Origin of the sequence: Bacillus sp. FSL W8-0519 (genome assembly GCF_038005585.1) — a bacterium.
Classification (GTDB): Bacteria; Bacillota; Bacilli; order Bacillales; family Bacillaceae_G; genus Bacillus_A; species Bacillus_A paranthracis.
In genome coordinates this window covers 90,001-146,629 of the sequence record NZ_JBBOTL010000001.1, presented here as the reverse complement: position 1 = coordinate 146,629, position 56,629 = coordinate 90,001, and the positions used below count along the sequence as shown (strand labels likewise).

69 protein-coding genes, 2 rRNA genes and 2 other annotated features (2 of these 73 running past the window's edge) are annotated in these 56,629 nt (G+C 39.7%); all 71 genes read right to left on the bottom strand.

The annotated features are described in order from the left end of the window. On the bottom strand, positions 1 to 621 hold the 5' portion of the coding sequence (gene cwlD / locus NST14_RS00850) for an N-acetylmuramoyl-L-alanine amidase CwlD (protein WP_000822435.1). The gene continues 93 nt to the left of window position 1, outside the view; only the first 621 of its 714 coding nucleotides appear in the window; it begins with the start codon at positions 619 to 621; the stop codon falls past the left edge of the window. 66 nt (positions 622 to 687) lie between these two features. Continuing rightward, positions 688 to 1,116 carry a YbaK family protein gene (locus tag NST14_RS00845; protein ID WP_001101006.1) on the bottom strand — a complete coding sequence of 143 codons (429 nt, stop codon included), beginning with the start codon at positions 1,114 to 1,116 and terminating at the stop codon, positions 688 to 690. A 161-nt stretch (positions 1,117 to 1,277) separates the two neighbouring features. Then, the gene (gene rpsI / locus NST14_RS00840) at positions 1,278 to 1,670 is read right to left on the bottom strand and encodes a 30S ribosomal protein S9 (RefSeq protein WP_000079986.1); all 393 of its coding nucleotides are present in this window, start codon (positions 1,668 to 1,670) and stop codon (positions 1,278 to 1,280) included. Between the two features lie 21 nt (positions 1,671 to 1,691). Further along, positions 1,692 to 2,129, bottom strand: a complete 438-nt coding sequence (gene rplM, locus NST14_RS00835) for a 50S ribosomal protein L13 (RefSeq protein WP_001260793.1) — start codon at positions 2,127 to 2,129, stop codon at positions 1,692 to 1,694. Between the two features lie 152 nt (positions 2,130 to 2,281). Continuing rightward, positions 2,282 to 3,025: a tRNA pseudouridine(38-40) synthase TruA gene (truA, locus tag NST14_RS00830; protein ID WP_002163776.1), complete on the bottom strand. Its 744-nt coding sequence runs from the start codon at positions 3,023 to 3,025 to the stop codon at positions 2,282 to 2,284. Between the two features lie 14 nt (positions 3,026 to 3,039). Next, the gene (locus NST14_RS00825; protein ID WP_001186536.1) at positions 3,040 to 3,834 is read right to left on the bottom strand and encodes an energy-coupling factor transporter transmembrane component T family protein; all 795 of its coding nucleotides are present in this window, start codon (positions 3,832 to 3,834) and stop codon (positions 3,040 to 3,042) included. Continuing rightward, a complete protein-coding gene (locus tag NST14_RS00820; protein WP_000406517.1) occupies positions 3,822 to 4,703 on the bottom strand; it encodes an energy-coupling factor ABC transporter ATP-binding protein in 882 nt (293 codons plus the stop codon). The genes NST14_RS00825 and NST14_RS00820 overlap by 13 nt, the downstream gene beginning before the upstream one ends. After that, on the bottom strand, positions 4,679 to 5,521 hold the full coding sequence (locus NST14_RS00815; RefSeq protein WP_229143464.1) for an energy-coupling factor ABC transporter ATP-binding protein: 843 nt from the start codon (positions 5,519 to 5,521) through the stop codon (positions 4,679 to 4,681). Before NST14_RS00815 ends, NST14_RS00820 begins: the two co-directional genes overlap by 25 nt. A 103-nt stretch (positions 5,522 to 5,624) precedes the next feature. After that, complete coding sequence (gene rplQ, locus NST14_RS00810) at positions 5,625 to 5,987, bottom strand: 50S ribosomal protein L17 (protein WP_000331490.1); 363 nt, start codon at positions 5,985 to 5,987, stop codon at positions 5,625 to 5,627. A gap of 35 nt (positions 5,988 to 6,022) precedes the next feature. Then, positions 6,023 to 6,967, bottom strand: coding sequence for a DNA-directed RNA polymerase subunit alpha (locus NST14_RS00805; protein WP_000569643.1), 945 nt, complete (start codon positions 6,965 to 6,967; stop codon positions 6,023 to 6,025). Between the two features lie 180 nt (positions 6,968 to 7,147). Beyond that, on the bottom strand, positions 7,148 to 7,537 hold the full coding sequence (gene rpsK, locus NST14_RS00800) for a 30S ribosomal protein S11 (RefSeq protein ID WP_000101799.1): 390 nt from the start codon (positions 7,535 to 7,537) through the stop codon (positions 7,148 to 7,150). A 24-nt stretch (positions 7,538 to 7,561) separates the two neighbouring features. Continuing rightward, positions 7,562 to 7,927 (bottom strand): 30S ribosomal protein S13, encoded by a 366-nt coding sequence (gene rpsM / locus NST14_RS00795; RefSeq protein ID WP_000090789.1) that lies wholly within the window; start codon positions 7,925 to 7,927, stop codon positions 7,562 to 7,564. 21 nt (positions 7,928 to 7,948) lie between these two features. Then, complete coding sequence (rpmJ, locus tag NST14_RS00790) at positions 7,949 to 8,062, bottom strand: 50S ribosomal protein L36 (protein WP_000868344.1); 114 nt, start codon at positions 8,060 to 8,062, stop codon at positions 7,949 to 7,951. A 35-nt stretch (positions 8,063 to 8,097) separates the two neighbouring features. Next, on the bottom strand, positions 8,098 to 8,316 hold the full coding sequence (infA, locus tag NST14_RS00785) for a translation initiation factor IF-1 (RefSeq protein WP_001029884.1): 219 nt from the start codon (positions 8,314 to 8,316) through the stop codon (positions 8,098 to 8,100). Between the two features lie 68 nt (positions 8,317 to 8,384). Beyond that, positions 8,385 to 9,131 carry a type I methionyl aminopeptidase gene (map, locus tag NST14_RS00780; RefSeq protein ID WP_000582539.1) on the bottom strand — a complete coding sequence of 249 codons (747 nt, stop codon included), beginning with the start codon at positions 9,129 to 9,131 and terminating at the stop codon, positions 8,385 to 8,387. Next, positions 9,131 to 9,781, bottom strand: a complete 651-nt coding sequence (locus NST14_RS00775; protein ID WP_001048996.1) for an adenylate kinase — start codon at positions 9,779 to 9,781, stop codon at positions 9,131 to 9,133. Before NST14_RS00775 ends, map begins: the two co-directional genes overlap by 1 nt. Before the next feature lie 56 nt (positions 9,782 to 9,837). Beyond that, the gene (secY, locus tag NST14_RS00770; RefSeq protein ID WP_000490114.1) at positions 9,838 to 11,139 is read right to left on the bottom strand and encodes a preprotein translocase subunit SecY; all 1,302 of its coding nucleotides are present in this window, start codon (positions 11,137 to 11,139) and stop codon (positions 9,838 to 9,840) included. Then, a complete protein-coding gene (rplO, locus tag NST14_RS00765; protein ID WP_000766080.1) occupies positions 11,139 to 11,579 on the bottom strand; it encodes a 50S ribosomal protein L15 in 441 nt (146 codons plus the stop codon). The genes secY and rplO overlap by 1 nt, the downstream gene beginning before the upstream one ends. A 33-nt stretch (positions 11,580 to 11,612) precedes the next feature. Continuing rightward, complete coding sequence (rpmD, locus tag NST14_RS00760; protein ID WP_001085234.1) at positions 11,613 to 11,795, bottom strand: 50S ribosomal protein L30; 183 nt, start codon at positions 11,793 to 11,795, stop codon at positions 11,613 to 11,615. 13 nt (positions 11,796 to 11,808) lie between these two features. Continuing rightward, positions 11,809 to 12,309, bottom strand: coding sequence for a 30S ribosomal protein S5 (gene rpsE / locus NST14_RS00755; protein WP_000554646.1), 501 nt, complete (start codon positions 12,307 to 12,309; stop codon positions 11,809 to 11,811). A 21-nt stretch (positions 12,310 to 12,330) separates the two neighbouring features. After that, entirely contained in the window at positions 12,331 to 12,693 is a 363-nt protein-coding gene (gene rplR, locus NST14_RS00750; protein ID WP_000628816.1) for a 50S ribosomal protein L18, read from the bottom strand. A 31-nt stretch (positions 12,694 to 12,724) separates the two neighbouring features. Beyond that, positions 12,725 to 13,264, bottom strand: a complete 540-nt coding sequence (gene rplF, locus NST14_RS00745) for a 50S ribosomal protein L6 (protein WP_000086558.1) — start codon at positions 13,262 to 13,264, stop codon at positions 12,725 to 12,727. Positions 13,265 to 13,296: 32 nt separating this feature from the next. Continuing rightward, on the bottom strand, positions 13,297 to 13,695 hold the full coding sequence (rpsH, locus tag NST14_RS00740) for a 30S ribosomal protein S8 (RefSeq protein ID WP_000245511.1): 399 nt from the start codon (positions 13,693 to 13,695) through the stop codon (positions 13,297 to 13,299). Positions 13,696 to 13,724: 29 nt separating this feature from the next. Next, entirely contained in the window at positions 13,725 to 13,910 is a 186-nt protein-coding gene (gene rpsN / locus NST14_RS00735) for a 30S ribosomal protein S14 (RefSeq protein ID WP_001085700.1), read from the bottom strand. A gap of 33 nt (positions 13,911 to 13,943) precedes the next feature. Beyond that, positions 13,944 to 14,483 (bottom strand): 50S ribosomal protein L5, encoded by a 540-nt coding sequence (rplE, locus tag NST14_RS00730; protein ID WP_001080827.1) that lies wholly within the window; start codon positions 14,481 to 14,483, stop codon positions 13,944 to 13,946. A gap of 26 nt (positions 14,484 to 14,509) precedes the next feature. After that, entirely contained in the window at positions 14,510 to 14,821 is a 312-nt protein-coding gene (gene rplX, locus NST14_RS00725; RefSeq protein ID WP_000558200.1) for a 50S ribosomal protein L24, read from the bottom strand. Between the two features lie 38 nt (positions 14,822 to 14,859). After that, the gene (rplN, locus tag NST14_RS00720) at positions 14,860 to 15,228 is read right to left on the bottom strand and encodes a 50S ribosomal protein L14 (RefSeq protein WP_000615912.1); all 369 of its coding nucleotides are present in this window, start codon (positions 15,226 to 15,228) and stop codon (positions 14,860 to 14,862) included. Between the two features lie 43 nt (positions 15,229 to 15,271). After that, positions 15,272 to 15,535: a 30S ribosomal protein S17 gene (rpsQ, locus tag NST14_RS00715; RefSeq protein ID WP_000004106.1), complete on the bottom strand. Its 264-nt coding sequence runs from the start codon at positions 15,533 to 15,535 to the stop codon at positions 15,272 to 15,274. A 20-nt stretch (positions 15,536 to 15,555) separates the two neighbouring features. After that, entirely contained in the window at positions 15,556 to 15,756 is a 201-nt protein-coding gene (gene rpmC, locus NST14_RS00710) for a 50S ribosomal protein L29 (RefSeq protein WP_000855718.1), read from the bottom strand. Next, on the bottom strand, positions 15,746 to 16,180 hold the full coding sequence (rplP, locus tag NST14_RS00705; protein ID WP_000928971.1) for a 50S ribosomal protein L16: 435 nt from the start codon (positions 16,178 to 16,180) through the stop codon (positions 15,746 to 15,748). Before rplP ends, rpmC begins: the two co-directional genes overlap by 11 nt. 1 nt (position 16,181) lies before the next feature. Next, the gene (gene rpsC, locus NST14_RS00700; protein WP_000529956.1) at positions 16,182 to 16,841 is read right to left on the bottom strand and encodes a 30S ribosomal protein S3; all 660 of its coding nucleotides are present in this window, start codon (positions 16,839 to 16,841) and stop codon (positions 16,182 to 16,184) included. Between the two features lie 3 nt (positions 16,842 to 16,844). Beyond that, on the bottom strand, positions 16,845 to 17,186 hold the full coding sequence (rplV, locus tag NST14_RS00695) for a 50S ribosomal protein L22 (protein WP_001148024.1): 342 nt from the start codon (positions 17,184 to 17,186) through the stop codon (positions 16,845 to 16,847). 17 nt (positions 17,187 to 17,203) lie between these two features. Next, positions 17,204 to 17,482: a 30S ribosomal protein S19 gene (gene rpsS, locus NST14_RS00690; RefSeq protein ID WP_000124453.1), complete on the bottom strand. Its 279-nt coding sequence runs from the start codon at positions 17,480 to 17,482 to the stop codon at positions 17,204 to 17,206. A gap of 60 nt (positions 17,483 to 17,542) precedes the next feature. Then, positions 17,543 to 18,373, bottom strand: a complete 831-nt coding sequence (gene rplB / locus NST14_RS00685) for a 50S ribosomal protein L2 (protein WP_000511580.1) — start codon at positions 18,371 to 18,373, stop codon at positions 17,543 to 17,545. A 28-nt stretch (positions 18,374 to 18,401) separates the two neighbouring features. Further along, positions 18,402 to 18,692 (bottom strand): 50S ribosomal protein L23, encoded by a 291-nt coding sequence (rplW, locus tag NST14_RS00680; protein WP_001205558.1) that lies wholly within the window; start codon positions 18,690 to 18,692, stop codon positions 18,402 to 18,404. Continuing rightward, positions 18,692 to 19,315 (bottom strand): 50S ribosomal protein L4, encoded by a 624-nt coding sequence (rplD, locus tag NST14_RS00675; protein WP_001127258.1) that lies wholly within the window; start codon positions 19,313 to 19,315, stop codon positions 18,692 to 18,694. The genes rplW and rplD overlap by 1 nt, the downstream gene beginning before the upstream one ends. 25 nt (positions 19,316 to 19,340) lie before the next feature. Next, positions 19,341 to 19,973 carry a 50S ribosomal protein L3 gene (gene rplC / locus NST14_RS00670; protein ID WP_000160207.1) on the bottom strand — a complete coding sequence of 211 codons (633 nt, stop codon included), beginning with the start codon at positions 19,971 to 19,973 and terminating at the stop codon, positions 19,341 to 19,343. Positions 19,974 to 20,007: 34 nt separating this feature from the next. Further along, a complete protein-coding gene (gene rpsJ / locus NST14_RS00665; protein ID WP_001040596.1) occupies positions 20,008 to 20,316 on the bottom strand; it encodes a 30S ribosomal protein S10 in 309 nt (102 codons plus the stop codon). 400 nt (positions 20,317 to 20,716) lie between these two features. Continuing rightward, positions 20,717 to 21,904, bottom strand: a complete 1,188-nt coding sequence (tuf, locus tag NST14_RS00660; protein ID WP_001029615.1) for an elongation factor Tu — start codon at positions 21,902 to 21,904, stop codon at positions 20,717 to 20,719. Between the two features lie 117 nt (positions 21,905 to 22,021). Next, complete coding sequence (fusA, locus tag NST14_RS00655; protein ID WP_000090373.1) at positions 22,022 to 24,100, bottom strand: elongation factor G; 2,079 nt, start codon at positions 24,098 to 24,100, stop codon at positions 22,022 to 22,024. Between the two features lie 207 nt (positions 24,101 to 24,307). After that, positions 24,308 to 24,778, bottom strand: coding sequence for a 30S ribosomal protein S7 (rpsG, locus tag NST14_RS00650; RefSeq protein ID WP_001137493.1), 471 nt, complete (start codon positions 24,776 to 24,778; stop codon positions 24,308 to 24,310). 29 nt (positions 24,779 to 24,807) lie between these two features. Next, the gene (rpsL, locus tag NST14_RS00645; RefSeq protein ID WP_001142340.1) at positions 24,808 to 25,230 is read right to left on the bottom strand and encodes a 30S ribosomal protein S12; all 423 of its coding nucleotides are present in this window, start codon (positions 25,228 to 25,230) and stop codon (positions 24,808 to 24,810) included. Between the two features lie 114 nt (positions 25,231 to 25,344). Then, positions 25,345 to 25,593: a 50S ribosomal protein L7ae-like protein gene (locus NST14_RS00640; RefSeq protein WP_000121830.1), complete on the bottom strand. Its 249-nt coding sequence runs from the start codon at positions 25,591 to 25,593 to the stop codon at positions 25,345 to 25,347. Positions 25,594 to 25,706: 113 nt separating this feature from the next. Beyond that, positions 25,707 to 29,318 carry a DNA-directed RNA polymerase subunit beta' gene (rpoC, locus tag NST14_RS00635; RefSeq protein WP_000567937.1) on the bottom strand — a complete coding sequence of 1,204 codons (3,612 nt, stop codon included), beginning with the start codon at positions 29,316 to 29,318 and terminating at the stop codon, positions 25,707 to 25,709. 37 nt (positions 29,319 to 29,355) lie between these two features. Further along, positions 29,356 to 32,889 (bottom strand): DNA-directed RNA polymerase subunit beta, encoded by a 3,534-nt coding sequence (rpoB, locus tag NST14_RS00630; RefSeq protein WP_000147554.1) that lies wholly within the window; start codon positions 32,887 to 32,889, stop codon positions 29,356 to 29,358. A 292-nt stretch (positions 32,890 to 33,181) separates the two neighbouring features. Beyond that, positions 33,182 to 33,781, bottom strand: a complete 600-nt coding sequence (locus tag NST14_RS00625; protein ID WP_000763281.1) for a class I SAM-dependent methyltransferase — start codon at positions 33,779 to 33,781, stop codon at positions 33,182 to 33,184. 76 nt (positions 33,782 to 33,857) lie between these two features. Beyond that, a complete protein-coding gene (rplL, locus tag NST14_RS00620) occupies positions 33,858 to 34,217 on the bottom strand; it encodes a 50S ribosomal protein L7/L12 (protein ID WP_000159736.1) in 360 nt (119 codons plus the stop codon). A 67-nt stretch (positions 34,218 to 34,284) separates the two neighbouring features. After that, a complete protein-coding gene (rplJ, locus tag NST14_RS00615; RefSeq protein ID WP_000048716.1) occupies positions 34,285 to 34,785 on the bottom strand; it encodes a 50S ribosomal protein L10 in 501 nt (166 codons plus the stop codon). Between the two features lie 39 nt (positions 34,786 to 34,824). Further along, positions 34,825 to 34,968: a sequence feature (ribosomal protein L10 leader region), on the bottom strand. A gap of 49 nt (positions 34,969 to 35,017) precedes the next feature. Further along, positions 35,018 to 35,710: a 50S ribosomal protein L1 gene (gene rplA / locus NST14_RS00610; RefSeq protein WP_002020168.1), complete on the bottom strand. Its 693-nt coding sequence runs from the start codon at positions 35,708 to 35,710 to the stop codon at positions 35,018 to 35,020. A gap of 177 nt (positions 35,711 to 35,887) precedes the next feature. After that, a complete protein-coding gene (gene rplK, locus NST14_RS00605) occupies positions 35,888 to 36,313 on the bottom strand; it encodes a 50S ribosomal protein L11 (RefSeq protein WP_001085872.1) in 426 nt (141 codons plus the stop codon). 167 nt (positions 36,314 to 36,480) lie between these two features. Further along, on the bottom strand, positions 36,481 to 37,014 hold the full coding sequence (gene nusG / locus NST14_RS00600; protein ID WP_000415794.1) for a transcription termination/antitermination protein NusG: 534 nt from the start codon (positions 37,012 to 37,014) through the stop codon (positions 36,481 to 36,483). Positions 37,015 to 37,145: 131 nt separating this feature from the next. Beyond that, positions 37,146 to 37,325: a preprotein translocase subunit SecE gene (secE, locus tag NST14_RS00595; protein ID WP_001241321.1), complete on the bottom strand. Its 180-nt coding sequence runs from the start codon at positions 37,323 to 37,325 to the stop codon at positions 37,146 to 37,148. A 32-nt stretch (positions 37,326 to 37,357) separates the two neighbouring features. Further along, complete coding sequence (gene rpmG / locus NST14_RS00590) at positions 37,358 to 37,504, bottom strand: 50S ribosomal protein L33 (protein ID WP_002070160.1); 147 nt, start codon at positions 37,502 to 37,504, stop codon at positions 37,358 to 37,360. Positions 37,505 to 37,635: 131 nt separating this feature from the next. Then, positions 37,636 to 38,292, bottom strand: a complete 657-nt coding sequence (locus NST14_RS00585) for an RNA polymerase sporulation sigma factor SigH (protein WP_000387199.1) — start codon at positions 38,290 to 38,292, stop codon at positions 37,636 to 37,638. A gap of 67 nt (positions 38,293 to 38,359) precedes the next feature. Further along, positions 38,360 to 38,872: an NYN domain-containing protein gene (locus tag NST14_RS00580; protein ID WP_000997883.1), complete on the bottom strand. Its 513-nt coding sequence runs from the start codon at positions 38,870 to 38,872 to the stop codon at positions 38,360 to 38,362. A gap of 3 nt (positions 38,873 to 38,875) precedes the next feature. Continuing rightward, entirely contained in the window at positions 38,876 to 39,619 is a 744-nt protein-coding gene (rlmB, locus tag NST14_RS00575; protein ID WP_000093759.1) for a 23S rRNA (guanosine(2251)-2'-O)-methyltransferase RlmB, read from the bottom strand. Next, a complete protein-coding gene (locus NST14_RS00570; protein WP_000564260.1) occupies positions 39,616 to 40,023 on the bottom strand; it encodes a Mini-ribonuclease 3 in 408 nt (135 codons plus the stop codon). Before NST14_RS00570 ends, rlmB begins: the two co-directional genes overlap by 4 nt. A gap of 2 nt (positions 40,024 to 40,025) precedes the next feature. After that, on the bottom strand, positions 40,026 to 41,423 hold the full coding sequence (cysS, locus tag NST14_RS00565) for a cysteine--tRNA ligase (RefSeq protein WP_000152257.1): 1,398 nt from the start codon (positions 41,421 to 41,423) through the stop codon (positions 40,026 to 40,028). Beyond that, positions 41,404 to 42,069, bottom strand: a complete 666-nt coding sequence (cysE, locus tag NST14_RS00560) for a serine O-acetyltransferase (protein WP_000476500.1) — start codon at positions 42,067 to 42,069, stop codon at positions 41,404 to 41,406. The genes cysS and cysE overlap by 20 nt, the downstream gene beginning before the upstream one ends. Positions 42,070 to 42,207: 138 nt before the next feature. Further along, positions 42,208 to 42,453 (bottom strand) — a binding site (T-box leader). Positions 42,454 to 42,500: 47 nt separating this feature from the next. Continuing rightward, positions 42,501 to 43,958, bottom strand: a complete 1,458-nt coding sequence (gene gltX / locus NST14_RS00555) for a glutamate--tRNA ligase (protein WP_000415154.1) — start codon at positions 43,956 to 43,958, stop codon at positions 42,501 to 42,503. 89 nt (positions 43,959 to 44,047) lie between these two features. Beyond that, positions 44,048 to 44,524 carry a 2-C-methyl-D-erythritol 2,4-cyclodiphosphate synthase gene (gene ispF / locus NST14_RS00550; RefSeq protein WP_000488386.1) on the bottom strand — a complete coding sequence of 159 codons (477 nt, stop codon included), beginning with the start codon at positions 44,522 to 44,524 and terminating at the stop codon, positions 44,048 to 44,050. A 115-nt stretch (positions 44,525 to 44,639) separates the two neighbouring features. Then, complete coding sequence (gene ispD / locus NST14_RS00545) at positions 44,640 to 45,320, bottom strand: 2-C-methyl-D-erythritol 4-phosphate cytidylyltransferase (protein ID WP_000288304.1); 681 nt, start codon at positions 45,318 to 45,320, stop codon at positions 44,640 to 44,642. Positions 45,321 to 45,336: 16 nt separating this feature from the next. Then, positions 45,337 to 46,446 carry a PIN/TRAM domain-containing protein gene (locus tag NST14_RS00540; RefSeq protein WP_000919684.1) on the bottom strand — a complete coding sequence of 370 codons (1,110 nt, stop codon included), beginning with the start codon at positions 46,444 to 46,446 and terminating at the stop codon, positions 45,337 to 45,339. A 160-nt stretch (positions 46,447 to 46,606) separates the two neighbouring features. After that, on the bottom strand, positions 46,607 to 47,680 hold the full coding sequence (gene disA, locus NST14_RS00535; protein ID WP_000392171.1) for a DNA integrity scanning diadenylate cyclase DisA: 1,074 nt from the start codon (positions 47,678 to 47,680) through the stop codon (positions 46,607 to 46,609). A gap of 3 nt (positions 47,681 to 47,683) precedes the next feature. Continuing rightward, the gene (radA, locus tag NST14_RS00530; protein WP_001085212.1) at positions 47,684 to 49,060 is read right to left on the bottom strand and encodes a DNA repair protein RadA; all 1,377 of its coding nucleotides are present in this window, start codon (positions 49,058 to 49,060) and stop codon (positions 47,684 to 47,686) included. Between the two features lie 96 nt (positions 49,061 to 49,156). Further along, entirely contained in the window at positions 49,157 to 51,592 is a 2,436-nt protein-coding gene (gene clpC, locus NST14_RS00525) for an ATP-dependent protease ATP-binding subunit ClpC (protein WP_000971179.1), read from the bottom strand. Between the two features lie 22 nt (positions 51,593 to 51,614). Next, entirely contained in the window at positions 51,615 to 52,679 is a 1,065-nt protein-coding gene (locus NST14_RS00520; protein ID WP_000050825.1) for a protein arginine kinase, read from the bottom strand. A gap of 4 nt (positions 52,680 to 52,683) precedes the next feature. Continuing rightward, positions 52,684 to 53,232: a UvrB/UvrC motif-containing protein gene (locus tag NST14_RS00515; RefSeq protein WP_000128382.1), complete on the bottom strand. Its 549-nt coding sequence runs from the start codon at positions 53,230 to 53,232 to the stop codon at positions 52,684 to 52,686. A 173-nt stretch (positions 53,233 to 53,405) separates the two neighbouring features. Further along, the gene (gene ctsR / locus NST14_RS00510) at positions 53,406 to 53,867 is read right to left on the bottom strand and encodes a transcriptional regulator CtsR (protein ID WP_001244563.1); all 462 of its coding nucleotides are present in this window, start codon (positions 53,865 to 53,867) and stop codon (positions 53,406 to 53,408) included. A gap of 206 nt (positions 53,868 to 54,073) precedes the next feature. Further along, positions 54,074 to 54,189 (bottom strand): 5S ribosomal RNA (gene rrf / locus NST14_RS00505). Positions 54,190 to 54,238: 49 nt separating this feature from the next. Beyond that, positions 54,239 to 56,629, bottom strand: a 23S ribosomal RNA gene (locus tag NST14_RS00500) (it continues 532 nt past the right edge of the window).

Sequence of the window (56,629 nt, the reverse complement as noted above, 5' to 3'; positions counted from 1 at the left end):
CATATACCTTTCATTTACATTCGATAAAAAGCCAGCTTCAATTAAAGCACCTGGGTTTTTCGCATACTTTAATAAATACACATGAGAAATTGTTTTAGCAGAACGATTTGTATTCTCTAAACTCGTTCTCAACTCAGCTTGTATAAATTTCGCAGCACGTTCATTTTCAATTGAAGAACGGTAATAGAACGTTTGTGCGCCTTTTGATCCACTACTAGTTAAAGCATTTAAATGGATACTTGCAAAAAAATCTACATCGGGTTTATTAATAATCTCTACACGTTTTTTTAAATCTTCTGCTTTACGTCTACTATATGACTTTGTATCTTTCTGGGCTAAATCATAATCTCCCTCACGCGTTAAAATAACTAGTGCACCTTGCTCTTGTAAATAATCTTGCACCTTCTTTGTAATCTCAAGCGTAATATCTTTTTCTACAATATCCTTGCCACCAACAGCCCCTCCGTCTGGTCCACCATGCCCAGCATCTAATACGATTACTTTCCCTGATAAGGGTAAATTCCAAGCTCGCCACGATTTTGTAATTTGAAATTCTTGTTTGACTAAAAAAAACAAAATAACCGCAGCGAGTGCAAAAGAGATAATTCGAATTCTCTTCATACCTTTCCTCCTCCAGCTAGTCCCTCTAATTACTTATATGGGACAAGAGGAAAGTTTATGCTTGTCTTAATGAAGCTTTAATCGATATCTTCTTTCACCTTTTTCATATCCTTCCTGCCACCATAAGCCGATAAACTGCTGGCAAGATTCAAAAAGTAATTCCTCATCTTGTAACTTAATCTCCCGCATAGTCATGCTCGTTAAAAATTGAAATAGTGTTTCCGTTAATTGTTGCTCTTCTTCTAAGGCCCTATATTTCACATCAAAGAACGATTCGCCATAATAACCAAATTTGCTATATCTCGCTCCTAATAAATACGATTCTATCCCTAATTCAATGCAGTAATCTTCATACTGACGATGAAGTTCCTGCATCTGAAAGGCATCTCTAATATTTGAACGTAATGTTTTTAATGATAATTCCCGCAGCATCTTCCGCTCATATTTCAACTGCTTTTCTTTTTGTTTTTCTTGTAAGCTGACAATGACATTCATAGTACTTATAAACCTCCCTAATACGTATTAGTCTAAACTTCTAAAGAAGAAGCATACGCGAGAGGATAGCACTAAAATATTCCAAACTACAAAAATTTCAAAAGAGGAATGAAACATAAAAAACCCCAACCAAAATGGTTGGGGTTTGTAGTTCGCAAAAATTAACGTTTTGAGAACTGAGGTGCACGACGTGCGCCTTTAAGACCGTATTTTTTACGCTCTTTCATACGTGCGTCACGAGTTAATAGACCTGCACGTTTTAGTGTTAGACGGTATTCTGGATCAGCTTTTAATAAAGCGCGAGAAATACCGTGACGAATAGCACCAGCTTGACCAGTGTATCCACCACCATTTACGTTTACAAGTACATCGTAGTTACCTAAAGTTTCTGTTGCAACTAGAGGTTGTTTCACTACTTCACGTAATGCAGCAAATGGGATATAGTTTTCAAAATCACGACCGTTAATGATAACGCGTCCTTCGCCTGGAACTAGGCGTACGCGCGCTACTGAACTCTTACGACGTCCAGTGCCATAGTATTGAACCTGTGCCAAAGTAAGCCCTCCTTTAATTGATTATCCGCGAAGTTCGTAAACTTCTGGTTTTTGTGCTTGGTGTGGATGCTCTGCTCCAGCATACACGTTTAGTTTCTTAGAAACTTGACGGCCTAAGCGTCCTTTTGGAAGCATGCCTTTAATTGCAAGCTCTAACATTTGTACAGGGTAGTTTGTACGCATTTCAAGAGCTGTTCTTTGTTTAAGTCCACCTGGGTGGTTAGTGTGACGGTAGTAAATTTTATCGTTTAATTTATTACCTGTTAAATGAATTTTCTCAGCGTTAATAATAATTACATGATCACCCGTGTCAACGTGTGGTGTAAATGTAGGTTTGTTTTTACCACGTAAAATGGATGCTACTTCACTAGCAAGGCGACCTAAAGTTTGACCTTCAGCATCAACCACATACCATTTACGCTCAACTTCGTTAGCTTTTGCCATAAAAGTCGTACGCATGTGTTTCCCTCCTCGTTATCTTTTCCATAGAAAAAATCTATTGTTTATCTTAAACACGATTTCCTTCCGGGGCTAATCGTGGTTTTAGAAACAATACCATATGTTATGATATACTTTTGAGTTTCTAATGTCAAGCAAATGTTACACCAGGATTAGTTGTTATAGTTTACCTGCCATAAATAAAGCCCATGACCAGGAGCCATCTTTCCAGCAAACTGACGATTTTGTTTCGCTAAAATCTCTGGAATGCTATCCGGATCAAGCTTTCCTTGCCCTACGCTCAGTAACGTACCAACAATAATCCTGACCATATTATATAAAAATCCATTACCTACAAAACGAAAAATTAATTCGTCGTCCTGCTCAATTAGCTCGATTTCATAAATTGTTCTCACTTTATCTTTTTTGTCAGTTTTTGCCGAACAAAAAGAAGTGAAATCATGCGTTCCAATAAAATAAGGGATCGCTTTTCTTATAGCATTTATTTCGAGCGGATATGGATATTGATATACGTAATTTCTACGGAATACATCCGCAGTCTTTGATAATAATACACGATAACGATATTCTTTTCTCTCGACACCGTAACGTGCGTGAAATTCTTCTGTTTTTTTCTCTACCTGTGTGATAACAATATCATCTGGTAACATAGTGTTTAATGCATTGCTCCATTGCCACTCTTCAAGAGACAACGGTGTATCAAAGTGTATCACTTGTCCTTTAGCATGAACGGTAGAATCCGTTCTGCCCGATGCCTGAACACGAACAAGTTCCCCTTTATGCAATTTCTGCAAAGCTTTCTCTATCTCTTGTTGAACAGTACGATGCTGCGGTTGAATTTGATAACCACAAAAATGCATGCCATCATATGCAACCGTACATTTTATTCTATCCATTTCTTTATTCTCCATTACGATCGCACCCATGCCAAAATACAAGCTAAACAAAGTAAGCTTATAATCGTTACTGTATCGCTTGTTTTCCAGCGTAGTTGCCTAAATTTAGTACGTCCTTCGCCACTTTGATATCCACGGGCTTCCATAGCAATTGCTAAGTCCTCTGCACGCTTAAAAGCACTGATAAATAGAGGAACGAGTAGTGAAATGATAGCTTTCATCCTATCTTTTATCGGTCCCCCTGCAAAATCAATACCACGTGACGATTGTGCCTTCATTATTTTACTCGTTTCATCCATTAATGTCGGGATAAAACGAAGAGAAATTGACATCATTAATGCGATTTCATGAACAGGAACTTTTATACGCTTCAACGGCTTTAATAACGTCTCCAAACCATCTGTAATCTCAATAGGTGTCGTCGTTAACGTTAATAATGTCGTCATTAAAATAATAACGAAGAATCGTATAGAAATGTATATTCCTTGCTCTAATCCTTTTTCATGTATCGAAAACCAACCAAGCTGGAATAATACTTCCCCTTCTTTATTTGTTAAAATATGCAGGAAAAATGTAAAAAGAAAAATCCATAGAATTGGTTTTAAGCCCGAAAGTACATAACGAATCGGCACTTTTGCAAAAAATAAAGCAATGAGTGCATATAAAAATAAAAATCCATATGAAATCGCATTATTTGCTAAGAAAACTACAAATACATATAAAAAGACAATCAGCAGCTTCGTACGTGGATCAAGTTGATGAATAAGAGAATTCCCTGGAATATATCTTCCAATAATCAACTGCTGCATGATTCATGACCACCTTTTCGTAACACCTGCACAACTTCATGAGTAAGATCCTCTAAAGATAAGGTAGCCTTTGGGATTGAAATGCCAAACTTCTCTTCAATTGCACGTTTATACTTTAAAGACATAGGAAGATCCACACCAATTTTCTCTAGTTCATCAGCATGTGAAAATACTTCCTCTGCACTTCCTTGCAAAAAGACCGTTCCTTTATGCATGACTACAATCTGCTCGGCATATTTAGCAGCATCCTCCATATTATGCGTTACAAGGATAACTGTAAGGCCTTTCTCCTTATGTAGCTTATAAAACATCTCCATAAGTTCATTTTGCCCTTTTGGGTCTAGTCCTGCTGTAGGTTCATCTAATACAAGCACTTCGGGTTCCATCGCTAATACGCCTGCTATCGCAACACGCCTCATTTGCCCACCACTTAACTCAAATGGTGAACGCGTTAACAGTTCTGGTTCTAACCCTACAAGTTCAATTGCTTCTCTTGCCTTTTGCTTCGCTTCTTCTTCCGATACCCCAAAATTAGTAGGTCCGAAGCAAATATCTTTCTCCACAGTCTCTTCAAATAACTGATGTTCTGGGAATTGAAAGACAACCCCTACCTTTTTACGTAGTGGCTTTAGCTTTTTTTCTTTCTTTCCTGCCGAAATGAAATGTTCACCGATTTGAACTGTGCCATTTGTCGGCTGCAATAAACCATTTAAATGTTGAATCATCGTCGACTTACCTGAACCAGTATGACCGATAATGGCATAATAGCCCCCACTTGGAAACGACACGTCTACATCATAAAGTGCGCGTCTTTCAAATGGAGTTTTATATTGATAACGATGTTCTACTTTTTGGAATGTAATCTCCAAAGTTCGTTCACCAAGCTTTCCATTGTAAGATGCGTATTTTGCAAGAGAATTTCATTTCTTTTTAATAATTCTGCTATTTTCACTGAAAATGGTACATCTAATCCAATTTCTTGGAGCATATGAGAGGACTTGAAAATTTGTTCTGGAGTCCCTTCCTCTAATATCTCTCCCTTATTTAAAATAATGACACGGTCTGACTGTGCCGCTTCTTCTAAATCGTGCGTAATTGATAACACGGTAATACCTTTTTCATTAACAAGTTGTCTAACCGTTTCTACCACTTCACGTCTCCCTTGAGGGTCTAGCATTGACGTTGCTTCATCTAATATCAAAATAGACGGTTGAAGTGCTAAAACGCCTGCTATTGCTACTCGCTGCTTTTGCCCACCAGATAACGAATGTGGCTCATCATTAAGAAAATCTTCCATACGGACTAGTCGTAAGGCCTGATCTAATCTTTCTACCATTTGCTCTCTTGGCATTCCGATATTCTCTAAACCAAAGACAACGTCATCTTGCACTGTCGTTCCAACAAATTGATTATCTGGATTTTGAAATACCATCCCAATTTGTTTTCGAACATCCCATACCGTTTCCTCTGACAAAACCATTGTATCATTTACTGTAATTGTCCCTGTTTCCGGCAAAAACAAACCATTCAATAATTTTGCAAGTGTAGACTTCCCAGAACCGTTTTGTCCAATAACAGATACCCATTCTCCTTCATATAAGGAGAATGAAACATCTTTTAATGCATAAGTGGCTGCACCAGGATATTGAAATGATATATTTTCTGTCCGAAGTTTCTCTTTTTTCAATACAAGGCACCCTTTCCTTCGCCAAGTAAGCCTATTTTTATATTTAAAAAAAAGGGCCATGACCAGTTTCTTGAAAAGAACTGTCCTGCCCTTTTAATTATCATTATACTAACTCGATAATTACCATTGGTGCTGCGTCTCCGCGACGTGGACCAATTTTTGCAATACGAGTGTATCCGCCTTGGCGCTCAGCATAGCGTGGAGCTACATCAGCGAATAGTTTTTGAAGTGCATCTTGACCAGTCTCAGCGTTAGCTACTTCATTGCGAATGAAAGCTGCTGCTTGACGACGAGCATGAAGATCTCCGCGTTTACCTAAAGTGATCATTTTTTCCACTACAGAACGAAGTTCTTTTGCACGAGTTTCTGTCGTTTGGATGCGCTCGTTGATAATTAAATCAGTAGCTAAGTCACGTAACATAGCTTTACGTTGCGCACTTGTACGGCCTAATTTTCTGTATGCCATTCGTAGTTCCCTCCTTTGTTGATGGGTTTAAATCCTCAGTCGTCTTTACGTAAACCTAAACCTAATTCCTCAAGTTTATGTTTAACTTCTTCTAAGGATTTACGTCCTAAGTTACGAACTTTCATCATATCTTCTTCTGTTTTGTTCGCAAGCTCTTGTACAGTATTAATTCCTGCACGTTTTAGGCAATTATAAGAACGAACAGAAAGGTCTAGTTCTTCGATAGTCATCTCAAGAACTTTCTCTTTTTGATCTTCTTCCTTCTCGACCATAATCTCAGCATTTTGTGCTTCATCAGTTAAACCAACAAAGATATTTAAATGCTCAGTTAAGATTTTGGCACCTAAAGAGATAGCTTCTTTTGGCCCGATGCTTCCATCCGTCCATACATCAAGCGTAAGCTTATCATAATTAGCCACTTGTCCGACACGTGTCTTTTCCACTTGGTAAGTCACACGTGATACTGGAGTATAAATAGAATCAATAGGAATTACTCCTATTGGTTGATCTTCGCTTTTATTTGCATCAGCTGGCGTATACCCACGGCCACGCTTTGCAGTTAAACGCACGCGGAAATGCGCATCTTTTGCTAACGTTGCAATGTGTAAATCTGGATTTAAGATTTCTACATCACTATCGTGAGTAATATCAGCAGCTGTGACAATACCTTCGCCCTGCACATCAATTTCCAACGTCTTCTCTTCTTCAGAGTAGATTTTAAGAGCTAACTTTTTCAAGTTTAAGATGATCGTTGTAACGTCTTCTACTACGCCCTCAACTGTTGAAAATTCATGTAATACGCCATCGATTTGGATAGCAGTAACAGCGGCACCAGGGAGTGAAGATAAAAGAATACGACGTAAGGAGTTACCCAACGTAGTACCATATCCACGCTCAAGCGGTTCAATTACGAATTTACCATATTTAGCATCTTCGTTAAGTTCAACCGTTTCGATTTTCGGCTTTTCGATTTCAATCATTAACTAAACCCTCCTTCAAAACGTCGAAACCCCGGTTAAACAAAGGTATAACCCCTGTCTAACCGAAAGTCCCCCTTAGGCAGTTCCCGATTGTGCACAACAAGCGATGTTTCTGTACGAAATTTCTCGATAATGCATCATATCCATTATAGACAAAAGGGAAAATTCTATACAGAAAAATTACACACGACGACGTTTTGGTGGACGACATCCATTATGAGGAACTGGAGTAACATCTCTAATTGCTGTTACTTCTAGACCTGCAGCTTGAAGAGCACGAATTGCAGCTTCACGACCAGCACCAGGACCTTTAACAGTAACCTCTAAAGTTTTTAAACCGTGCTCCATTGCAGCTTTAGCAGCAGTTTCAGCAGCCATTTGCGCAGCGAATGGAGTAGATTTACGAGATCCACGGAAACCAAGTGCACCAGCACTAGACCAAGAAAGCGCGTTACCGTGAGTATCTGTAAGTGTTACGATTGTGTTGTTGAAAGTAGAACGAATATGAGCTACACCAGCTTCAATATTCTTTTTCACACGTTTTTTACGAGTGTTTGTTTTACGTGCCATTGTTAGTTCAACCTCCTTTACTTATTATTTCTTTTTATTTGCTACTGTACGACGTGGACCTTTACGTGTACGAGCATTGTTTTTAGAGTTTTGACCACGAACTGGTAAACCACGACGGTGACGAAGACCACGGTAAGAACCGATCTCCATTAGACGTTTGATGTTAAGAGATACTTCACGACGAAGGTCTCCCTCAACTTTAATACGATCGATGATATCACGGATACGTCCTAATTCGTCTTCCGTTAAATCACGAACTCGTGTTTCTTCAGAAACACCAGCTTCAGCAAGAATTTTTTCAGCAGTTGTGCGACCAATGCCGAATACGTAAGTTAAAGAAATAACAACGCGTTTGTCACGAGGAATATCTACACCTGCGATACGTGCCATTCCGAATGCACCTCCTTCTGATTAACCTTGTTTTTGTTTATGTTTAGGGTTTTCACAAATAACCATTACTTTTCCACGTCTACGAATAACTTTACATTTTTCGCAGATTGGTTTAACTGACGGTCTTACTTTCATGTCTCGAACCTCCTTAAAGATTACGGAGTGCTATATTATTTAAAACGGTACGTAATACGACCACGATTTAAATCGTACGGAGATAATTCTACCGTAACTTTGTCTCCTGGTAAAATACGAATGAAGTTCATACGGATTTTACCAGAAACGTGAGCCAATACGACATGCCCATTCTCTAATTCTACTTTGAACATAGCATTTGGCAACGTTTCAAGAACGGTACCTTCGACTTCAATTACATCATCTTTAGCCATTCAATAGTTCTCCCTTCTTCAAATCAGTAACATTTTACACTGCTCTGAAATCCCGGAGAGCCAGCTACTTATAAAGTGGTAAGGATTTCGTATCCTGCTTCTGTAAGAGCAATCGTGTGCTCAAAATGGGCACACCATTTACCATCTACCGTTACCACTGTCCAGTCATCAGATAGTGTTTTTACATATCGTCTTCCTTGATTCACCATCGGCTCAACACAGATGACCATTCCCGGCTTTAATCTAGGGCCTCTATTTGGTGGACCATAGTGCGGGATTTGAGGGTCCTCATGTAAGTCTTGCCCGATTCCGTGACCAACATACTCCCTAACGATCGAGAATCCATTCTCTTCAGCATGGGTTTGAACCGCATGTGAGATATTTGATAATCTCTCGCCTGGTTTTACTTGTTCTAGACCAAGATACAACGATTTTTCTGTGACATCAAGTAGCTTTTGAACAGATTCAGAAATGTTTCCAACTGGATACGTCCATGCAGAATCTCCATGGTACCCATTGTATTTCGCACCAATATCGATACTGATGATATCGCCCTCTTTGAGCTTGCGCTTCCCTGGAATTCCGTGTACAAGCTCTTCATTTACAGAAGCACATATGCTCCCCGGAAATCCGTTGTATCCTTTAAAAGATGGCGTAGCACCATATTTTTGAATCGTCTTTTCCGCTATTTGATCGAGCTCTTTCGTTGTAATTCCTGGAGTAATGTGCTGTTTTAACTCTTGATGAGTCAAAGCAACGATCCTGCCCGCTTCTCGCATGATTTCTATCTCGCGAGGAGTTTTGCAGATTATCATTACGCTAAGCCTCCGATGAGAACATCGATATCAGCAAATACTTTATTGATATCTTGCTCACCATTAATGCTTTGTAAGTAACCAAGCTCCTCGTAGAAATCAAGCAAAGGTTTAGTTTGCTTAATATTTACATCTAAGCGATTTGCTACAGTTTCTTCATTGTCATCAGAGCGTTGATATAACTCGCCACCACATTTATCGCACACGTCAGCTTTTGCTGGCGGATTGAATTCTAAGTGGTAAGTCGCACCGCACTCTTTACAAATGCGACGGCCTGTAAGGCGTTTTAATAACAATCCTGAATCCACATTAATGTTTAAAACATAGTCGATTTTTTTGCCAAGATCTTTCATAATCTCTTCAAGAGCTGATGCTTGTGCAACAGTTCGTGGGAAACCGTCTAATAAGAAGCCTCTTACGCAGTCTTCTTGACTTAAACGTTCACGAACGATTCCGATTGTAACTTCATCTGGAACAAGTGCACCTTTATCAATAAAGGATTTTGCTTGTAAACCCATTTCAGTTTCAGCCTTCATAGCTGCACGGAACATATCTCCTGTTGAGATGTGAGGGATGTTATACTTGGCAACAATCTGTTCGGCTTGTGTACCTTTACCAGCACCAGGAAGCCCCATTAAAATTAAGTTCATCCTTGTTCCCCCTCAGAGTACATGAGCATGTAGGGAAGACAATACTTCCCACTTACTCACTGCTTGATAAACCCTTTGTAATGGCGTTTTACCAGTTGGCTTTCTAGTTGCTTCATTGTTTCTAAAGCAACGCCGACAACGATTAACATACTCGTTCCACCGATCTGTGCAGATGGAGGAAGATTTCCCAGCTTCGTAAAGATAACTGGTAAGATTGCAATCGCTGCTAGGAAAATTGATCCTACAAAGGTCAAACGATACAAGATTTTTGTTAGATATTGTTCTGTATTCTTACCCGGACGAATACCTGGAACATATCCACCTTGTTTGTTTAGATTCTCTGACATTTGCTCTGGATTAACCTGAACAAACGCATAGAAATATGTGAAGGCTACAATGAGCGCAACATATATGATCATTCCCACTGGGTGAGAATAGTTAAAGTTTGCAATAATCCACTGCGATACATCATGTTTCGGGAAGAACTGCGCAATAGTCGGAGGAGTAATTAAGAATGAAACAGCAAAAATTACTGGAATAACACCAGCACTATTTACCTTAAGCGGTAAATGTGTGTTTTGTGCTCCAGCATAACCACCATTTCCTCCTGTTACACGCTTCGCATATTGAATTGGGATCTTTCTAACAGCCTGTTGAATGAAAATAACACCCACAATAACTGCTAACACAGCTAGTAAAATCAATGCAACTTTAACGATACTCATGAACAATTGATCTCCGATATTTTGAAACTGTTGCTGATACACTTGAGATATAACACTTGGGATCGCTGCGGCAATACCACCAAAGATTAGGATGGAAATACCATTACCTACACCTTTAGCTGTAATCTGTTCACCTAACCACATTAAAAATGCAGTACCAGCAGTCAGTACCGTAGCAATGTATAAATAAGTGCTCCAACCAGGATTCAAAATTAATTGTCCACCTACCATACCGTTAAAACCGATTGACATACCAAACCCCTGAATAAACGCAAGAACAATTGTAAAATAACGCGTGAATTGCGTTAATTTACGACGGCCCATTTCACCTTGCTTCGCCCATTCCGAAAATTTAGGAACAACATCCATCTGCAATAATTGCACGATGATGGATGCTGTAATATACGGCATGATTCCCATCGCAAAGATGGAGAAGTTTTTCAAGGCTCCACCGCCAAATGTATTTAGAATACCTAAAGCATTTAATTGATCTTGTGCCTTCAGTACGTCTCCATTTGTAAATGGCACGGGGATAAACGTGCCAATCCTGAATACGATTAACATCGCTAAAGTGAATAATATTTTACGTCTTATCTCAGCAACGCGCATAAAGTTGGAGATTGTACGAAACATTAGATCACCTCAACTGATCCGCCAGCTGCTTCAATTGCTTCTTTAGCACTTGAAGAGAACTTGTGCGCTTTAACAGTTAGTTTTTTCTCTACTGCGCCGCTTGCAAGAATTTTAACACCGTCGTTTAATTTGCTGATAACGCCAGTTTCCAGCAATAATTCAGGTGTTACTTCTGTACCATCTTCAAAACGATTTAACGTTGATAAGTTTACAATAGCAAACTCTTTACGGTTAATGTTTGTGAAGCCGCGTTTTGGTAAACGACGGAATAATGGAGTTTGACCACCTTCGAAGCCAAGACGAACACCGCCGCCAGAACGTGCGTTTTGTCCTTTATGACCTTTACCAGCAGTTTTACCGTTACCAGAACCGATACCACGACCGACACGGTTACGTACTTTACGAGAACCTTCTGCAGGTTTTAATTCATGAAGTTTCATTCCCAGGCACCTCCTTATATTAATGAGTTATCCTTAAGCTTCTTTTACAGTTACAAGGTGAGAAACTTTGTTGATCATACCAAGAATAGCAGGAGTTTCTTCCTTAACTACAGTTGAATTCAACTTTTTAAGACCTAAAGCTTCTACCGTCGCACGTTGATCTTGTGGACGACCAATTACACTACGAGTGAGGGTAATTTCTAACTTTTTCGCCATTTGTTTTCCCTCCTTAACCTAGTAGCTCTTCTACAGATTTACCGCGTAATTTTGCAACATCTTCAGCGCGCTTAAGTTCGCTTAATCCGTTCACAGTAGCGCGAATCATGTTGATTGGTGTGTTAGAACCAAGAGATTTCGAAAGAATATCTTGTACACCTGCTAATTCAAGGACCGCACGAACAGGTCCACCAGCAATAACACCAGTACCCTCAGCAGCAGGCTTTAAGAATACTTCACCAGCTCCAAAATGACCGTTGATTGTGTGTGGAATTGTTGTACCAACTAATGGTACAGCGATTAAGTTTTTCTTAGCGTCTTCGATAGCTTTGCGGATTGCGTCTGGTACCTCTTGTGCTTTACCAGTACCGAATCCAACATGACCGTTTTTATCGCCAACTACAACTAGTGCAGCAAAGCGGAAACGACGACCACCCTTAACAACTTTCGCGACACGATTTATCGTAACTACACGTTCTTCAAGTTCTAATTTACTTGGGTCAATGCGATGCATCAATTTTCCCTCCTTTGACCATTAAAATTGTAATCCAGCCTCACGAGCAGCTTCAGCTAGAGCTTTAACACGGCCATGGTATAAGTAACCACCGCGATCAAATACTACTTCTTTAACGCCTTTCTCTACAGCACGCTTAGCAACTGATTCTCCAACTTTCGTAGCAGCTTCAATATTGCTAGTACCGTTAAGAGCAAGGTCTTTATCAAGAGTAGATGCACTTACTAACGTTACACCATTTACATCATCAATAACTTGAGCGTAAATATGTTGGTTAGAACGGAACACGTTTAAACGTGGACGTTCTGCAGTACCAGTAAGTTTAGCACGTACACGCGCATGTCTTTTCTTACGAGTCGCATTTTTATCAGCTTTAGTGATCATTCTTGTCACTCCTTTCTCTCACCTAACGGGTTTACTTAGCAGTTTTACCTTCTTTACGACGAACAACTTCGCCTTCGTAACGAATACCTTTACCTTTGTAAGGTTCAGGAGCACGTACAGCGCGGATGTTAGCAGCGAATTCGCCAACACGTTGCTTGTCGATACCTTTGATTACGATCTTAGTTGGTGCAGGTACTTCAACTTCAAGACCTGCTTCCGGAGTCATTTCTACTGGATGAGAATAACCTACGCTTAATACAAGTTTATCACCTTGTTTTTGAGCACGGTAACCAACACCGACTAATTCAAGTCCGCGTGCGAAACCTTCAGTTACACCTTCAACCATGTTTCCGATTAAAGCACGAGTTGTACCGTGTAATGCACGGTGTTCCTTCTGTTCAGATGGACGCTCAACTGTTAATGTATTCTCTTCAATTTTGATAAGCATATCAGCATTGAAAGTACGAGTTAATTCACCTTTAGGGCCTTTTACTGTTACAGTATTGTCTTCTGCAACTGTAATAGTAACACCTGCAGGGATTTCAAGAATCTTTTTACCAATACGAGACATGTGGTCACACCTCCGTTCGTTTTAAATATATATTACCAAACGTATGCTACTACTTCTCCACCAGTTTGTAATTGACGAGCGTCTTTGTCTGTCATTACTCCCTTAGATGTAGAAACAAGAGCGATACCTAATCCGTTAAGTACACGTGGTACTTCGTCAGCTTTAGCGTAAACGCGTAAGCCAGGTTTACTGATACGTTTTAATCCAGTGATTACACGTTCGTTGTTTGCACCATATTTCAGGAAAATACGAAGGATACCTTGTTTGTTATCCTCGATGTATTCTACATCACGAATGAAACCTTCACGTTTTAAAAGTTCAGCGATCTCTTTTTTGATTTTAGAAGCAGGAACCTCTAATTTCTCATGACGTACCATGTTCGCATTACGGATGCGAGTAAGCATGTCTGCAATTGGATCTGTCATCACCATGTGTTTTACCTCCTTCCCATTTGTGGGTTTTACCAACTAGCTTTTTTAACACCAGGAATTTGACCTTTATATGCAAGTTCACGGAAACAAATACGGCAAAGTTTAAATTTGCGGTATACAGAATGCGGACGACCGCAGCGTTCGCAACGTGTATACTCTTGTACTTTAAACTTAGGAGTACGCTTTTGTTTCGCAATCATAGATTTTTTAGCCACGTTTTCGCCTCCTCTACTTAGCGTTGGCTTCCATTATTTTTGGAATGGCATACCGAATTGTGTTAAAAGTTCACGAGCTTCTTCATCAGTGTTCGCTGTAGTAACGATTACGATGTCCATACCGCGGACTTTGCTTACTTTATCATAATCAATCTCAGGGAAAATAAGTTGCTCTTTAACACCTAATGTATAGTTTCCACGACCATCGAATGATTTCTTAGAAACACCACGGAAATCACGTACACGTGGTAAAGAAACTGATACTAATTTATCGAAGAACTCATACATTTGCTCGCCGCGTAAAGTTACTTTCGCACCGATTGGCATACCTTCACGAAGACGGAAACCAGCGATTGATTTTTTAGCACGAGTTACAACAGGTTTTTGACCTGCGATTTGTGTTAATTCTTCTACTGCGTTGTCTAAAGCTTTTGAGTTAGATACCGCGTCACCAACACCAGTGTTGATTACGATCTTTTCGATTTTTGGTACCTGCATTACAGATTTATAGTTAAACTTGCTCATTAGAGCAGGAGTAATTTCCTTTTGGAACTTCTCTTTAAGGCGATTCAATGAAGTGACCTCCTTTCTTAAGAAAATTATTTATCTAATAATTCACCAGATTTTTTTGCAATACGAACTTTTTTACCATCTTCTACCTTGAAGCCTACGCGAGTAGGTTCACCTGTTTTCGGATCTAAAATCATAACGTTAGAAACGTGAATAGGTGCCTCTTTAGTAATAATTCCACCTTGTGGATTTAATTGAGATGGCTTAGAGTGCTTCTTAACGATGTTAACACCCTCAACGATAACACGGTTTTGCTTTGGGAAAGCCACAAGGATAACGCCTTGTTTTCCTTTGTCTTTACCAGTGATTACCTGTACTTTATCACCTTTTTTTACATGCATCTTAATTCTGCACCTCCTTAGCAAGGCAATACCTTAAATTATAGAACTTCTGGAGCTAAAGAAACGATCTTCATGAAGTTGCTATCACGTAATTCACGAGCTACTGGTCCGAAGATACGAGTACCACGTGGGCTCTTATCGTCTTTAATGATAACCGCTGCGTTTTCATCAAATTTGATGTAAGAACCATCCGGACGACGAGCACCGCTCTTCGTACGTACTACTACTGCTTTAACAACGTCACCTTTTTTAACAACGCCACCTGGTGTTGCTTGTTTTACCGTAGCAACGATAATGTCACCAATGTTAGCATATTTACGACCAGAGCCGCCTAATACTTTAATTGTTAAAAGTTCACGTGCACCAGAGTTGTCAGCAACTTTCAAACGAGATTCTTGTTGGATCATGTTATGAAACCTCCCTTCGGACTAAAAATTCCGATTCGTCTATTTAGATAATAACCGCTTCTTCAACGATTTCAACTAAACGGAAACGCTTAGTAGCAGAAAGCGGGCGAGTTTCCATGATTTTTACGATATCGCCAAGTTTCGCTTGGTTTTGCTCATCATGGGCTTTGTACTTCTTAGAATACTTAACACGTTTTCCGTACAAGGAATGAGTTTTGTAAGTTTCAACTAAAACTGTAATCGTTTTGTCCATTTTGTCAGACACTACACGACCAGTATAAACTTTGCGTTGGTTACGTTCGCTCACTATGCAAACCTCCCCTCAATTTATCGATTAATTCCGATCTCTCTTTCACGAACTACAGTTTTCATACGAGCAATTGCCTTACGCACTTCACGAATGCGAGTTGGATTCTCTAATTGTCCTGTAGCAAGTTGGAAGCGAAGATTAAACAACTCTTCCTTTAAAGCTTTAACTTTTGTTTCGATTTCGGCAGTGGTTAATTCACGAATATCATTAGTTTTCATTAGATTCACCACCATTTTCTTCACGTTTTACGAATTTACATTTCACAGGTAACTTGTGAGCTGCAAGACGTAATGCTTCGCGTGCTACCTCTTCAGATACACCCGCGATTTCGAACATAATTTTCCCAGGTTTTACTACTGCTACCCAGCCTTCTGGTGCCCCTTTACCGGAACCCATACGTACTTCTAGAGGTTTTGCAGTGTAAGGTTTAGAAGGGAAAATTTTAATCCATACTTTACCGCCACGTTTCATGTAACGAGTCATTGCACGACGAGCAGCTTCGATTTGACGGTTTGTAATCCATGAAGCAGCTTGTGCTTGTAAACCGAATTCACCGAAAGCTACTTCAGTTCCACCTTTAGCACGACCACGCATTTTACCACGATGCTCTCTACGATATTTTACGCGTTTTGGCATTAACATATTATTTTCCTCCTTCCTCAGAAGCTTTCTTTTTTGTAGGAAGGACTTCTCCACGGTAGATCCATACTTTTACGCCTAATTTACCGTATGTTGTATCAGCTTCAACTGCTGCATAGTCAATATCAGCGCGAAGTGTATGAAGTGGAACAGTTCCTTCACTGTAAGATTCTGCACGAGCGATATCAGCTCCGCCAAGACGACCAGAAACCTGTGTTTTAATACCTTTAGCACCTGCACGCATAGCACGTTGAATAACTTGCTTTTGTGCACGACGGAATGATACACGGTTTTCTAATTGACGAGCGATGTTTTCGCCTACTAATTTAGCGTTAAGATCAGCTCTCTTAACTTCTAAAATGTTGATGTGTACACGCTTGCCTGTTAATTGGTTAAGAGCTTTACGAAGTGCTTCAACTTCAGTACCACCTTTACCAATTACCATACCAGGTTTTGCAGTGTGAATTGTAACATTTACACGATTTGCTGCACGTTCGATTTCTACTTTAGCAACAGCAGAATCTTTTAAGCGTACATTAATGTACTCACGGATTTTGATGTCTTCATGTAATAATGTAGCGTAATCTTTCTCAGCGAACCAACGAGATTCCCAGTCACGGATAACGCCGACACGAAGACCAATTGGATTAACCTTTTGACCCATCGATTATCCCTCCTTCTTTTCTGATACCACAACTGTGATGTGGCTTGTGCGTTTGTTAATTTGGCTTGCACGACCCATTGCACGTGGACGGAAACGTTTTAACGTTGGACCTTCGTCAACGAAAACTTTCTCAACAACTAGGTTGTTAATGTCCATTTCATAATTGTGCTCTGCATTTGCGATTGCAGATTTTAAAACTTTTTCTACAACTGGAGAAGCAGTTTTTGGTGTGTGGTTAAGGATAGCAATCGCTTCACCCACTTGCTTACCTCGGATTAAGTCTACAACTAAACGAACTTTACGAGGAGCAATACGAACTGTTCTCGCTACTGCTTTAGCTTGCATTGAAGTGCCTCCTCTCATTATCTTCTAGTTTTCTTATCGTCAGCATCATGACCTTTATACGTACGAGTTGGTGCGAATTCACCTAACTTGTGGCCTACCATGTCTTCAGTAACATATACAGGTACATGTTTACGACCGTCATATACAGCGATTGTGTGACCGATGAACTGAGGGAAGATCGTTGAACGACGAGACCAAGTTTTAACAACTTGCTTTTGCTCAGTTTCATTTAGCTTTGCAATTTTACTCATTAAATGATCATCGACAAATGGTCCTTTTTTCAAGCTACGAGCCATTTTGGTGCCTCCCTTCGTGATTGCCGTACGGTTCTCAAAGTGAACCGTACTACAATCCCATTATTTTTTACGACGACGAACGATGAATTTGTCAGACGCTTTGTTTTTCTTACGAGTTTTGAATCCAAGAGTTGGTTTACCCCATGGAGACATTGGAGACTTACGTCCGATTGGTGAACGTCCTTCACCACCACCGTGTGGGTGATCAACTGGGTTCATTACAGAACCACGAACAGTTGGGCGCTTACCTAACCAGCGAGAGCGACCAGCTTTACCGATCTTGATAAGTTCGTGTGACTCGTTACCAACTTGACCTACAGTTGCACGGCAAGCAGATAATACAAGACGCACTTCACCAGAAGTTAAACGTACAAGAACGTATTTACCTTCTTTACCAAGTACTTGTGCAGATGTACCAGCAGAACGAACTAATTGTCCACCACGACCTGGTTTAAGCTCGATGTTATGAACAACAGTACCTACTGGAATGTTGATTAATGGTAATGCGTTACCGATTTTAATGTCAGCTTCAGCGCCAGACATAATTTCCATACCTACTTCTAAGTTCTTAGGAGCAAGAATGTAACGTTTTTCACCGTCAACGTAGTTAATTAATGCGATATTCGCAGAGCGGTTTGGATCGTATTCGATCGTAGCAACGCGTCCTGGAATTCCATCTTTGTTACGTTTGAAGTCGATGATACGGTATTGACGCTTATGTCCGCCACCTTGATGACGTACAGTGATTTTACCTTGGTTATTACGACCAGCCTTTTTGCTTAAAGGAGCAAGTAAAGACTTTTCGGGTCTGTCAGTCGTGATTTCAGCGAAATCATTCGTAGTCATGTTACGACGACCGTTAGTAGTTGGATTATACTTTTTAATTCCCATCTCAATTTCCCTCCTTCTTTAGTAAGAATTAAACGCCTTGGAAGATTTCGATTTCTTTGCTGTCAGCAGTTAGCTTAACGATTGCTTTACGACGACGGCTAGTAAAACCAGCGTGACGACCAACGCGTTTTGCTTTCGGCTTGTAGTTCATGATGTTCACTTTTTCTACTTTAACACCAAAGATCGCTTCTAGAGCATCTTTAACTTCTGTTTTATTAGATTTAACGTCCACATCGAACGTGTATTTTTTTTCAGCCATCATTTCCATAGAACGTTCAGTGATAACTGGGCGCTTAATGATATCACGAGGATCTCTCATTATGCAAGCACCTCCTCTACTTTTTCCACTGCCGCTTTTGTCATGATTAGCTTATCATGATGAAGCACGTCTAAAACGTTTACGCCATCAGCAGTGATTACTGTTACTCCAGGGATATTGCGAGCAGATAACTCTACAGATTCGTTTGCATCAGCAGTTACGATAAGAGCTTTCTTCTCAACAGTTAATCCTTTAAGTACTGCTAGCATATCTTTTGTTTTTGGTGCATTTAACACTAGGTCTTCAAGAACTACAATGTTGTTCTCAACTACTTTAGTAGCTAATGCAGATTTGATTGCTAAACGACGAACTTTCTTAGGAAGTTTGTACGCATAGCTTCTTGGTGTAGGTCCGAATACCGTACCACCACCACGCCATTGAGGAGAGCGGATAGACCCTTGACGAGCACGTCCAGTTCCTTTTTGACGCCATGGTTTACGACCACCACCGCGAACTTCAGAGCGAGTTTTTACTTTGTGTGTACCTTGACGTAAAGATGCACGTTGCATCATTACAGCTTCGAAAAGTACAGCTTCATTTGGTTCGATACCGAAAATAGCTTCAGCTAATTCGATTTCACCAACCTGTGAACCAGTTTGGTTATATACAGTAACTTTTGGCATTGGAATTCCTCCTTCCTATTGTGAATTATTTGCTAACCTTCACAGCGCCTTGAACAACTACAAGAGATTTCTTAGCACCTGGAACGTTACCTTTTACTAGTAATAAGTTGCGCTCAGTGTCAACTTGAACGATTTCTAAGTTTTGGATAGTAACTTGGTCTCCACCCATACGTCCAGCAAGTTTTTTGCCTTTGAATACACGGTTCGGAGCAACTGGGCCCATTGAACCTGGACGACGGTGATAGCGAGAACCATGAGACATAGGTCCGCGAGATTGTCCGTGGCGTTTGATAACACCTTGGAAACCTTTACCTTTAGAAATTCCTGTTACATCAACGATTTCACCTGTAGCGAATACGTCAACTTTTACCTCTTGACCAACCTCTAATCCGTCCACGTCTGCATCGCGGATTTCGCGAATGAAGCGCTTAGGAGTTGTAGATGCTTTAGCAGTGTGGCCTTGTTCAGGTTTGTTAGTTAACTTTTCACGCTTATCTTCAAATCCTAACTGAATTGCGTTGTAGCCATCAGTTTCAGTTGTTTTCTTTTGAAGAACAACGTTTGGATTAGCAGCGATAACTGTTACTGGGATTAACTCACCGTTCTCAGCAAATACTTGAGTCATACCGATCTTTCTTCCTAAGATTCCTTTGGTCATGAGTTACACCTCCTACATTTTTAAGTTATATAAATTATAGTTTGATTTCGATATCTACACCAGATGGTAAGTCTAAACGCATTAATGAATCTACTGTTTGTGGAGTAGGACTCACGATGTCGATTAGACGTTTGTGCGTGCGCATTTCGAATTGCTCACGAGAATCTTTGTACTTATGAACAGCACGAAGAATTGTGTAAACAGTTTTTTCAGTTGGTAATGGGATCGGACCAGAAACTGTTGCCCCAGAACGCTTAGCTGTTTCTACAATTTTCTCAGCTGACTGATCAAGAATACGGTGATCGTAAGCTTTTAAACGGATACGAATTTTTTCTTTTGCCATTATTTTCCCTCCTTCGTTCGCCTATTTCTAAAATAGACCTTCTCCATGGAAATTTCCTCACACCATGCCATGGCAAAGCGGCCGGGTGTGTCAGCAACCTTCCACTTCATCGCAGTCAAAGACCAACATTGTCTATTATACAATGTTATTCGTCTAGATGCAAGCATCTTTTTGTTTGCATCTGCTTTTCTCTACTTTTGCTATTATACATGGCACTTTAAAGAATTTCAAGTTTTCATCTAGCAGAATTCATTTTACAGTTTCTGGATTTCGGTTTTAATGATTTCACATTATTATAGAAGAAACTCGTCAAAACATGAAACAATCATTTTGTTCATTATATAAATGCAAACAAAAACCCCAAGGGAAAATCCCTCGGGGTTTTTTATATCAGTTAAGATTACTCAACGATAGTAGCAACTACGCCGTAACCTACTGTACGTCCACCTTCACGAATAGAGAATTTAGTTCCCTCTTCGATAGCGATTGGAGCGATAAGTTCGATAGTCATTTCTACGTTGTCACCAGGCATTACCATTTCAGTACCTTCTGGTAATTGGATGATACCAGTTACGTCAGTTGTACGGAAGTAGAACTGTGGACGGTAGTTAGCGAAGAATGGAGTGTGACGTCCACCTTCTTCTTTAGATAATACGAAAACTTCAGCTTTGAATTTAGCGTGAGCTTTTACAGAACCGCTTTTTGCAAGTACTTGTCCACGTTGGATGTCTTCACGAGCAACCCCACGAAGTAAAGCACCGATGTTGTCACCAGCTTGAGCTTGGTCAAGAAGTTTACGGAACATTTCTACACCAGTTACAGTTGTAGAAGCATTTTCTTCAGCAAGACCGATGATTTCTACAACGTCACCAACTTTAACGATACCGCGCTCAACACGACCAGTAGCAACTGTACCACGACCTGTGATAGAGAATACATCCTCTACAGGCATTAAGAATGGTTTGTCAGTTTCACGTTCTGGAGTTGGGATGTAAGCATCAACTTCAGCCATTAATTCAATGATTTTTGCTTCCCAATCAGCTTCTCCTTGAAGAGCTTTAAGAGCAGAACCTTTGATTACAGGAATGTCATCGCCTGGGAATCCGTATTCAGATAATAGGTCGCGAACTTCCATTTCTACTAATTCTAATAATTCTTCGTCGTCTACCATGTCGCATTTGTTTAAGAATACAACGATGTAAGGTACACCTACTTGACGAGAAAGAAGGATGTGCTCACGAGTTTGAGGCATTGGGCCATCAGCAGCAGATACTACTAAGATACCGCCGTCCATTTGAGCAGCACCAGTGATCATGTTTTTAACATAGTCAGCGTGACCTGGGCAGTCAACGTGTGCATAGTGACGAGTTTCAGTTTCGTACTCAACGTGTGCAGTTGAGATTGTGATACCGCGCTCTCTTTCTTCTGGAGCAGCATCGATTTGATCGTATCCGCGTGCTTCAGCACCACCAGCTTTTGCAAGTACTGTAGTGATCGCAGCAGTTAATGTAGTTTTACCATGGTCAACGTGGCCGATTGTACCGATGTTAACATGGGGTTTAGAACGTTCGAATTTAGCTTTAGCCATTCTAAATTCCTCCTTAGTTTATATAGGTTATTTTATATTTAGGCTAGAAAGCGAAACTTGCGTCCCACTTTCTAAGCTTACATAAGTAGTTATACGTGAAGAATCGATAAAAATCAATTATTCACCTTTATTTTTTTTGATAATTTCTTCAGAAACAGACTTTGGTACTTCTTCATAGTGATCAAACACCATAGAGAATGTTCCGCGTCCTTGAGTGTTAGAACGTAATGACGTTGCATAACCGAACATTTCAGAAAGTGGAACCATAGCGCGAACAACTTGAGCGTTACCGCGAGCTTCCATACCTTCTACACGTCCACGACGAGATGTTACGTCACCCATAATGTCACCCATGTACTCTTCAGGAATTACAACTTCAACTTTCATCATTGGCTCAAGAATTACTGGGTTACATTTAGAAACCGCAGCTTTAAGTGCCATAGATGCAGCGATTTTGAACGCCATCTCAGATGAATCGACATCATGGTAAGATCCGTCAACTAATGCAGCTTTAATGTCTACTACTGGATATCCAGCAAGTACACCATTTTTAAGTGCATCTTCAAGACCTGCGCCTACAGCTGGGATGTATTCACGTGGAACAACACCACCGACGATCTTGTTTTCGAATTCGAATCCTTTACCTTCTTCATTAGGTTCAAACTCAATCCAAACGTGACCGAATTGTCCACGTCCACCAGATTGACGAGCGAACTTACCTTCAACTTTCGCAGCAGAGCGGAAAGTCTCACGGTATGCTACCTGAGGAGCACCAACGTTTGCTTCAACTTTGAACTCACGGCGCATACGGTCAACGATGATATCAAGGTGAAGTTCACCCATACCAGCGATGATTGTTTGGCCAGTTTCTTGGTCAGTGTGAGCACGGAATGTTGGATCTTCTTCAGAAAGCTTAGATAATGCTGTACCCATTTTATCTTGGTCAGCTTTTGATTTTGGTTCGATAGCTACAGAGATAACTGGCTCTGGGAATTCCATAGACTCAAGGATAACAAGGCTCTTCTCGTCACAAAGAGTATCACCAGTAGTAGTATCTTTTAAACCTACAGCAGCAGCGATATCACCAGCGTAAACTGTTGAGATCTCTTCACGGCTGTTAGCGTGCATTTGTAGGATACGACCTACACGCTCACGCTTACCTTTAGTTGAGTTTTTCACGTATGATCCAGAGTTTAACACACCAGAGTACACACGGAAGAATGTTAACTTACCAACATAAGGGTCAGTCATGATTTTGAATGCTAGAGCTGAGAAAGGCTCTTCATCGCTAGACTTACGTTCTACTTCTTCATCTGTATCCGGAAGAGTACCTTTGATTGCAGGTACATCTAATGGAGATGGTAGGTAGTCGATAACTGCGTCTAACAGAATTTGAACACCTTTGTTTTTGAATGCAGAACCACAGATTACTGGGAAGAATTCTACAGAAGTTGTAGCCTTACGGATACCAGCTTTAAGCTCTTCTACAGTGATTTCTTCACCTTCTAGGTACTTCATCATCATTTCTTCATCAAGCTCAGCTACCGCTTCAATAAGTTTTCCACGGTATTCTTCAGCTAGTTCTTTATGCTCTTCAGGAATTTCAACACGTTGAATGTCTGTTCCTAAATCGTTACCGTACATGTAAGCACATTCTTCAACAAGATCAATGATACCATTGAACTCATCTTCAGCACCGATTGGTAACTGAATTGGGTGTGCGTTTGCTTGTAAACGATCGTGGATTGTTCCTACAGAGTATAAGAAATCTGCACCGATTTTATCCATTTTGTTAACGAATACGATACGAGGTACGCCGTAAGTAGTAGCCTGACGCCAAACAGTTTCTGTTTGTGGTTCTACACCAGATTGTGCATCAAGTACTGCTACTGCGCCATCAAGTACGCGTAAAGAACGTTCTACTTCTACTGTGAAATCTACGTGACCTGGAGTGTCAATGATGTTTACACGGTGACCTTTCCATTGTGCTGTAGTTGCAGCAGAAGTAATTGTGATACCACGCTCTTGCTCTTGCTCCATCCAGTCCATCTGAGATGCACCTTCGTGAGTTTCACCGATTTTGTGAATACGTCCTGTGTAGTACAGAATACGCTCAGTAGCTGTTGTTTTACCAGCATCGATGTGAGCCATGATACCAATATTACGAGTGTTTTCTAAAGAGAACTCTCTTGCCATTTGGTGTCTTGCTCCTTCCATATATGGATTGGATTTTTTATTTTAAGTAGCAAAAAAGCCACTTTATATTGTTACACATGTCAGTATGTCCAGTACCCTCATTATGTAAAACGAGCGCCCAACGAAAGGGAGAGGCATTCTCCCTCTCCACACTTCCATAAGCGACAAATAAAGCGGTTTATGCTTACATTTATTTTACGTTGAATCCTACCAACGGTAATGAGCAAATGCTTTGTTAGCTTCTGCCATTTTATGAGTGTCTTCACGTTTCTTAACAGATGCACCAGCGTTGTTAGCTGCATCTAAGATTTCGTTAGCAAGACGCTCTTCCATAGTTTTTTCACCACGAAGACGAGCGTAGTTTACTAACCAACGAAGACCTAAAGTTGTACGGCGTTCTGGACGAACCTCAACTGGAACTTGGTAGTTAGCACCACCAACACGACGAGCGCGTACTTCAAGAACAGGCATAATGTTCTTAAGAGCTTGCTCGAATACTTCCATTGGCTCTTTACCAGTACGTTCGCTTACGATATCGAACGCATTATAAAGAATTGTTTGAGATTTACCTTTTTTACCGTCAACCATCATTTTGTTGATAAGGCGTGTTACTAGCTTCGAATTGTACATTGGATCTGGTAACACGTCACGTTTTGCAACAGGTCCTTTACGAGGCATATTGAGTTCCTCCTTTCATTAAAAAGTTATTATTTCTTAGCCGCTTTAGGCTTTTTAGTACCGTATTTAGAACGGCCTTGCATACGCTTGTCAACACCAGCTGTATCAAGCGCACCACGAACGATGTGGTAACGTACCCCTGGTAAGTCTTTTACACGACCACCGCGAATTAATACTACGCTGTGCTCTTGTAAGTTGTGACCGATACCTGGGATGTATGCTGTTACCTCAATACCATTTGTTAAACGAACACGAGCATATTTACGTAACGCTGAGTTAGGTTTCTTTGGAGTCATTGTACCAACACGAGTACATACACCACGTTTTTGAGGTGCAGAGATATCAGTTGATTTTTTCTTTAAAGAGTTAAAACCTTTGTTTAACGCAGGTGATTTAGATTTCCATACTTTATCAGTACGACCATTTCTCACTAATTGGTTAATAGTAGGCATTTGATTATCCTCCCTTCGCATGTTTGTATGACCACATATCCAGGTGGTTCATTATTAGTTGAAAACAAAGTTTTTGCAAGGGAGAGCAAATGCTCTCTCCTCACAAAAACAGTTTTAACTTATTATTCCTATTGCTGAAGCTCCCACTTGAATCCCCGCAACTTTTCCAAGTTTACGAACTGATTCAACTTTGGTTATGGGTATGTTATGTTGCAATGCAGTGCGAATGATAACATGGGTTAACCGCATATCAGCATCTTCTGCAATGACAACTTCTTTAACTATACCATTTTTGATTGCTTCCAATGTACGTTTATGACCAACGACTACATTTTCAGCATTTGACACTTTTTGATAAGACATATAAATATCCTCCAAAGCATCGTTCAGGAGCAACCTTGCTTATAGTAACATTTTGACTCATACAATGTCAACTAGGATTAACTGTTTTTATACAAAATTTACGACGGAAAATTTTACTGTTCCACATAAACTTCATCGTTTTCTACATTCATGTCATCTTGTGTTGTTTTAACAAGATCCACTTTGCGATAACGATTCATACCTGTTCCAGCAGGAACAAGTTTACCGATAATAACATTTTCTTTCAATCCTAGAAGCTCATCGCGTTTACCCTTAATCGCTGCATCAGTTAAGACACGAGTTGTTTCTTGGAACGATGCTGCAGATAAGAATGAATCTGTTTCAAGTGAAGCTTTTGTAATACCAAGTAGAACTGGTCTAGCTGTTGCTGGTTGTTTACCTTGCAGTAACACCTTCGCATTCGCATCAGTAAACTGATGGATATCTAGTAATGTTCCTGGTAATACATCTGTTTCACCTGCATCACTCACACGTACTTTACGTAACATTTGGCGTACCATTACTTCTACGTGTTTGTCACCAATTTCTACCCCTTGCATACGGTATACTTTTTGAACTTCACGTAATAAGTATTCTTGAACTGCCGTAATGTCCGTTACTTTTAGTAATTCTTTCGGATCGATAGAACCTTCTGTTAACTCTTTACCGTGGCTAATTTTCTGTCCTGGAATTACTTTCAGACGAGCACCGTAAGGAATAGCATACGTACGAGCTTCAACTTCACCCTGTACAACTACTTCTTGGCGATCTTTAACATCGTTGATCGCTGCGATAACACCGTCGATTTCACTGATAACAGCCTGACCTTTCGGATTACGAGCTTCGAAGATCTCTTGGATACGAGGTAAACCTTGAGTGATATCATCTCCGGCAACCCCACCTGTATGGAACGTACGCATCGTTAACTGTGTACCTGGCTCACCGATAGATTGAGCTGCGATAATACCTACCGCTTCCCCTACTTCTACGTCTGTTCCAGTTGCTAAGTTACGACCGTAACACTTCTTACATACACCATGGCGAGTGTTACACGTAAACGCTGAACGAATGTTTACAGTTTCAACACCCGAATTTTCAACGATATGAGCGATATCTTCAGTAATTAATTGATTTTCAGCAACTAATACTTCACCTGTTTCAGGATGTTTTACAGTTTTTCTTGCAAAACGTCCAACAAGACGATCATATAATGACTCAATAACTTCATTACCCTCTTTAATCGCACCAATTAATAAACCGCGATCTGTTCCACAATCATCTTCACGAACGATTACATCTTGTGCAACGTCAACAAGACGACGTGTTAAGTAACCAGAATCGGCAGTTTTCAGTGCTGTATCGGCAAGACCTTTACGCGCACCATGCGTAGAGATGAAGTACTCAAGTACTGTTAAACCTTCACGGAAACTTGATTTGATTGGAAGTTCGATGATACGACCAGATGGATTGGCCATCAGACCACGCATACCAGCAAGCTGAGTAAAGTTCGATGCGTTACCACGGGCACCGGAATCACTCATCATGAAGATTGGGTTGCGTTTATTCAAGGACTTCATCAGTTTTCCTTGGATAACATCTTTTGCATTACTCCAAATAGAGATAACGCGATCGTAACGTTCTTCTTCCGTGATTAAACCGCGACGGAATTGTTTAATTACATTATCTACTTTTGCTTGTGCTTCGTGGAGAATTTCATCTTTTTCACCTAATACAAGAATGTCAGATACCCCAACTGTAATACCAGCTTTTGTAGAGTACTTGAATCCTAAGTTTTTCATACGGTCAAGCATGCGAGACGTTTCTGTAATTTTGAAACGTTTAAACACTTCCGCAATGATGTTACCAAGGATTTTCTTGCTGAATGGCGCCACTTCTTCGCGACTAGCAATAATCTCTTTAATGTTCGCACCTTTTTCAACGAAATATTTCGCTGGTGTTTCTTTTTCAAGGTTTGAATTTGTTGGTTCATTAATATAAGGGAACGACTCTGGTAAGATTTCGTTAAATATTAATTTACCAACTGTTGTTAATAGAAGCATACTCTTCTGCTCTTCAGTAAATGTTGCGTTGTTTACTGCGCTTGCAGCTACTGCAACACGTGTATGAAGATGTACATATCCATTTTGGTATGCAAGTAATGCTTCGTTCGCATCTTTGAAGACCATACCTTCACCGATTGCACCTTCACGCTCAAGTGTTAAGTAGTAGTTACCTAATACCATATCCTGAGATGGAGTAACAACTGGTTTACCGTCTTTCGGGTTCAAGATGTTTTGTGCCGCTAACATAAGAAGACGAGCTTCTGCTTGTGCTTCTGATGATAAAGGTACGTGAACGGCCATTTGGTCACCGTCAAAGTCCGCGTTGTATGCAGTACATACAAGTGGGTGAAGACGGATTGCGCGACCTTCTACTAATGTAGGTTCAAACGCCTGAATACCAAGACGGTGAAGTGTTGGTGCGCGGTTTAGAAGTACTGGATGTTCTTTAATCACAGATTCTAAAACGTCCCAAACTTCAGGTTGTACACGCTCGATTTTACGTTTCGCACTCTTAATGTTGTGTGCTAATCCTTTTTCAACTAACTCTTTCATTACGAAAGGTTTGAACAATTCAAGCGCCATCTCTTTCGGTAATCCACATTGATACATCTTTAAGTTCGGTCCTACAACGATTACAGAACGACCAGAGTAGTCAACACGTTTACCTAATAAGTTTTGACGGAAACGTCCTTGTTTACCTTTAAGCATGTGAGATAGTGATTTTAATGGACGGTTACCTGGTCCAGTAACTGGACGGCCACGACGACCATTATCGATTAATGCGTCTACAGCTTCTTGTAACATACGTTTTTCGTTTTGAACGATAATGCTTGGTGCACCTAAGTCCAATAGACGTTTTAAACGGTTGTTACGGTTAATTACACGACGGTATAAGTCGTTTAAGTCAGAAGTAGCAAAACGTCCACCATCTAACTGTACCATTGGGCGTAGTTCTGGTGGGATTACTGGTAGAACATCTAAGATCATCCAAGATGGCTCATTTCCAGAGTTACGGAATGCTTCTAATACTTCTAGACGTTTAATAGCACGAGTACGGCGTTGTCCTTGTGCTGTTTTTAATTCTTCTTTTAAGAAGTCTACTTCTTTATCTAAATCGATGTCTTGTAATAGCTTTTTAATCGCTTCTGCACCCATAGCAGCTTGGAATGTGCTACCATATCGATCACGATATGCACGGTATTCTTTTTCAGAAAGTAATTGCTTCTTATCAAGTGGTGTATCTCCACTTTCTGTTACAACATAAGAAGCGAAATAAATTACTTCTTCAAGCGCGCGAGGGGACATGTCTAAGACAAGTCCCATGCGGCTCGGGATACCTTTGAAATACCAAATATGAGATACAGGAGCAGCTAATTCGATATGACCCATACGTTCACGACGTACTTTCGCACGCGTTACTTCAACACCACATCGATCACAAACTACACCTTTATAACGTACACGTTTGTATTTTCCGCAATGACATTCCCAGTCCTTTTGTGGTCCGAAAATACGCTCACAGAACAAGCCATCTTTTTCAGGCTTTAACGTACGATAGTTAATTGTTTCTGGTTTCTTAACTTCACCGTATGACCAAGAACGAATCTTGTCAGGTGAAGCAAGTCCAATCTTCATATATTCAAAGTTATTTACATCTATCAAGGGGCCTACCTCCCTTTTAGTCTACAGGTTATCCCAATTATTCCTTAGTTGTCTCAACTTCGACATTCAATTTGTCTGCTGATTGATGATCATCGTCATCTTCCGTATCACGCATTTCAATTTCTGTATCGTCGCTAGACATCATTTTAACGTCCATACCTAAACTTTGCAGCTCTTTAATCAATACTTTGAATGATTCAGGAACGCCTGGTTCTGGAACATTTTCGCCTTTAACAATTGCTTCATACGTCTTAACACGTCCAACAACATCATCAGACTTCACTGTTAAGATTTCTTGAAGAGTATAAGCAGCACCGTAAGCTTCAAGTGCCCAAACCTCCATCTCACCGAAACGCTGTCCACCGAACTGAGCTTTACCTCCAAGAGGCTGCTGCGTTACAAGTGAGTATGGTCCAGTAGAACGAGCATGAAGTTTATCGTCAACCATGTGCGCAAGTTTGATCATATACATGACACCAACAGATACACGGTTATCGAATGGTTCACCAGTACGTCCGTCATACAGGATTGTTTTCGCGTCATTTGCCATACCAGCTTCTTCAATTGTGCCCCAAACATCTTCCTCACGAGCACCATCGAATACTGGTGTTGCAATGTGAATGCCAAGGTATCTTGCTGCCATACCAAGATGAAGCTCTAATACCTGACCGATATTCATACGAGATGGTACCCCTAATGGGTTTAACATGATATCGATTGGCGTACCGTCTGGTAAGTAAGGCATATCTTCTTCTGGTAAAATACGAGAGATAACACCTTTGTTACCGTGACGTCCGGCCATCTTGTCACCTTCAGAGATTTTACGTTTTTGAACGATATATGCACGCACAAGTTGATTCACGCCTGGTGGCAATTCGTCGCCATCTTCACGGTTGAATACTTTTACGTCTAAGATAATACCGCCACCACCGTGTGGTACACGTAGTGATGTATCACGTACTTCACGCGCTTTTTCTCCAAAGATAGCATGTAATAGACGTTCTTCAGCTGTTAATTCTGTTACACCTTTAGGTGTTACTTTACCAACAAGTAAATCTCCATCTTTTACTTCCGCACCAACGCGAATGATACCGCGCTCGTCAAGGTTACGTAATGCATCTTCCCCAACGTTTGGAATATCACGTGTGATTTCTTCTGGTCCAAGCTTCGTATCACGAGCTTCTGACTCATATTCTTCAATATGAATAGAAGTATACACATCATCTTTTACAAGGCGCTCACTCATAATGATCGCATCCTCGTAGTTATAACCGTCCCAAGTCATGAAGCCAACAAGCACGTTACGTCCAAGTGCTAGTTCACCTAATTCCATAGAAGGACCATCCGCAAGGATTTCACCTTTTACAACTTCATTTCCAACACTTACGATTGGACGTTGGTTGTAGCAAGTTCCTTGGTTAGAACGAATGAATTTTTGCATTTTGTAGCGATCTAAGTCGCCTTTTACTGTTTGACCGTCAACTTCTACATAGCGACGTACCCAAACTTCACGTGCTTCTACGCGCTCAACAATACCAGGGTGTTTACAGATTACTGCAGCACCTGAGTCTTTTGCTGATACGTACTCCATACCTGTACCTACAATCGGTGATTCCGGATTCATTAACGGAACCGCCTGACGTTGCATGTTCGCTCCCATAAGTGCGCGGTTAGAGTCATCGTTTTCTAAGAACGGAATACAAGCTGTCGCTGCCGACACTACTTGTTTTGGTGATACATCCATGTAGTCGATGCGTTCTTTATTTGTGACAATGTTTTCACCACGGAAACGAGCTACGATATCTTCATCAAGGAATTCTCCTTCTTCAGATAATTTCATATTCGCTTGGGCTACAACATAATTATCTTCTTCATCTGCTGTTAAATAATCAACATGCCCTGTTACAAGACCAGTTTCTGGGTCAACACGACGGTATGGTGTTTCAATGAAACCAAACTCATTTACTTTCGCGAATGAAGATAATGAGTTAATCAAACCGATGTTTGGTCCCTCTGGTGTTTCAATCGGACACATACGACCATAGTGAGAGTAGTGAACGTCACGTACTTCAAAGCCTGCGCGCTCACGCGTTAAACCACCAGGTCCTAATGCAGATAGTCTTCGTTTGTGAGTTAACTCTGCTAATGGGTTTGTTTGGTCCATGAACTGAGATAACTGAGAACTTCCGAAGAACTCTTTAATAGATGCAATAACAGGACGAATATTAATTAATGCCTGTGGTGTAATTGCATTTGTATCTTGGATCGACATTCTCTCACGAACAACACGTTCCATACGAGAAAGACCGATACGGAATTGATTTTGTAATAGTTCTCCAACAGAACGCAGACGACGGTTTCCTAAGTGGTCGATATCATCTGTATCCCCTACTTTGTATAGTAGGTTGAAGAAGTAACTGATAGAAGCAAGGATATCACCTGGTGTGATGTGTTTTACATCGCGAGTAATATTTGCATTACCAATTACGTTAATTACGCGCTCGCCTTCTGACTCAGGAGCATAAATCTTAATAGATTGCAGCTCAACATCGCCTTCTACCACTCCACCCATTGGTTTCGCTGTTTTGAATCCAATGTTTTTCTCTAAGTAAGGTAAAATGCGATCAAGTGTACGACGATCTAAGATTGTTCCTTCTGCCGCTAAAATTTCACCAGTTTCTGGATCCACTAATGTTTCAGCTAAACGTTGATTAAACAATCTGTTTTTAATGTGTAACTTTTTGTTGATCTTGTAGCGACCTACATTTGCTAAATCGTAGCGCTTTGGATCAAAGAAACGAGACACAAGTAAGCTCTTAGCATTTTCTACTGTTGGTGGTTCACCAGGACGTAGACGCTCATAAATTTCAAGCAATGCTTTTTCTGTGCTATCTGTGTTGTCTTTTTCTAATGTGTTGCTTAAGTATTCGTTATCACCTAAAAGCTCGGTGATTTCTTGATCAGAGCCAAACCCTAATGCGCGTAACAAAACAGTTACAGGAAGTTTACGCGTACGGTCAATACGCACATATACAACATCCTTAGCATCTGTCTCATACTCTAACCAAGCTCCGCGGTTTGGAATTACAGTAGCAGTAAAACCACGTTTTCCGTTTTTATCCACTTTGCCACTATAGTATACGCTTGGAGAGCGAACTAACTGGGAAACGATAACACGTTCTGCACCGTTAATTACGAATGTTCCAGTCTCTGTCATGAGTGGGAAATCTCCCATGAACACATCTTGTTCTTTTACTTCACCAGTTTCCTTGTTGATTAGACGCACTTTTACACGAAGTGGTGCTGCATACGTCACATCACGCTCTTTGCATTCGTCTACAGAGTATTTAGGTTCACCTAAGCTGTAGTCGATAAATTCAAGCGATAGATTTCCCGTAAAGTCTTCAATCGGAGAAATGTCTTGGAACATTTCTCGCAAACCCTCATCAAGAAACCACTGATAAGAAGAGGTTTGAATTTCGATAAGATTTGGTAACTCTAATACTTCACTAATACGGGCATAACTTCTTCGTTGGCGGTGGCGTCCGTATTGAACTAGTTGACCTGTCAACTGCTTCACCCCTCAAATCATGAGTATTATAAATGCACAAAAAAATTTGTGCAAAATCACAAATAAATACAACTACTGCTATTTAGCGTAGTCTTTTTCTCTTAAAGATAAATACGTTGAGTCTTTCTACCTGTTCAAAAAAGAAAAATGGCTTCTATAAGAAAACCATCATTCTGTTTCATAATCTGCTGATTTTACTATCTTTTCCAAGAGAAACAAAAATATACATCTTTCTCAACGCAGAAAATCATATATTGGCATTGTATAATGTTAACATAGCCAAAAATAACCGTCAACGTTTTTTTGATTTTATGATATAATATCCTTTTTTCTTTTCTACAACTTCGACTTCAGAAAATACTTCTTCTAGTTTCTTCAGCGCAGATGGTGCACCTTGTTTCTTTTGAATAACAATCCACAACTCCCCACCTGGAACTAAATGTTCTATAGCTTTTTCTAAAATCTCATGCACGATATCTTTACCTGCACGAATTGGAGGATTAGATAGAATAGCAGCATACATACCATCTACATTTTCATAGACGCTACTTTGAAAAATGTGCACATTTCCAATTCTATTGTTAGCGGCATTTTCTTTCGCAAGCTCAAGTGCCCTTTCATTCACATCCACCATGTGAACTTTACGGTCTTGAAACTCTTTCGCCAACGATAAACCAATTGGTCCATATCCACAACCTACGTCTAATATGTCACCTTTAATATCTGGCACTTGAAACGCTTCAATTAAAAGACGAGAACCAAAGTCCACTTCGTTTTTCGAGAACACCCCACGGTCAGATAAGAAAGTAAATTGAGATCCACGAAGCGTAAATTCCCATCGCTTACGATCACTTTTACTAGAAGGGTCATTAGAAAAATAATGGTCTGCCATATGGCCACCTCTTTTCTTTACAGTTAAAAAAAAAGCTCGCATGAGAGCGAGCTTTTTTTAAAGCATCAAAAGTTAATTACTTAACTTCTACAGCAGCGCCAACTTCTTCAAGTTTAGCTTTGATTTCTTCAGCTTCTTCTTTAGCAGCAGCTTCTTTGATTACTTTTGGAGTGTTGTCAACTAATTCTTTAGCTTCTTTTAAGCCAAGACCAGTGATTTCACGAACAACTTTGATAACTTTGATTTTTTGTGCACCAGCGCTAGTTAGTTCCACATCAAATTCAGTTTTCTCAGCAGCAGCTTCTCCAGCGCCACCAGCAACAGCTACAGGAGCAGCAGCAGTTACGCCGAATTCTTCCTCGATAGCTTTTACTAAGTCGTTAAGTTCTAATACAGTCATAGATTTAACTGCTTCAATGATTTGTTCTTTAGTCATTGTAAATATCCTCCCTTAAATAGGTTTGTATTGTTTTATCGATAATACGTAATTATCTTTTAAAAAATTAAGCGCCTTGCTCTTCCTTTTGGTCTGCAACTGCTTTAGTAGCAAGTGCAAGGTTACGGATTGGAGCTTGAAGAACGCTAAGAAGCATAGAAAGTAAGCCTTCACGTGATGGAAGAGTAGCGATAGCTTTAACCTCATCAAGTGTTACAAGTTTACCTTCGATTACGCCTGCTTTAATTTCTAAAGCTTCATGATCTTTAGCGAAGTCGTTTAATACTTTCGCAGGAGCAACTACATCCTCGTTACTGAACGCGATTGCGTTTGGTCCTGTTAAGAATTCATTTAACTCAGCCATTTCAGCAGATTCTGCAGCACGACGAGTTAGAGAGTTTTTGTAAACTTTGAACTCAACGCCAGCTTCACGTAATTGCTTACGTAATTCTGTTGCTTCAGAAACTGTTAAACCACGGTAGTCAACAACGATTGTAGATTTACTAGCGCGAAGTTTGTCCGCGATTTCAGTTACAACTTGTTGTTTAGTTTCGATTACTTTGCTCATGTTATTACACCTCCTGTAGATTATATAGAAGATGTACCGAAAGTGCACTAAAAACCTCCATGCCCAACTTGTAGACATGGAGGCATATAGTCACAGAAAAAAATTCCGCTTCGTATATTAACACCTAGGTAGGAAATTAAGTCTATTGACACCTACTGTCTACGGTACACTAATTAAATTCACAACATAAATGATTATATTAAAACTTCTTTATGAAGTCAACTTCCAAAATTTACGCTAATGTAGAAACGTCTACACGTACGCCAGGTCCCATTGTAGAAGCAACTGTTACGTTCTTCATGTAAGTACCTTTTGCAGCAGCTGGCTTAACTTTTTGTAAAGTGTCAGCGATTGTTCTGAAGTTTTCTACTAATTTAGCATCTTCGAAAGATACTTTACCGATTGGAACGTGGATGTTACCAGCTTTATCAACGCGGTATTCAACTTTACCAGCTTTGATTTCGTTAACAGCTTTAGTTACATCGAAAGTAACTGTTCCAGTTTTAGGGTTTGGCATTAAACCTTTAGGTCCTAATACGCGACCAAGTTTACCAACTTCACCCATCATGTCAGGAGTTGCTACTACTACATCGAAATCGAACCAACCTTGTTGGATTTTACCGATGTAATCAGCATCGCCTACGAAGTCAGCTCCAGCAGCTTCAGCTTCTTTAGCTTTTTCACCTTTAGCGAACACTAATACACGTTGTACTTTACCAGTACCGTGTGGAAGAACAACTGCACCACGGATTTGTTGGTCAGCTTTCTTAGGGTCAACACCTAAACGGAATGCAGCTTCTACAGTTGCATCAAATTTAGCTGTGTTTGTTTTCTTTACTAATTCTACTGCTTCTGTTGCAGAGTAAGCAGCTGCACGATCAACAAGCTTTGCAGCTTCTACGTACTTTTTACCTCTTTTAGCCATTTTTATTTCCTCCTCGAATGTGGTTTTAGCGGAATAACCTCCCACGTTTACGCTTATTTTCAGGTATAACCTGAGGATGCGCGCCACCCATTTATTTAAAAACGATAATCATTTACGATAATAAAGGTTGCGAATTGGAATTCCAGACCCGCAACCTTTTTTAAAAAACAAATCGAATTAGTCTTCGATAACGATGCCCATACTGCGTGCAGTACCTTCAACCATACGCATTGCAGCTTCTACGCTAGCAGCGTTTAGGTCAGGCATTTTAGTTTCAGCGATTTCGCGTACTTTATCACGCTTAACAGTTGCCACTTTATTACGGTTTGGTTCACCAGAACCAGACTCAATACCAGCTACTTTCTTAAGAAGAACAGCAGCAGGAGGAGTTTTAGTAATGAAAGTGAATGAACGGTCCTCAAATACCGTAATTTCAACAGGGATGATAAGACCAGCTTGATCTGCTGTACGAGCGTTAAACTCTTTACAGAAGCCCATGATGTTAACACCTGCTTGTCCTAATGCTGGACCAACTGGTGGAGCTGGGTTAGCTTTACCTGCAGGAATTTGAAGCTTTACCATTTTAATTACCTTTTTAGCCACGAGACACACCTCCTTAAGTCCGTGATGTGGTCAATTGGACAGTGATTTGCCCTCCCACGTCATATTTTATCTCTAAGGATAAAATCTTTCAAAAAACGTCTCCGATAACGAAGACGTACTGACTTAAAAGATATTATCACTTTTTACAATTCATTTCAAGTTTCATTTTATAATTTTTCAATTTGATGGAAGTCAAGTTCAACTGGAGTCTCGCGACCAAACATGTCCACAAGCACGCTAACCTTCTTCTTCTCCACATCAATTTCTTCGATAGCACCTGTATAATCTGCGAATGGTCCCTCATTTACACGTACTGTCTCATGAAGTTCAAAGTCGAAATCAACCACTTCGTTGTCCATTCCCATATGTTTCATAATGGTAACAACTTCCTCTTCTAATAGAGGTGATGGTTTAGATCCAGAACCAGAAGAACCAACGAACCCAGTTACACCTGGCGTGTTACGTACAACATACCAAGAGTCATCAGTCATGATTAATTCTACTAATACATAACCTGGGAACACTTTTCTTTTCATTAATTTTTCTTTACCGTTTTTCATTTCTACTTCTACTTCTTCCGGGACAACAACACGGAAAATTTTATCTTGCATACCCATTGATTCTACACGTTTCTCTAGGTTTGCTTTTACTTTATTTTCATATCCAGAATAAGTATGGACAACATACCAACTTTTTTCCATTCATTTAGGACGAGCGTCCTTCCCTCCCTGACGTACATTTTTTTGCGCAAATGAAAAAACCCGTTCACCGGGCTTTTACACAGTTCTTATAAATAACATTATATCATGGATAAGTGCTTCTTATTCAAGAATTAACCAAGAATTAACCGAATTAAAGAAGAAATGCCCATATCAACTACTGCGAAGAAAATCGCAAAGAAGACAACTGTAGCGATAACAGTCGCTGTTGAACGGAGTAATTCATCTTTTTTAGGCCAACTTACTTTTTTCATTTCGCGACCTACATCGCCGAAAAAGTTCGTTAAACGCATCTACGGGACCTCCAGTGTATTATTTCAATTATTTATTTTGTTTCCTTGTGAACTGTATGCTGATTGCATGTTTTACAAAATTTCTTTATTTCAAGTCGCTCTACTGAGCTCGTATCTTTCATCGTAGAGTAGTTTCGATTTTTACACTCTTCACATGAGAGTACAACTTTTTTCCTCATTAGTTACACCAACCTTGTAACATTATGTCCCTAAAAATGTATCATACAATAAAAGACAATGTCAATGACATGCCTTTTGTACTCGCTACAAAAAGAAAACAGGTGATTTTTTACACCTGTAGCTCTTGTTATTAATTTGAAGTGGTACTCTCTCTCATTTCCATATATCGTTCCAATTTCCGCTTCACTCTCTGTAAAGCGTTATCAATAGATTTCACATGTCTATTTAACTGTTCCGAAATCTCTTGATAAGAACGACCGTCTAGATATAAAGAAAGCACTTTCCTTTCTAAATCGCTTAATAATTCAGATATTTTAGATTCTATGTCGGTATATTCTTCCTGACTTATAATCATTTCTTCAGGATCAGTTACCTTCGCTTCCGAAATAACATCTAATAATGTCCGATCAGATTCCTCGTCATAAATCGGTTTATCTAAAGACACATATGAATTTAACGGAATATGTTTTTGCCTGGTTGCTGTTTTAATAGCGGTAATAATTTGTCGAGTGATACACAGTTCAGCAAATGCTTTGAATGAAGACAGCTTGTCCTCTTTATAATCACGAATCGCTTTAAACAATCCAATCATACCTTCTTGAACAATATCTTCTCGATCGGCACCCACTAAGAAATAAGATCTCGATTTCGCGCGAACAAAGTTCTTATATTTGTGAATCAAATATTCTAGAGCGTCAGTATTACCTTTTCGAACTAACTCAACGATTGCCTCATCTTCTAAATCACGAAATGTAACGTCGCCTACACTTACGAAGCCTGCTTCCACCTTGATCCCTCCGACCGCTATTTATTTAGAAATATTATACAGTAAAAAGACAAAGAGCGTCAATGCTTCAACGCTCTCCTCTTCTTAATTTTTCTAACTTTTCTGTAATATCTTTACTAAATATCTTTCGCATAGCAGGTTGCTTTTCTTTTGTGTCTTGTGTACGCCTTCTTACTTGTTGCTCCATCGCTTGTACTTCCAACTCTAATTCCCGCGCAGATTTCCGGAGCGCACCTTGAGCAAATATAACCCATTGTTCCGTATAATCAGAAGTCGCAACATATATTTGCGTATTTATATTTCTAAGCTCAATTGCAAGTTGCTCTATCTTTTCATCTGCAGTTTGATTCTTCCTCGTGAATATAACTTCCACACGTGATTGTTTCATCTTTTTTTCAATACCGTGGACTGTATAAGCATCAAAAACGATCATTACCTTTGTACCTGTGTAACCTTGGTAATCCGCCATCTTATCAATCAGTGCATCTCTTGATGATTGCAAATCTACATCCCGTAGTTTTTTCAAGTCTCCCCAAGCTCCAATAATGTTGTAACCGTCAACGATTAAAATATCGTTCATTTTTTATTTACCAATTTCGTTACGTTTACGATATACCTCATACATTAACAAACTTGCGGCCACTGAAGCATTTAAGGATGTAACTTTACCAACCATCGGTAAAGTAATTAAGAAATCACATTTTTCACCAATAATACGACTCATACCTTTTCCTTCACTTCCAATTACTAATCCAATTGGCATTTTACCATCTAAATTACGGTAATCCGTTTTTCCTTTTGCATCTGTACCAGCAATCCAAAGTCCACGTTCTTTTAATTCATCGATTGTACGAGATAAATTCGTTACACGTGCAACAGGAATATATTCAATTGCCCCAGTAGATGCTTTCGCAACTGATGCAGTAAGTCCCACAGCTCTTCTTTTCGGAATTATAATTCCATGAGCTCCTGTCGCGTCCGCAGTACGCATAATAGAACCGAGGTTATGCGGGTCTTCAATTTCATCTAAAATTAAGAAGAATGGATCTTCATTACGCTTCTCTGCTACTTTGAATAGATCTTCTAGCTCAGCATATTGATATGCGGCCACTTGAGCAATTACACCTTGATGGTTCCCCTCAACTAATTGATCTAACTTCTTTTTTGGTGCATGTTGCAAAATAATTTTATTTTCTTTCGCTAGTGCTAGTACAATTTGTACTTGTCCTTTGGCAGCACCTTCTGCGATCCAAATTTTATTAATATCTCTCCCTGATCGTAACGCTTCAATTACAGGGTTACGTCCGATAATATATTCACTACTCATGATGATGTGCCCCCTTCCTTTTCTTCTAGAACAGCAATTGCCTTATATATAATTTCGTCTAATCTTTCACGATTATTTAATAAGTGATGATAGCCAATTAACGCTTCAAAGGCTGTACTATGTCGATATGTTTGTACATCTGTATTTTTCGGAACAGTACCTGAATTTGCATTACGCCCTCTTCTTAGTACTGCCTCTTCTTCCTCAGTTAAAAACGCTGTCTCTAATAAATGATAAACAACTTTCGCCTGTGCTTTTGCCGAAACAAAGCTTGTCCCTAATCGATGCAACTGATTAGGACGAACCTTCCCTTTTTGAAGTAGGTGATAGCGGATATATTGTTCATATACCGCATCACCCATATATGCTAACGCTAAGCTGTTTAATTGCTTTGCATCAATCATTCTTATCCTCTTTTCCATCTTGTACCTTGAGCGGTATCTTCTAAAATAATATTACGATCTTTTAAATCATCGCGAATTTGATCTGATAATGCAAAATCACGATTTTTACGAGCTTCAATACGTTTTTGAATAAGCGCTTCAATTTCTTCATCTAGTAACTCTTCTTGCGCTAATTCTAACCCTAGAATATCAAATAATGTTTCAAGTTGTTTTACGTATGCTTCAATTACCACTGTAGACGTATGTTCTTCCAGTAAATATTGATTTGCATGATTTGCTACATTATATAACTCAGTGATTGCATTGGCAGTATTGAAGTCATCATTCATCGCTTCTTCAAATGCAGTTTGGAATTTTTTCAGGTCAGCTAACCACTTCTCATCATGATCTGTTAAATCCGTACTACTTTCCATACGGTGTTTTAAATTACCGTAAGCTGTTTTAATTCTTTCCAGTCCGTTATTTGTGCTTCGTAATAACTCTTCACTGAAATTAATTGGGTGACGGTAGTGTACTGATAGCATAAAGAATCTAATTAACTGCGGATCATATTGCTTAATGATATCGTGAACTAAAATGAAGTTCCCAAGTGACTTAGACATTTTCTCATTATTAATATTAATATATCCATTGTGCATCCAATAACGTGCAAATGTTTTTCCTGTTAACGCCTCAGACTGCGCGATTTCATTCTCGTGATGAGGAAATGCCAAGTCTTGACCACCAGCGTGAATATCAATTGTATCCCCTAAGTATTTACGCGCCATTGCCGAGCACTCGATATGCCAGCCTGGGCGACCTTGACCCCAAGGGCTTTCCCAGAAGATTTCTCCTTCTTTCGCAGCTTTCCATAGTGCAAAATCAAGAGGGTCTTGTTTCTTTTCTCCTACTTCAATACGCGCACCGTGACGTAAGTCCGCGATCGGTTGATGTGATAACTTACCGTACCCTTCGAATTCCTTCGTTCTAAAGTACACATCCCCTTCTGATTCATATGCATATCCTTTATTCACAAGTTCTTGAATAAATTCAATAATGATATCCATATTTTCTGTTACACGCGGATGAACTGTTGCATGTTTGCAACCTAGTGCCGTTACATCTTCAAAATATGCTTCCACGAAACGGTCCGCAATTGTCGGCACATCTTCACCTAATTCATTTGCCGCTTTAATTAATTTATCATCTACGTCAGTAAAGTTAGATACATACTGCACATCGTATCCTTTATATTCTAAATAACGGCGCACTGTATCAAATACCATAGGTGGTCTTGCGTTCCCGATGTGAATATAGTTATAAACTGTAGGTCCGCATACATACATCTTTACCTTATTTTCTTCTAATGGAATAAACTCTTCCTTTTGGCGTGTTAACGTATTATAAATGTGAATAGTCATTTTTATCCTTCCTTTCTACCTTTACTTCAAGTTGTTTTTTCAATTTATCAAGTTCTACTTCCATGACCTTTAATTTATCAAAAATTGGGTCTGGAAGGTCGGAATGATTCAATTCTTGACCAATCTTTACGCCATTTTGAATAACGACTCGGCCAGGTATACCTACAACTGTAGAATGTGCAGGGACTTCTTTTAATACGACAGAACCTGCTCCAATTTTAGAATTCTCTCCAACTGTAATAGAACCCAGTACTTTAGCACCTGTGGCAATTAATACATTATCCTGAATTGTAGGGTGCCTCTTTCCCTTTTCTTTACCCGTACCACCTAATGTAACTCCTTGATAGATCGTTACATTATCACCAATTTCGCACGTTTCTCCAATTACAACTCCCATTCCATGGTCAATGAAAAAACGACGACCAATTGTTGCTCCTGGATGAATCTCAATGCCAGTAAAGAAACGACTAACTTGTGAGATCCAACGTGCAATAAAGAAGAAATTCTTTTTATAAAAAGCATGTGCAATTCGATGGGCCCAAACTGCATGTAATCCAGAGTAAGTCAAAATGACTTCGAAATAACTTCTTGCCGCTGGATCCTGTTCAAAAACGACTTCAATATCTTCCCGAAGCCTCTTAAACATCGACGTTCCCTCCCCTTTATGGGCTGCTTTTTCGAGTGAACTAACTCCCTACTTATCCCCCTAAATCTTTATACACGTGGATAAAACTTATACTCATACCCAATTTTACGGTATAAAAAAAGGCGTCTCTGTCATATTGACAGAGACGCCTTATAAGCGCGGTTCCACTCTGTTTAGGCTAAAAAAAGCCTCAAACTCATCTCTGATAACGGTGTACACCGCTTCTGCTTACTTTACGTCCTAAGACGTTTCGCAAAACAATTTGCTGTTCAGCAGAAGACTCGAAGGGGCATTTCAAAAATCCGCTTATAAACCACTTCCAGCCTAAGGTGGTTCTCTCTGTAAAAAGCCTGATTTTCTACTTCTCCTTCTCGTCGCTTTTCCTTATTAGGTTTTAAGTATACTTATTATATTTCTAAACCTAGAAAATGTTAACCAATTACTTTTTGAAGACGATTTAAAACTTTTTCTTTTCCAAGAAGTGCAATAGCATTAGGAAGCTCTGGACCGTGTGTTTGACCAGTAGTTGCAACACGGATTGGCATAAATAAGTTTTTACCTTTATGACCTGTTTCCTTTTGAACTGCTTTAATAGCCGCCTTAATTGCTGCCGGTTCCATAGCTTCTAGTGCTTCTACTTGACCAGCAAATGCACGAAGTACTTCTGGTACTTGTTCACCTTTTAATACTTCTTGTCCTTCTTCTTCATAATCAACATGATCTTTGAAGAACATTTCAGAAAGCTCTACAATTTCAGCTCCAAAGCTCATTTGTTCATGATATAACGCAATTACATCACGAATCCAAGCTTGTTCTTGTTCACTTAAAGTTTCACCTATACGTCCAGCCTTCACTAAATGCGGTAAGCTTAATTCTACCACCGTATCTAAATCTTGCTTTTTCATATATTGGTTATTCATCCATTTTAGTTTTTGAGAATCAAATAATGCAGGTGATTTTGATAAACGAGCTGCATCAAACATTTTGATAAACTCTTCTTGAGAGAAGATTTCTTCTTCTCCTACTGGCGACCAACCTAGTAGTGCAATAAAGTTAAAGATTGCTTCTGGAAGATATCCAAGCTCTTTATATTGCTCAATAAATTGAATAATAGATTCATCACGCTTACTTAATTTTTTACGGCTTTCATTTACAATTAAAGTCATATGACCGAATTGCGGAATATCCCAACCGAAAGCTTCATAAATCATCATTTGTTTTGGCGTGTTTGAAATATGGTCATCACCACGAAGTACGTGTGTAATTTCCATTAAGTGATCATCTACTGCTACTGCAAAGTTATAAGTTGGAATTCCATCTTTTTTCACGATAACGAAATCACCGAAATCATTTGAATGGAATGCAACTTCATCTTTTACAATATCTTTAAATGTGTAATCACGGTCAGCTGGTACGCGGAAACGAATACTTGGAATACGTCCCTCAGCTTCAAATTCTTTCACTTGCGCTTCAGTTAAATCACGGTGGTTACCTGCGTAACGAGGTGTTTCACCACGAGCAATTTGCCCTTCGCGTTCTGCTTCTAGCTCTTCTTCTGTCATATAACATTTGTAAGCTAAACCACGCTCTAATAAATCTTCATATAACTTTTTATAAATATCTAAACGCTCTGTTTGACGATATGGTCCAAATTCACCACCAACATCAACACCTTCATCCCAGTCCATACCGAGCCATTTCAAGTATTTTAATTGGCTTTCTTCTCCACCAGCAACATTACGTTTTACATCAGTATCTTCAATACGAATAATAAACTTACCATCTTGATGACGAGCAAATAAATAATTAAATAATGCCGTACGCGCATTTCCGATATGTAAGTGTCCTGTTGGACTTGGCGCATAGCGCACTCTCACTTGCTTTTCCATAATTGGTACACCTTCCATTCTTAATGTCAACACATTCTATAATTGTACACCAAAAAAATGTGATTATCCATCTTACGAATTAAAAACCATTATTTTTTCTGTAATAAAACAACTGCTTGAGAAGCAATTCCTTCTTCTCTACCTGTAAATCCTAATTTTTCTGTTGTTGTTGCCTTTACATTGATATTATCGATAGACGTTTCTAATAGCTCACTAATGCGTTTGCGCATACTTTCAATATGTGGTGCCATTTTTGGCTTTTGAGCAATAATTGTACAATCTAAATTCCCTAATTCATAACCTTGTTCACGCACAAACTCCCAAACCTTTTGCAATAATACAGCTGAATCAGCATCTTTAAAGGCAGGGTCTGTATCAGGAAAATGTTTCCCAATATCTCCTGCTGCAATTGCACCTAAACACGCATCCGCGATTGTATGTAACAATACATCTGCATCAGAGTGACCGATTAATCCTTTCTCATGTGGAATTGTAATTCCGCCAATAATTAACGGTCTACCTTCCGCGAATTCATGCACATCAAAACCTTGTCCAATTCGAAACATTTTTTACATCCTCCTCGAGCTAAACTACTGAGCTTTATGATTCTATATTATATCGCTATCCTTATAAAGAAAAGCCCGGCCTTTGCCGAGCTTCTCTTCGCTATAATCATTGCTATCATTTCTTTTGAACGTGAAGAAAACTTTCAGCAATTAGTAAATCCTCTGGGGTCGTCACTTTAATATTATAGTAACTCCCCTCTACTACACCTACTTGCTTCCCGATACGTTCTACGAGACTTGCATCATCTGTACCAAGGAAACAACTCTGCTTCGCACTTCTATGAGCTTCTAACAAAAGAGAAACAGAGAACCCTTGCGGTGTTTGAACAGCTTTAAGTTGAGATCTTTCTACCGTTTCGACAACAACACCCTGCTCTACTTTCTTAACAGTATCTTTCACTGGCACCGCACAAATGGAAGCTCCATATTTTTCTGCTGCAGTTAATACATCTTGGATCACTTTATTCGTTACGAACGGGCGCGCACCGTCATGTACAAGAACATACTCAACATCACTCGTATGCTGAATCGCATTATATACACTATCTTGTCTTTCAGCTCCACCTTGAATAAATTGTACTGGCTTTGCAACCGGATACTTTTGCATTAACTCTTCAAAATACGGACGCTCTTCTTCGTTAATTGCCATAATAATATTTTTACATGCTTTATCCTGTTCGAAAGCACGTAACGTATGCACAATAATCGGTACTTCATTAATAAGTAAGAACAACTTATTTTTGCCAGCACCCATCCGCTTTCCTTGACCAGCTGCTGGAATAATTAATGTATACATATTAATAATCCTCTACTTATAATGCTTTTTCTAATAATTTACGTTTGGCAAAAATCATGCGCCCAGCCGACGTTTGTAACACACTCGTAACGAGTACATCGAGTTGTGAGCCTACATATTCTCTACCATCTTCTACTACAATCATCGTGCCGTCATCTAAATATGCTACACCTTGATTTTGTTCTTTTCCATCTTTTACAACATACACACTTAATTCTTCACCTGGGAGTACAACAGGTTTAATTGCATTAGCTAAATCATTAATGTTTAACACCGTTACCCCTTGTAATTCAGAGACCTTGTTTAAGTTGAAGTCATTCGTTACTACCGTTCCACCAGTGATTTTCGCCAACTTTACAAGTTTGCTATCCACTTCCTGAATATCATCGAAATCGCCTTCATAAATTTCTACCGGGATCGGCATCTCTTTTTGAATACGATTTAAAATATCTAATCCTCTGCGACCACGATTACGTTTTAAAGCATCAGAAGAATCGGCAATGTGCTGAAGTTCTTCTAACACGAATTGCGGAATGACAATTGTTCCTTCTAAAAACTTTGTTTGGCAAATATCAGCAATACGTCCATCGATAATTACACTTGTATCGAGAATTTTCCAATGCGCTAAAGATTCTTCTACCTCATTTTCTGGTTCTTCATTCTCACTATTATTATTTTTCTTCTTCCCACGTTGTGGTAATGTAAATAATCCTAGCAATTCATTCCTCTTTTTAAACCCTACTTGGAATCCTAAATATCCTAGTAAAAGAGTAAAGAACACTTGCAACACTGTACTAATAACTGGAATTGTAAATTCACGAATTGGTATTAAAATTAAATACGCAACAATAAGCCCAGAGATTAAACCTAATGTACCAAACAAAACATCTGCTACAGGCGCTTTTACAAGAGCCTCTTCAATATGCTTAATAAGTTGAACAATATAATCTACAAGCCAAAATGTTGTTAAAAATAAAATAATTGCACCAATAATTGCACGAACATACGATCCTTCCAATAAAGGAACGGCACCGATGTCTAATACATTAATAACTTTTGGGATTAAGTAAATCCCTAACGCTCCCCCGATTACTAAAAAGAAGAGCTGTACAATCCGTTTTAACATCCAACCACCTCCTACTCATTATTAACCATTGTTTCGCTAATCAAAACGCCGAATGCAAAAGCGGACGTGTTTTTTTATAAATAGTTTTATTTACCAATATATCATATCATATACCAAAATTGTTCTAGTGTCGTTATATTATGGAATCAATGTAATATTCTTAATTGTGTCTACTCATATAGAGATGCTCTTGAATTCTTTTTAGGCCTTCTCGTATTTTCTTCGCCCTGACTTCTCCAATTCCTTCCACATCATCTAATTCATTAATAGTTGCACGACAAACACCTTGCAAAGTTTTAAATCGATTAATTAAATTTTCAATGATAAGTGGTGGAACACGCGAAATTTTGCTTGTGATTCGGTATCCTCTCGGCGTCACACTTTCTTCTAAACTCGTTTGTCCTGGGTATCCAAGTAATTTAACTAAATCACTGTCCTCTAGAAGTTGTGTATTCGCAAGTTCTTGTAACTTTTTCAAAATTTGATGATGGTCTTGTGTTTTTTCTTGATAGTAATCTTTAATTAATAGCGCTGCCTCTGCTTCTAAGTCGGCTAATAGTTCCGTAAGTTGTAAACGAATTAACCTACCTTCTGTTCCCAATTCATGAATATAGCTCAATATTTCATTTTTAATACGTAGTACCATTTCAACACTATGTAAAACATGGACTACCTCGGACATTGTAACAACCTCTTCAAATTCTAGAATGCCCAAATTCGTAATCCCATCATTCCATACAGCCTTATATTTTTCTAACGTTTGGATAGCTTGATTCGCCTTTGTTAAAATAACGCCTATATCTTTTAGTGTATAACGTAAATTCCCTTGATATAGCGTAATTACGTTACGTCTTTGTGAAATAGCCACAACAAGGCTGCCTGTCTGCTTTGCTACACGCTCCGCCGTTCGGTGGCGCATACCTGTCTCAATAGAGTCAATAGATGACTCTGGAACTAACTGTGCGTTCGAAATCAAAATTTTACTTCCCGTTTCATTTAAAATAAGTGCCCCATCCATTTTTGCTAATTCATATAAACTAGCTGGAGAGAATGCACAATTAATATGAAAACCTCCATCAACAATACTTTTAATCTGCTCATTATATCCAAGAACAATTAATCCCCCTGTTTGTGCGCGAAGTACATTATCTATCCCTTCGCGCAGTGGTGTTCCCGGGGCCACAAGTTGTAAAATATTAATCATACTTTTGACACGTTGCTTGTTTTCTTCCATAGCCTAGCCTCCTAATGTCAAACGAAGTGCTTCTCCTAAATTAGATACACCAACTACCTCAATCCCATCTGGAATTGTCCATCCTCCCAAATTTTTTCTAGGAATAATAGCGCGTTGAAATCCTAATTTAGCTGCTTCTTGTACACGTTGTTCAATTCTTGATACTCTTCTTATTTCTCCAGTTAATCCTACTTCTCCTATTACTGCATCGGTTGGTGCCGTAGATTTATCTCTAAAACTTGAAGCTATACTTAAAGCGACAGCTAAATCAATTGCTGGTTCATCTAACTTCAAACCACCTGCTACTTTTAAATATGCATCCTGATTTTGCAATAATAAGCCTGTTCTTTTTTCTAGCACTGCCATAATAAGCGATACACGGTTATGATCAATTCCCGTTGCCATTCTTCGAGGGTTTCCAAAACTAGTAGGGGAAATTAATGCTTGTATTTCTACTAAAACTGGTCTTGTTCCTTCCATTGAGGCAACCACTGTTGATCCTGCAACCCCAACTGGTCTTTCCTCAAGAAAAATTTCAGAAGGGTTTAATACTTCTGCAAGGCCAAGCTCTTTCATTTCAAAAATACCCATTTCATTCGTAGAACCAAAACGATTCTTTACTGCTCGCAAAATGCGGTATGTATGATGACGGTCTCCTTCAAAGTAAAGAACTGCATCGACCATATGTTCTAACATACGAGGTCCTGCAATCGCTCCCTCTTTTGTCACATGTCCAACGATAAAAATAGGGATTCCTTTCGTTTTTGCAAGTTTCATTAATTCCGCTGTACATTCACGAACTTGTGCCACACTTCCCGGTGCTGATGTTACTTCAGGTAGATGTATTGTTTGAATAGAATCAATAACAACAAAGGCTGGGTTCACCTCTTCAATATGTGTTGCAATTCGCTGTAAGTCCGTCTCTGATACAACAAATAGATTACTACCATTTACATGTAAACGATCCGCACGCAGTTTAATCTGTTTTGCTGATTCTTCACCCGATATATATAGGACATCATATGAAGAATCCGCTAATTGTGATGATATTTGTAATAGTAACGTTGATTTTCCAATCCCGGGGTCTCCACCAATCAGTACTAAGGATCCATCTACAATCCCGCCACCAAGTACACGGTTAAATTCTTGAAATTTTGTTTCAATACGCGCCTCAGACTTTGTTTCCACTTCTGTTAGACGTCTTGGTTTTGTTACTTCTGTTTGAATTGCATTCGCATAATTAAGGCGCCTTGATGATACAACCGGTTCCATCTCTTCAACAAGCGTATTCCATTGACCACATCCAGGGCATTTCCCCATATATTTTGGTGACTGATACCCACACTCTTGACATGTGAATTTTGTTTTCTTTTTAGCCATATCGTTTTATATCTCACTTCACTTTCATCTATAAACAATTTATCCTTATCGTACAAGAAAGAGGGCTATCTCGTAGCCCTCTTAGTTTGTCTATACTTATTTTACCTTTTCAGCACTATGAATGACAAATGATTCTCCTTCAACATCAAAGATAACTTTTTGTCCTTTCTCAATAGCACCTTTTAAAAGTTCTTCCGATAGTCTATCTTCTACATGTTTCTGAATTGCTCTACGAAGCGGACGAGCACCGTACTCTCGGTCAAACCCTTTATCAGCAATAGCCGAAATCGCTCCTTCTGTTAAATGCAATTCAATTTCTTGCTCTTTTAAGCGATTTACTAACTGATTTACCATAAGTGTTACAATCTCTTGAATATGTTTTTTCTCAAGCATATGGAACACGATAATTTCATCAATACGGTTTAAGAATTCTGGACGGAATGCCTTTTTCAGTTCATCCATTACTTTACCTTTCATATCTGAATAATCGCGGCTCTCATCTTGTACGTTAAATCCAAGATGTTTATTACGTTTTAACGCTTCTGCACCAACGTTAGATGTCATAATAACAATTGTATTACGGAAATCAACTGTACGCCCTTTAGAATCTGTTAAGCGACCATCTTCTAATACTTGTAGTAAAATGTTAAACACATCAGGATGAGCTTTCTCTACTTCATCTAATAAGACAACTGAATATGGCTTACGGCGAACCTTTTCTGTTAATTGTCCACCTTCTTCATATCCAACATATCCTGGAGGAGATCCAACTAAACGAGAAGTAGAATGCTTCTCCATGTACTCAGACATATCGATGCGAATCATTGCATCCTCATCACCGAACATAGATTCTGCCAACGCTCTTGCTAGCTCCGTTTTACCTACACCTGTTGGTCCTAAGAAAATAAATGAACCAATCGGACGTTTCGGATCTTTCAAACCTGCTCTAGCACGACGAACAGCTTTCGCCACAGCTACTACCGCTTCATCTTGACCAATAACACGATCGTGAAGAATCGATTCTAAGTTTAATAATTTATCAGTCTCTGTTTGTGCAAGCTTAGAAACCGGGATACGAGTCCACGTAGAAACAACATTTGCAATATCTTCTACTGTCACTTCTGAGTTTTCTTTTCCTTGTTGCTCTTTCCATTGACGCTTCGTATCTTCTAACTTCTCACGTAAACGTTGTTCCATATCACGTAAGGAAGCAGCTTTTTCAAACTCTTGACTTTGTACAGCTGCATCTTTTTCTTTTCTAATTTCCTCAAGCTTCACTTCAAGCTCTTTTAGATTTGGTGGTGTTGTATAAGAGCGTAAGCGAACCTTTGAAGCAGCTTCATCAATTAAATCAATTGCTTTATCTGGTAAGAAACGATCTGTAATATAACGATCTGAAAGCTTTACAGCTGCATCAATTGCATCATCTGTAATAGATACGCGGTGATGTGCCTCATAACGATCGCGTAAACCTTTCAAAATTTGAGTTGATTCATCTAAACTTGGCTCATCAACGTGAATTGGTTGGAAACGTCTCTCTAAAGCTGCATCTTTTTCAATATATTTGCGATATTCATCTAACGTTGTCGCTCCAATACATTGTAATTCCCCACGAGCTAAAGATGGTTTTAAAATGTTCGATGCGTCAATAGCACCTTCTGCTCCACCTGCACCAATTAATGTATGAAGTTCATCAATAAATAGAATGATATTTCCTGCTTGGCGGATTTCATCCATTACTTTCTTCAAACGGTCTTCAAATTCACCACGGTATTTCGTTCCGGCTACCACTGTACCCATATCTAGTGTCATAACACGCTTATCTCTTAAAGTTTCAGGAACTTCATTATTTACGATTTGTTGTGCTAATCCTTCTGCAATTGCCGTTTTACCTACACCAGGCTCCCCAATTAATACAGGATTGTTTTTCGTTCTACGGCTTAAAACTTCAATTACACGTTGAATTTCTTTACCACGTCCAATAACAGGGTCTAAACGATTTTCACGTGCAACAACTGTTAAATCACGTGCTAAGCTATCAAGTGTTGGTGTATTTGCATTTGTTGAAGAACCACCTTGATGACCTGAACTTGCTTCATTACTTCCAAGAAGTTGCAATACTTGTTGTCTTGCCTTATTTAAGCTAACACCTAAGTTATTTAAAACACGTGCTGCTACCCCTTCACCCTCGCGGATTAAACCAAGTAAAATATGTTCTGTTCCAACGTAAGAATGACCTAATTTACGAGCTTCATCCATAGACAGCTCAATAACCTTTTTAGCACGCGGTGTATAATGTACGGTTTGAGAAGCTTCTGTTCCGCGTCCAATTAACGCTTCTACTTCTTTTTGAACTTTCTCCGGGCTTAATCCAAGAGCAATCAACGCTTTTGCTGCAATTCCTTCACCTTCGCGTACAAGCCCAAGTAAAATATGTTCTGTTCCAATATTGTTATGCCCAATACGAATCGCTTCCTCTTGAGATAAAGCTAATACTTTCTGTGCTCTTTCTGTAAATCTTCCAAACATCATAGAAATCGCCTCCTACTTGCGCTTAGTTTTTTTCAATACGTAATCGCTCACGGATTAAGGTTGCTCTTCGATAATCTCTTTCTTCTGGCCCTAAAGGTCCTCCCGCATATTGTTGTAAAATGCCTGGTTGTGTAAGAACCATTAGCTCAGTCAAAATATTTCTCGATATACCTTTTATATATCCTAAATCAATACCAAGTCGTAAATCTGATAAGCAATTGGCTGCTTCCGCAGATTGAATTAAACGACTGTTGGCTAGTATGCCATAAGAGCGATAAACTTTATCTTCAAGCTCAATACTTGAATTTTGTACAATTAATTCTCTAGCCATCTTTTCTTGCTGTATGATTTGTTGAATGACACTCTTTAAATCTGCAATAATATCTTCTTCAGATTTTCCTAGCGTCATTTGGTTTGACACTTGAAATATATTACCTAACGCTTCGCTACCTTCACCGTATATTCCTCTTACTACTAACCCTAATTTTTGAATTACTTGTATAATACGGCTAATTCTTTTCGTTAAAACGAGCCCTGGTAAATGGATCATTACGGAAGCCCTAAGTCCTGTACCAACGTTAGTAGGGCAGCTCGTAATATATCCAAGTGATTCATCAAAAGCATATTCAACCTCTTTCTCAATCCAATTATCTATTTGATTAGCACTTTGAAGTGCCTCTGATAACTGCAATCCTGAAAATAAGCACTGAATCCGAATATGGTCTTCTTCATTCAGCATAACACTAATATGTTCGTTTTCTGACAATAGACACGCTCCATATTCTGTTCCTGCAAGGTTGGGACTAATTAAATGCTTTTCAACTAATACTCTCCTTTGAAGAGGCGTTAATTCATTCATTTTTAATAGTTCAAACTCTCCAAAAGGTTCTACTGTTTTATTTATAAATTCCTTTTTAAATAATTCTTGAATCTGTTTAGCTTCTTCTTCGTTTTGCATAGTAGAGAATTGATATTTTTTAAAATTACGAGCCAAACGAATTCGACTACTTAAAACAATATCAGAATCAGGGCCATCTCCCTTCATCCATGGACTAATCGCTTCATTCATAATTTTGTCCAGTGACATAGAACTATTCCCCCTCTCTATGCTCACTAAGCTGAGTTTCAAGATTTCTAATTTTATCCCTTACTCCAGCAGCTTTCTCAAATTCCTCTTTCTGTACGTATTGTTTCAGAATGAGTTTTAGTTCATCTAATTCTTTCTTTAAGTGAATATTTCCTTCTATACGCTTCGGAATTTTTCCACAATGATCTGTATGCCCGCCGTGAAGACGTTTTAATAACGGCTTTAAATGTTCCTTAAATGTATCGTAACAAGAAGCACATCCAAAGCGTCCTACCTTTGTAAGTTGCTCATATGTCATTTTACAATTTGGACATCTTAATATATTTGTGTTCGAAAATCCGCTTTTTTCTTCTTCAAACATTGTTGATTCACCGTGTAATAACCCAGCAAATAAATCATGGAATGAAAAGTTAGACTGCGATGATTGAAAGAAAGACGTATAGCCACTTTGTTCTGCACATTGCTCACAAAGATGAACTTCCGCCTTCTTTTCGTTAATTACTTTTGTATAATGTAAAGTTGCTGGTCTTATATTACAGTTTTGACAAGTCATCACTATCCCCACCTTTACAACAGGAACGATCTATCTCATAGTACTTTTCATACATTACTAGACTGTTCACTTTCCTTTATTCGTTTACATAAAAGTGCGTGTTCTTTTTTCAAAACTTCTACAATATTTAACTGCCTTATCTTTTAGTTATTATTCTTTTACAAAAGCTGTATTTATTTATATTTCAGTGTTCTTAACATTGCGCATAATATTCGAGCCCTAAGTTCATCTCGAGAAGGAACATCCATTGATAATACAGAACGATCTAGTACGCTTAACATAAGTTTAGCTTCACGATTCGTTATGATTCCCTCTTCTATTAAACGTATAATCATACTCTCTGCATTTCCTTGCGCAACGCTATGATCAATCATATGAAGCATTTGATCAATAATGTCTATATCGTCATGCAGTTTGACTTTTATAATGCGAATGTAACCTCCTCCACCACGTTTACTTTCTACTACAAATCCTCTTTCTAACGTAAAACGGGTATTGATCACATAATTGATTTGAGATGGTACGCACTCGAATCGATCCGCAATCTCATTTCTCTTGATTTCAATCACATTATTATTACTTAAGTCAATAACTTGCTTTAGATATTGCTCAATGATATCAGATATATTTCTCATTTATCCGCCACCTTTATTGACTTTGACTATCTTTGACTTTAATTATATACGTATTAATAAAATTTGCAACTCTTTTGCTTATTTACTATCCTAGCCACATTCCCCTGTATTTAATCAAAATAATAATTATTTAAATACATTTTTTATTACTATGGATTATAAAAGAAAACACGAAAAAACACGAGTCATTTGACTCGTGCTTAGTTGCTTGGCGACGTCCTACTCTCACAGGGACAAGGTCCCAACTACCATCGGCGCTAGAGAGCTTAACTTCCGTGTTCGGTATGGGAACGGGTGTGACCTCTCTGCCATCATCACCAAACTATGAAGGCATATTCCTTCAAAACTAGATAACATTTGCTACATATTATATGGTTAAGTCCTCGATCTATTAGTATTCGTCAGCTCCACATGTCACCATGCTTCCACCTCGAACCTATCAACCTGATCATCTTTCAGGGATCTTACTAGCTTACGCTATGGGAAATCTCATCTTGAGGGGGGCTTCATGCTTAGATGCTTTCAGCACTTATCCCTTCCGCACATAGCTACCCAGCTATGCCCTTGGCAGAACAACTGGTACACCAGCGGTGCGTCCATCCCGGTCCTCTCGTACTAAGGACAGCTCCTCTCAAATTTCCTACGCCCACGACGGATAGGGACCGAACTGTCTCACGACGTTCTGAACCCAGCTCGCGTACCGCTTTAATGGGCGAACAGCCCAACCCTTGGGACCGACTACAGCCCCAGGATGCGATGAGCCGACATCGAGGTGCCAAACCTCCCCGTCGATGTGGACTCTTGGGGGAGATAAGCCTGTTATCCCCGGGGTAGCTTTTATCCGTTGAGCGATGGCCCTTCCATGCGGAACCACCGGATCACTAAGCCCGACTTTCGTCCCTGCTCGACTTGTAGGTCTCGCAGTCAAGCTCCCTTATGCCTTTGCACTCTACGAATGATTTCCAACCATTCTGAGGGAACCTTTGGGCGCCTCCGTTACACTTTAGGAGGCGACCGCCCCAGTCAAACTGCCCACCTGACACTGTCTCCCGGGTCGATAAGACCCGTAGGTTAGAATTTCAATACAGTCAGGGCGGTATCCCACCAGCGCCTCCACCGAAGCTAGCGCTCCGGTTTCAAAGGCTCCCGCCTATCCTGTACAAACTGTACCAAAATTCAATATCAGGCTACAGTAAAGCTCCACGGGGTCTTTCCGTCCTGTCGCGGGTAACCTGCATCTTCACAGGTACTATAATTTCACCGAGTCTCTGGTTGAGACAGTGCCCAAATCGTTACACCTTTCGTGCGGGTCGGAACTTACCCGACAAGGAATTTCGCTACCTTAGGACCGTTATAGTTACGGCCGCCGTTTACTGGGGCTTCAGTTCAGAGCTTCGCTTACGCTAACCCCTCTCCTTAACCTTCCAGCACCGGGCAGGTGTCACCCCCTATACTTCGCCTTACGGCTTCGCAGAGAGCTGTGTTTTTGCTAAACAGTCGCTTGGGCCTATTCACTGCGGCTTTCCGTTAAGAAAGCACCCCTTCTCCCGAAGTTACGGGGTCATTTTGCCGAGTTCCTTAACCAGAGTTCTCTCGCACACCTTAGGATTCTCTCCTCGCCTACCTGTGTCGGTTTGCGGTACAGGCACCTTTTATCTCGCTAGAAGCTTTTCTTGGCAGCGGGGAATCAAAGACTTCGCTCCATAAGGAGCTTCCCCATCACAGCTCAGCCTTTACGATAAGCGGATTTGCCTACTTATCAGCCTAACTGCTTGGACGTGCACAACCAATCGCACGCTTCTTCTATCCTTCTGCGTCCCTCCATTGCTCAAACGATAAAGAGGTGGTACAGGAATATCAACCTGTTGTCCATCGCCTACGCCTGTCGGCCTCGGCTTAGGTCCTGACTAACCCTGAGCGGACGAGCCTTCCTCAGGAAACCTTAGGCATTCGGTGGACGGGATTCTCACCCGTCTTTCGCTACTCATACCGGCATTCTCACTTCTAAGCACTCCACCAGTCCTTCCGGTCTGACTTCACTGTCCTTAGAACGCTCCCCTACCACTGATACCATTCGGTATCAATCCGCAGCTTCGGTGGTGTATTTAGCCCCGGTACATTTTCGGCGCAGAGTCACTCGACTAGTGAGCTATTACGCACTCTTTAAATGGTGGCTGCTTCTAAGCCAACATCCTAGTTGTCTAAGCAACTCCACATCCTTTTCCACTTAATACACACTTTGGGACCTTAGCTGGCGGTCTGGGCTGTTTCCCTTTTGACTACGGATCTTATCACTCGCAGTCTGACTCCTAAGGATAAGTCATTGGCATTCGGAGTTTGACTGAATTCGGTAATCCGATGAGGACCCCTAGTCCAATCAGTGCTCTACCTCCAAGACTCTTACACTTAAGGCTAGCCCTAAAGCTATTTCGGGGAGAACCAGCTATCTCCAGGTTCGATTGGAATTTCTCCGCTACCCACACCTCATCCCCGCACTTTTCAACGTGCGTGGGTTCGGGCCTCCATTCAGTGTTACCTGAACTTCACCCTGGACATGGGTAGATCACCTGGTTTCGGGTCTACGACCACGTACTAAACGCCCTATTCAGACTCGCTTTCGCTGCGGCTCCGCCTCTTCAGCTTAACCTCGCACGGGATCGTAACTCGCCGGTTCATTCTACAAAAGGCACGCCATCACCCGTTAACGGGCTCTGACTATTTGTAGGCACACGGTTTCAGGATCTCTTTCACTCCCCTTCCGG

Excerpts from the sequence above, each read along its gene's own strand:
- NST14_RS00845 (WP_001101006.1), bottom strand. The coding sequence starts at position 1,116 with ATGAATGTCATTGTCAGCTTACAAGAAAAACAAAAAGAAAAGCAGTTG.
- rplM (WP_001260793.1), bottom strand. The coding sequence starts at position 2,129 with ATGCGTACGACTTTTATGGCAAAAGCTAACGAAGTTGAGCGTAAATGG.
- truA (WP_002163776.1), bottom strand. The coding sequence starts at position 3,025 with ATGGATAGAATAAAATGTACGGTTGCATATGATGGCATGCATTTTTGT.
- NST14_RS00825 (WP_001186536.1), bottom strand. The coding sequence starts at position 3,834 with ATGCAGCAGTTGATTATTGGAAGATATATTCCAGGGAATTCTCTTATT.
- rplQ (WP_000331490.1), bottom strand. The coding sequence starts at position 5,987 with ATGGCATACAGAAAATTAGGCCGTACAAGTGCGCAACGTAAAGCTATG.
- NST14_RS00805 (WP_000569643.1), bottom strand. The coding sequence starts at position 6,967 with ATGATTGAAATCGAAAAGCCGAAAATCGAAACGGTTGAACTTAACGAA.
- rpsK (WP_000101799.1), bottom strand. The coding sequence starts at position 7,537 with ATGGCACGTAAAACAAACACTCGTAAAAAACGTGTGAAAAAGAATATT.
- rpsM (WP_000090789.1), bottom strand. The coding sequence starts at position 7,927 with ATGGCACGTATCGCAGGTGTAGATATTCCTCGTGACAAACGCGTTGTT.
- rpmJ (WP_000868344.1), bottom strand. The coding sequence starts at position 8,062 with ATGAAAGTAAGACCGTCAGTTAAACCAATCTGCGAAAAATGTAAAGTT.
- infA (WP_001029884.1), bottom strand. The coding sequence starts at position 8,316 with ATGGCTAAAGATGATGTAATTGAAGTCGAAGGTACCGTTCTTGAAACG.
- map (WP_000582539.1), bottom strand. The coding sequence starts at position 9,131 with ATGATAATCTGCAAAACTCCTCGCGAGATAGAAATCATGCGAGAAGCG.
- NST14_RS00775 (WP_001048996.1), bottom strand. The coding sequence starts at position 9,781 with ATGAACTTAATTTTAATGGGGCTTCCTGGTGCTGGTAAAGGTACACAA.
- secY (WP_000490114.1), bottom strand. The coding sequence starts at position 11,139 with ATGTTTCGTACAATCTCCAACTTTATGCGCGTTGCTGAGATAAGACGT.
- rplO (WP_000766080.1), bottom strand. The coding sequence starts at position 11,579 with ATGAAACTTCATGAATTAAAACCTGCAGAAGGTTCTCGTAAAGTACGT.
- rpmD (WP_001085234.1), bottom strand. The coding sequence starts at position 11,795 with ATGGCGAAAAAGTTAGAAATTACCCTCACTCGTAGTGTAATTGGTCGT.
- rpsE (WP_000554646.1), bottom strand. The coding sequence starts at position 12,309 with ATGCATCGCATTGACCCAAGTAAATTAGAACTTGAAGAACGTGTAGTT.
- rplR (WP_000628816.1), bottom strand. The coding sequence starts at position 12,693 with ATGATCACTAAAGCTGATAAAAATGCGACTCGTAAGAAAAGACATGCG.
- rplF (WP_000086558.1), bottom strand. The coding sequence starts at position 13,264 with ATGTCTCGTATTGGTAAAAAGATTCTTGAAATCCCTGCAGGTGTTACT.
- rpsH (WP_000245511.1), bottom strand. The coding sequence starts at position 13,695 with ATGGTGATGACAGATCCAATTGCAGACATGCTTACTCGCATCCGTAAT.
- rplX (WP_000558200.1), bottom strand. The coding sequence starts at position 14,821 with ATGCATGTAAAAAAAGGTGATAAAGTACAGGTAATCACTGGTAAAGAC.
- rplN (WP_000615912.1), bottom strand. The coding sequence starts at position 15,228 with ATGATCCAACAAGAATCTCGTTTGAAAGTTGCTGACAACTCTGGTGCA.
- rpmC (WP_000855718.1), bottom strand. The coding sequence starts at position 15,756 with ATGAAAACTAATGATATTCGTGAATTAACCACTGCCGAAATCGAAACA.
- rplP (WP_000928971.1), bottom strand. The coding sequence starts at position 16,180 with ATGTTAATGCCAAAACGCGTAAAATATCGTAGAGAGCATCGTGGTAAA.
- rpsC (WP_000529956.1), bottom strand. The coding sequence starts at position 16,841 with ATGGGTCAAAAGGTTAATCCAATTGGTCTTCGTGTCGGCGTTATCCGT.
- rplV (WP_001148024.1), bottom strand. The coding sequence starts at position 17,186 with ATGCAAGCTAAAGCAGTAGCGAGAACAGTTCGTATTGCTCCTCGTAAA.
- rpsS (WP_000124453.1), bottom strand. The coding sequence starts at position 17,482 with ATGGCTCGTAGCTTGAAAAAAGGACCATTTGTCGATGATCATTTAATG.
- rplB (WP_000511580.1), bottom strand. The coding sequence starts at position 18,373 with ATGGGAATTAAAAAGTATAATCCAACTACTAACGGTCGTCGTAACATG.
- rplW (WP_001205558.1), bottom strand. The coding sequence starts at position 18,692 with ATGAGAGATCCTCGTGATATCATTAAGCGCCCAGTTATCACTGAACGT.
- rplD (WP_001127258.1), bottom strand. The coding sequence starts at position 19,315 with ATGCCAAAAGTTACTGTATATAACCAAACTGGTTCACAGGTTGGTGAA.
- rplC (WP_000160207.1), bottom strand. The coding sequence starts at position 19,973 with ATGACCAAAGGAATCTTAGGAAGAAAGATCGGTATGACTCAAGTATTT.
- rpsJ (WP_001040596.1), bottom strand. The coding sequence starts at position 20,316 with ATGGCAAAAGAAAAAATTCGTATCCGTTTAAAAGCTTACGATCACCGT.
- tuf (WP_001029615.1), bottom strand. The coding sequence starts at position 21,904 with ATGGCTAAAGCTAAATTCGAACGTTCTAAACCCCATGTTAACATCGGT.
- fusA (WP_000090373.1), bottom strand. The coding sequence starts at position 24,100 with ATGGCAAGAGAGTTCTCTTTAGAAAACACTCGTAATATTGGTATCATG.
- rpsG (WP_001137493.1), bottom strand. The coding sequence starts at position 24,778 with ATGCCTCGTAAAGGACCTGTTGCAAAACGTGACGTGTTACCAGATCCA.
- rpsL (WP_001142340.1), bottom strand. The coding sequence starts at position 25,230 with ATGCCTACTATTAACCAATTAGTGAGAAATGGTCGTACTGATAAAGTA.
- NST14_RS00640 (WP_000121830.1), bottom strand. The coding sequence starts at position 25,593 with ATGTCTTATCAAAAAGTGTCAAATGCTGAAAATGTAGTCGTTGGTCAT.
- NST14_RS00625 (WP_000763281.1), bottom strand. The coding sequence starts at position 33,781 with ATGGCAGACCATTATTTTTCTAATGACCCTTCTAGTAAAAGTGATCGT.
- rplL (WP_000159736.1), bottom strand. The coding sequence starts at position 34,217 with ATGACTAAAGAACAAATCATTGAAGCAGTTAAATCTATGACTGTATTA.
- rplJ (WP_000048716.1), bottom strand. The coding sequence starts at position 34,785 with ATGAGCAAAGTAATCGAAACTAAACAACAAGTTGTAACTGAAATCGCG.
- rplA (WP_002020168.1), bottom strand. The coding sequence starts at position 35,710 with ATGGCTAAAAGAGGTAAAAAGTACGTAGAAGCTGCAAAGCTTGTTGAT.
- nusG (WP_000415794.1), bottom strand. The coding sequence starts at position 37,014 with ATGGAAAAAAGTTGGTATGTTGTCCATACTTATTCTGGATATGAAAAT.
- secE (WP_001241321.1), bottom strand. The coding sequence starts at position 37,325 with ATGCGTTTAACGAACTTTTTCGGCGATGTAGGTCGCGAAATGAAAAAA.
- rpmG (WP_002070160.1), bottom strand. The coding sequence starts at position 37,504 with ATGAGGAAAAAAGTTGTACTCTCATGTGAAGAGTGTAAAAATCGAAAC.
- NST14_RS00580 (WP_000997883.1), bottom strand. The coding sequence starts at position 38,872 with ATGAACGATATTTTAATCGTTGACGGTTACAACATTATTGGAGCTTGG.
- rlmB (WP_000093759.1), bottom strand. The coding sequence starts at position 39,619 with ATGAGTAGTGAATATATTATCGGACGTAACCCTGTAATTGAAGCGTTA.
- NST14_RS00570 (WP_000564260.1), bottom strand. The coding sequence starts at position 40,023 with ATGATTGATGCAAAGCAATTAAACAGCTTAGCGTTAGCATATATGGGT.
- cysS (WP_000152257.1), bottom strand. The coding sequence starts at position 41,423 with ATGACTATTCACATTTATAATACGTTAACACGCCAAAAGGAAGAGTTT.
- cysE (WP_000476500.1), bottom strand. The coding sequence starts at position 42,069 with ATGTTTAAGAGGCTTCGGGAAGATATTGAAGTCGTTTTTGAACAGGAT.
- gltX (WP_000415154.1), bottom strand. The coding sequence starts at position 43,958 with ATGGAAAAGCAAGTGAGAGTGCGCTATGCGCCAAGTCCAACAGGACAC.
- ispF (WP_000488386.1), bottom strand. The coding sequence starts at position 44,524 with ATGTTTCGAATTGGACAAGGTTTTGATGTGCATGAATTCGCGGAAGGT.
- ispD (WP_000288304.1), bottom strand. The coding sequence starts at position 45,320 with ATGTATACATTAATTATTCCAGCAGCTGGTCAAGGAAAGCGGATGGGT.
- NST14_RS00540 (WP_000919684.1), bottom strand. The coding sequence starts at position 46,446 with ATGTTAAAACGGATTGTACAGCTCTTCTTTTTAGTAATCGGGGGAGCG.
- disA (WP_000392171.1), bottom strand. The coding sequence starts at position 47,680 with ATGGAAGAAAACAAGCAACGTGTCAAAAGTATGATTAATATTTTACAA.
- radA (WP_001085212.1), bottom strand. The coding sequence starts at position 49,060 with ATGGCTAAAAAGAAAACAAAATTCACATGTCAAGAGTGTGGGTATCAG.
- clpC (WP_000971179.1), bottom strand. The coding sequence starts at position 51,592 with ATGATGTTTGGAAGATTTACAGAAAGAGCACAGAAAGTATTAGCTTTA.
- NST14_RS00520 (WP_000050825.1), bottom strand. The coding sequence starts at position 52,679 with ATGTCACTGGACAAAATTATGAATGAAGCGATTAGTCCATGGATGAAG.
- NST14_RS00515 (WP_000128382.1), bottom strand. The coding sequence starts at position 53,232 with ATGACTTGTCAAAACTGTAATATAAGACCAGCAACTTTACATTATACA.
- ctsR (WP_001244563.1), bottom strand. The coding sequence starts at position 53,867 with ATGAGAAATATATCTGATATCATTGAGCAATATCTAAAGCAAGTTATT.